Origin of the sequence: Cohnella sp. GCM10020058, assembly GCF_042683485.1 — a bacterium.
GTDB lineage: Bacteria > Bacillota > Bacilli > Paenibacillales > Paenibacillaceae > Cohnella.
The window spans coordinates 57,084-114,754 of the sequence record NZ_JBHUJV010000009.1 but is presented as its reverse complement, the minus strand read 5'-3'; the positions used below and the strand labels follow the sequence as shown (position 1 = coordinate 114,754).

At 59.5% G+C, this 57,671-nt stretch carries 43 protein-coding genes (2 of these 43 cut by a window edge); 13 read left to right on the top strand and 30 right to left on the bottom strand.

Annotation, left to right across the window (positions count from 1 at the left end; translation table 11 throughout):
* Positions 1 to 475, bottom strand: the 5' portion of a protein-coding gene (locus ACFSR7_RS16100) for a serine/threonine protein kinase (protein ID WP_378163228.1). The gene continues 461 nt to the left of window position 1, outside the view; only the first 475 of its 936 coding nucleotides appear in the window; its start codon is at positions 473 to 475; its stop codon lies beyond the left edge, outside the window.
* Between the two features lie 170 nt (positions 476 to 645).
* On the bottom strand, positions 646 to 1,125 hold the full coding sequence (gene rlmH / locus ACFSR7_RS16095; protein ID WP_378164606.1) for a 23S rRNA (pseudouridine(1915)-N(3))-methyltransferase RlmH: 480 nt from the start codon (positions 1,123 to 1,125) through the stop codon (positions 646 to 648).
* Positions 1,126 to 1,607: 482 nt separating this feature from the next.
* Here rlmH and ACFSR7_RS16090 point away from each other — a divergent pair, with 482 nt between their 5' ends.
* A complete protein-coding gene (locus ACFSR7_RS16090) occupies positions 1,608 to 6,260 on the top strand; it encodes a polysaccharide lyase (RefSeq protein WP_378163226.1) in 4,653 nt (1,550 codons plus the stop codon).
* 347 nt (positions 6,261 to 6,607) lie between these two features.
* On the opposite strand, the gene ACFSR7_RS16085 is transcribed toward ACFSR7_RS16090, so the two are convergent.
* Complete coding sequence (locus tag ACFSR7_RS16085; RefSeq protein WP_378163225.1) at positions 6,608 to 9,382, bottom strand: MBL fold metallo-hydrolase; 2,775 nt, start codon at positions 9,380 to 9,382, stop codon at positions 6,608 to 6,610.
* A 320-nt stretch (positions 9,383 to 9,702) separates the two neighbouring features.
* On the opposite strand from ACFSR7_RS16085, the gene ACFSR7_RS16080 reads away from it, so the two are divergent.
* On the top strand, positions 9,703 to 10,326 hold the full coding sequence (locus ACFSR7_RS16080; protein ID WP_378163223.1) for an FMN-dependent NADH-azoreductase: 624 nt from the start codon (positions 9,703 to 9,705) through the stop codon (positions 10,324 to 10,326).
* Positions 10,327 to 10,425: 99 nt separating this feature from the next.
* Here ACFSR7_RS16080 and ACFSR7_RS16075 read toward each other — a convergent pair whose 3' ends face one another.
* The 5 genes from ACFSR7_RS16075 to ACFSR7_RS16055 form a co-directional block, all read right to left on the bottom strand.
* Positions 10,426 to 10,923 (bottom strand): SRPBCC family protein, encoded by a 498-nt coding sequence (locus ACFSR7_RS16075; RefSeq protein ID WP_378163222.1) that lies wholly within the window; start codon positions 10,921 to 10,923, stop codon positions 10,426 to 10,428.
* A gap of 20 nt (positions 10,924 to 10,943) precedes the next feature.
* A complete protein-coding gene (locus tag ACFSR7_RS16070; protein ID WP_378163220.1) occupies positions 10,944 to 12,068 on the bottom strand; it encodes an SGNH/GDSL hydrolase family protein in 1,125 nt (374 codons plus the stop codon).
* Positions 12,069 to 12,149: 81 nt separating this feature from the next.
* Complete coding sequence (locus ACFSR7_RS16065) at positions 12,150 to 13,607, bottom strand: amidase family protein (RefSeq protein ID WP_378164604.1); 1,458 nt, start codon at positions 13,605 to 13,607, stop codon at positions 12,150 to 12,152.
* Positions 13,507 to 13,938 carry an HAD family hydrolase gene (locus tag ACFSR7_RS16060; protein ID WP_378163218.1) on the bottom strand — a complete coding sequence of 144 codons (432 nt, stop codon included), beginning with the start codon at positions 13,936 to 13,938 and terminating at the stop codon, positions 13,507 to 13,509. Before ACFSR7_RS16060 ends, ACFSR7_RS16065 begins: the two co-directional genes overlap by 101 nt.
* A 526-nt stretch (positions 13,939 to 14,464) precedes the next feature.
* The gene (locus ACFSR7_RS16055) at positions 14,465 to 15,907 is read right to left on the bottom strand and encodes an L-arabinose isomerase family protein (RefSeq protein ID WP_378163216.1); all 1,443 of its coding nucleotides are present in this window, start codon (positions 15,905 to 15,907) and stop codon (positions 14,465 to 14,467) included.
* A 606-nt stretch (positions 15,908 to 16,513) separates the two neighbouring features.
* Between ACFSR7_RS16055 and ACFSR7_RS16050 the strand changes: the two genes are divergently transcribed.
* The gene (locus ACFSR7_RS16050; RefSeq protein ID WP_378163214.1) at positions 16,514 to 17,323 is read left to right on the top strand and encodes a helix-turn-helix domain-containing protein; all 810 of its coding nucleotides are present in this window, start codon (positions 16,514 to 16,516) and stop codon (positions 17,321 to 17,323) included.
* Here the strand turns inward: ACFSR7_RS16050 and ACFSR7_RS16045 are convergent.
* A complete protein-coding gene (locus tag ACFSR7_RS16045; protein ID WP_378163212.1) occupies positions 17,320 to 17,706 on the bottom strand; it encodes a hypothetical protein in 387 nt (128 codons plus the stop codon). The genes ACFSR7_RS16050 and ACFSR7_RS16045 overlap by 4 nt on opposite strands.
* Positions 17,707 to 17,887: 181 nt before the next feature.
* Between ACFSR7_RS16045 and ACFSR7_RS16040 the strand changes: the two genes are divergently transcribed.
* Complete coding sequence (locus ACFSR7_RS16040; RefSeq protein WP_378163211.1) at positions 17,888 to 18,757, top strand: YitT family protein; 870 nt, start codon at positions 17,888 to 17,890, stop codon at positions 18,755 to 18,757.
* Positions 18,758 to 18,912: 155 nt separating this feature from the next.
* Here ACFSR7_RS16040 and ACFSR7_RS16035 read toward each other — a convergent pair whose 3' ends face one another.
* The 4 genes from ACFSR7_RS16035 to ACFSR7_RS16020 form a co-directional block, all read right to left on the bottom strand.
* Complete coding sequence (locus ACFSR7_RS16035; RefSeq protein WP_378163209.1) at positions 18,913 to 19,329, bottom strand: hypothetical protein; 417 nt, start codon at positions 19,327 to 19,329, stop codon at positions 18,913 to 18,915.
* A 196-nt stretch (positions 19,330 to 19,525) separates the two neighbouring features.
* Entirely contained in the window at positions 19,526 to 21,895 is a 2,370-nt protein-coding gene (locus ACFSR7_RS16030; protein ID WP_378163208.1) for a carbohydrate-binding domain-containing protein, read from the bottom strand.
* Between the two features lie 72 nt (positions 21,896 to 21,967).
* The gene (locus tag ACFSR7_RS16025; protein WP_378163206.1) at positions 21,968 to 22,648 is read right to left on the bottom strand and encodes a DUF4956 domain-containing protein; all 681 of its coding nucleotides are present in this window, start codon (positions 22,646 to 22,648) and stop codon (positions 21,968 to 21,970) included.
* Positions 22,645 to 23,451 carry a polyphosphate polymerase domain-containing protein gene (locus ACFSR7_RS16020; protein ID WP_378163204.1) on the bottom strand — a complete coding sequence of 269 codons (807 nt, stop codon included), beginning with the start codon at positions 23,449 to 23,451 and terminating at the stop codon, positions 22,645 to 22,647. The genes ACFSR7_RS16025 and ACFSR7_RS16020 overlap by 4 nt, the downstream gene beginning before the upstream one ends.
* 203 nt (positions 23,452 to 23,654) lie before the next feature.
* Here ACFSR7_RS16020 and ACFSR7_RS16015 point away from each other — a divergent pair, with 203 nt between their 5' ends.
* From ACFSR7_RS16015 to ACFSR7_RS16005, 3 genes are read left to right on the top strand one after another with little or no spacing between them, the layout of a single operon-like run.
* Complete coding sequence (locus tag ACFSR7_RS16015) at positions 23,655 to 24,335, top strand: response regulator transcription factor (protein WP_378163202.1); 681 nt, start codon at positions 23,655 to 23,657, stop codon at positions 24,333 to 24,335.
* The gene (locus ACFSR7_RS16010; protein ID WP_378163200.1) at positions 24,335 to 25,621 is read left to right on the top strand and encodes a sensor histidine kinase; all 1,287 of its coding nucleotides are present in this window, start codon (positions 24,335 to 24,337) and stop codon (positions 25,619 to 25,621) included. Before ACFSR7_RS16015 ends, ACFSR7_RS16010 begins: the two co-directional genes overlap by 1 nt.
* A 46-nt stretch (positions 25,622 to 25,667) precedes the next feature.
* Positions 25,668 to 29,009 carry a hybrid sensor histidine kinase/response regulator gene (locus ACFSR7_RS16005; protein WP_378163198.1) on the top strand — a complete coding sequence of 1,114 codons (3,342 nt, stop codon included), beginning with the start codon at positions 25,668 to 25,670 and terminating at the stop codon, positions 29,007 to 29,009.
* A 573-nt stretch (positions 29,010 to 29,582) separates the two neighbouring features.
* On the opposite strand, the gene ACFSR7_RS16000 is transcribed toward ACFSR7_RS16005, so the two are convergent.
* Positions 29,583 to 30,317: a Bax inhibitor-1/YccA family protein gene (locus ACFSR7_RS16000; protein WP_378163196.1), complete on the bottom strand. Its 735-nt coding sequence runs from the start codon at positions 30,315 to 30,317 to the stop codon at positions 29,583 to 29,585.
* A gap of 91 nt (positions 30,318 to 30,408) precedes the next feature.
* Positions 30,409 to 32,076, bottom strand: a complete 1,668-nt coding sequence (locus ACFSR7_RS15995; protein WP_378163194.1) for a histidine kinase N-terminal 7TM domain-containing diguanylate cyclase — start codon at positions 32,074 to 32,076, stop codon at positions 30,409 to 30,411.
* A gap of 183 nt (positions 32,077 to 32,259) precedes the next feature.
* On the opposite strand from ACFSR7_RS15995, the gene thrC reads away from it, so the two are divergent.
* Positions 32,260 to 33,648: a threonine synthase gene (gene thrC / locus ACFSR7_RS15990; protein WP_378163192.1), complete on the top strand. Its 1,389-nt coding sequence runs from the start codon at positions 32,260 to 32,262 to the stop codon at positions 33,646 to 33,648.
* A 181-nt stretch (positions 33,649 to 33,829) separates the two neighbouring features.
* Positions 33,830 to 34,753: an SHOCT domain-containing protein gene (locus tag ACFSR7_RS15985; protein WP_378163191.1), complete on the top strand. Its 924-nt coding sequence runs from the start codon at positions 33,830 to 33,832 to the stop codon at positions 34,751 to 34,753.
* A gap of 108 nt (positions 34,754 to 34,861) precedes the next feature.
* Here ACFSR7_RS15985 and ACFSR7_RS15980 read toward each other — a convergent pair whose 3' ends face one another.
* The 8 genes from ACFSR7_RS15980 to ACFSR7_RS15945 all read right to left on the bottom strand — a co-directional run bounded on the left by ACFSR7_RS15980 (position 34,862) and on the right by ACFSR7_RS15945 (position 44,692).
* Positions 34,862 to 35,989: a Ger(x)C family spore germination protein gene (locus ACFSR7_RS15980; RefSeq protein ID WP_378163189.1), complete on the bottom strand. Its 1,128-nt coding sequence runs from the start codon at positions 35,987 to 35,989 to the stop codon at positions 34,862 to 34,864.
* Positions 35,986 to 37,089, bottom strand: coding sequence for a GerAB/ArcD/ProY family transporter (locus ACFSR7_RS15975; RefSeq protein WP_378163187.1), 1,104 nt, complete (start codon positions 37,087 to 37,089; stop codon positions 35,986 to 35,988). The genes ACFSR7_RS15980 and ACFSR7_RS15975 overlap by 4 nt, the downstream gene beginning before the upstream one ends.
* Positions 37,089 to 38,630: a spore germination protein gene (locus ACFSR7_RS15970; protein WP_378163185.1), complete on the bottom strand. Its 1,542-nt coding sequence runs from the start codon at positions 38,628 to 38,630 to the stop codon at positions 37,089 to 37,091. Before ACFSR7_RS15970 ends, ACFSR7_RS15975 begins: the two co-directional genes overlap by 1 nt.
* A gap of 203 nt (positions 38,631 to 38,833) precedes the next feature.
* Positions 38,834 to 39,373 (bottom strand): GyrI-like domain-containing protein, encoded by a 540-nt coding sequence (locus ACFSR7_RS15965; RefSeq protein WP_378163183.1) that lies wholly within the window; start codon positions 39,371 to 39,373, stop codon positions 38,834 to 38,836.
* A gap of 649 nt (positions 39,374 to 40,022) precedes the next feature.
* Positions 40,023 to 41,006, bottom strand: a complete 984-nt coding sequence (locus tag ACFSR7_RS15960) for an iron-hydroxamate ABC transporter substrate-binding protein (RefSeq protein ID WP_378163181.1) — start codon at positions 41,004 to 41,006, stop codon at positions 40,023 to 40,025.
* Positions 41,007 to 41,134: 128 nt separating this feature from the next.
* Positions 41,135 to 42,793, bottom strand: a complete 1,659-nt coding sequence (locus ACFSR7_RS15955; protein ID WP_378163179.1) for a helix-turn-helix domain-containing protein — start codon at positions 42,791 to 42,793, stop codon at positions 41,135 to 41,137.
* 128 nt (positions 42,794 to 42,921) lie between these two features.
* Positions 42,922 to 44,169 (bottom strand): stalk domain-containing protein, encoded by a 1,248-nt coding sequence (locus ACFSR7_RS15950; protein ID WP_378163177.1) that lies wholly within the window; start codon positions 44,167 to 44,169, stop codon positions 42,922 to 42,924.
* A 313-nt stretch (positions 44,170 to 44,482) separates the two neighbouring features.
* On the bottom strand, positions 44,483 to 44,692 hold the full coding sequence (locus ACFSR7_RS15945; RefSeq protein WP_378163175.1) for a YwbE family protein: 210 nt from the start codon (positions 44,690 to 44,692) through the stop codon (positions 44,483 to 44,485).
* 190 nt (positions 44,693 to 44,882) lie between these two features.
* Between ACFSR7_RS15945 and ACFSR7_RS15940 the strand changes: the two genes are divergently transcribed.
* The gene (locus tag ACFSR7_RS15940; protein WP_378163173.1) at positions 44,883 to 45,203 is read left to right on the top strand and encodes a DUF5658 family protein; all 321 of its coding nucleotides are present in this window, start codon (positions 44,883 to 44,885) and stop codon (positions 45,201 to 45,203) included.
* Positions 45,204 to 45,293: 90 nt separating this feature from the next.
* Entirely contained in the window at positions 45,294 to 45,668 is a 375-nt protein-coding gene (locus ACFSR7_RS15935; RefSeq protein WP_378163171.1) for a winged helix-turn-helix transcriptional regulator, read from the top strand.
* A 56-nt stretch (positions 45,669 to 45,724) separates the two neighbouring features.
* Here ACFSR7_RS15935 and ACFSR7_RS15930 read toward each other — a convergent pair whose 3' ends face one another.
* The 7 genes from ACFSR7_RS15930 to ACFSR7_RS15900 form a co-directional block, all read right to left on the bottom strand.
* Positions 45,725 to 46,795 carry an SDR family oxidoreductase gene (locus ACFSR7_RS15930; protein WP_378163169.1) on the bottom strand — a complete coding sequence of 357 codons (1,071 nt, stop codon included), beginning with the start codon at positions 46,793 to 46,795 and terminating at the stop codon, positions 45,725 to 45,727.
* Positions 46,796 to 46,919: 124 nt separating this feature from the next.
* Positions 46,920 to 47,222, bottom strand: a complete 303-nt coding sequence (locus ACFSR7_RS15925) for a hypothetical protein (RefSeq protein ID WP_378163167.1) — start codon at positions 47,220 to 47,222, stop codon at positions 46,920 to 46,922.
* Between the two features lie 213 nt (positions 47,223 to 47,435).
* Positions 47,436 to 49,436 carry a DEAD/DEAH box helicase gene (locus tag ACFSR7_RS15920; RefSeq protein WP_378163165.1) on the bottom strand — a complete coding sequence of 667 codons (2,001 nt, stop codon included), beginning with the start codon at positions 49,434 to 49,436 and terminating at the stop codon, positions 47,436 to 47,438.
* Between the two features lie 298 nt (positions 49,437 to 49,734).
* Entirely contained in the window at positions 49,735 to 50,610 is an 876-nt protein-coding gene (locus ACFSR7_RS15915) for an undecaprenyl-diphosphate phosphatase (RefSeq protein WP_378163163.1), read from the bottom strand.
* A 168-nt stretch (positions 50,611 to 50,778) separates the two neighbouring features.
* Complete coding sequence (locus ACFSR7_RS15910) at positions 50,779 to 51,318, bottom strand: GNAT family N-acetyltransferase (protein ID WP_378163161.1); 540 nt, start codon at positions 51,316 to 51,318, stop codon at positions 50,779 to 50,781.
* An 18-nt stretch (positions 51,319 to 51,336) separates the two neighbouring features.
* Positions 51,337 to 53,385: an ABC transporter ATP-binding protein gene (locus ACFSR7_RS15905; RefSeq protein WP_378163159.1), complete on the bottom strand. Its 2,049-nt coding sequence runs from the start codon at positions 53,383 to 53,385 to the stop codon at positions 51,337 to 51,339.
* Positions 53,386 to 53,474: 89 nt separating this feature from the next.
* Positions 53,475 to 55,220 carry an ABC transporter ATP-binding protein gene (locus ACFSR7_RS15900; protein ID WP_378163157.1) on the bottom strand — a complete coding sequence of 582 codons (1,746 nt, stop codon included), beginning with the start codon at positions 55,218 to 55,220 and terminating at the stop codon, positions 53,475 to 53,477.
* 462 nt (positions 55,221 to 55,682) lie between these two features.
* Between ACFSR7_RS15900 and ACFSR7_RS15895 the strand changes: the two genes are divergently transcribed.
* Both ACFSR7_RS15895 and ACFSR7_RS15890 read left to right on the top strand, forming a co-directional pair.
* The gene (locus ACFSR7_RS15895; RefSeq protein ID WP_378163155.1) at positions 55,683 to 56,390 is read left to right on the top strand and encodes a TrkA C-terminal domain-containing protein; all 708 of its coding nucleotides are present in this window, start codon (positions 55,683 to 55,685) and stop codon (positions 56,388 to 56,390) included.
* On the top strand, positions 56,387 to 57,671 hold the 5' portion of the coding sequence (locus tag ACFSR7_RS15890; RefSeq protein ID WP_378163153.1) for a magnesium transporter CorA family protein. 185 nt of this gene lie beyond the right edge of the window; only the first 1,285 of its 1,470 coding nucleotides appear in the window; the start codon lies at positions 56,387 to 56,389; the stop codon falls past the right edge of the window. Before ACFSR7_RS15895 ends, ACFSR7_RS15890 begins: the two co-directional genes overlap by 4 nt.

Sequence of the window (57,671 nt, the reverse complement as noted above, 5' to 3'; positions counted from 1 at the left end):
TCCAAAGATTCTGTATGGCCGTGGCAATATCTATGCCAAGTTGTATACTTTCACGAAGCGATATTTGTCTATCTCTTCTAATAATCGTATGTAGATCATCACCATCAATTAATTCTTCTGTAAAATAAAGAAGTTTTTTGTTATCATATTCTACAAATGTCATTCCGACAGGGCCTAGCTTAACCAAAGTGGGGGTCTCGCATCTATCCATGATGTCAATTTCCCTTTTGGCTCTAGCCAAAACATCCTCTCGAATATCCTCAAGCGGGGATGTGGTATCGTGAATACTATCCATAATCGATTGCGGTGGCTGATTATGTATATTTGTAAGGTCTAGGAACTTAATAGCGTACTTTATCCCATCTATTACACAAGAGAAAACCGTTTTTTGTCCTCCCTTGCCTACGAATTTAACATCACTACAATTGGGACAAACTTCTCGCACTTGCTCTTCAGACAGATCAGGTGCACGCAAGGACGTTCCCTCCCATTATACTCTTCACTCGACCCTCTATTTCTACATAGTATCACGGCTTTGGAAAACATGGTCGTATTTGGGTTAATTGTTATCAGAAAATGAATCTAAAGTCCTAAAAAAATGTTTCCTCGGAACCTTCTAATTAAGTATTTCACTTATTTTCGAATTCACTTATGATAAGGTTCCCCCCGATTAATCTTAAACGCCCGATACACCTGCTCCAGCAGCAGCACCCGCATGAGCTGGTGCGGATAGGTCATCCGCCCAAAGCTCAGCTTCTTGTCGGCGCGGGCCAATACGGCGGGCGAGAGGCCGAGCGAGCCGCCGATGACGAAGGCGACGGCGCCGCCGCCGTAGACGGCTTGGCGGTCCAGATGCGCGGCGAGTTGCTCGCTGGACCAGGCGTCGCCGTCGATGGCGAGCACGACGACGTGCGCGTCGGGCTTGAGCGCAGCTAGGATGCGCTCGCCTTCGCGGACGCGGACCTGCTCTTCTTCGGCCGGGCTCATGGTGTCCGGCGTCTTCTCGTCCGGCAGCTCGCGGATGTCGAGCCTGGCGTAGGCGCCCAGCCTTTTCGAATATTCGGCCACGCCGTCCAACCAGTACTTCTCCTTCAGCTTGCCTACGCATACGATCTGAATTTGCATCATGATGATTCAACCGTCCTTCCGATCTTCCGATCCTCGTTCTGTTATCTACAGCTTATCCCATCGGCCGCGAAGGACGCAAAGGATCATGTGTTTATACAGCCCCCGCCCCCACACCCCCCTCTTTCCGTCAAATCGCAAACAATCCAAATAATAAACAACCCGCCCGCCCCGGCTTTCTCAATAAAAGAAAACAACCAAAACATTAGTAAATGGTAGCCCGCTCCCACAGGGCGTAAGCTCTCCAGGTAGCCATCTAACTGTGCTCGAGTGCATCCGCGAACGGCGCTATGAGTGCATGGACTAGAGGGGGCGAGACGCTTTTCCCGACACAGCTGCATCGGCAAATTGAAAGCGCTTTGATCCGCATCCGGCAGCGACGCACAACCTTTATCCGACACCGACACGATCAACCAGCGCGATCGAAGGCGGCAAGCAAATGAAACAAGCCTAACGAGCCTGATCAGGGAGGAAAGCGAAGAATGAAACGAACGCTGCTAACGATTCTCACAGCCATTCTACTGACGGTCGGCGCCCTGTCTGCTGCCCCTGCCCCCGACGCTACCGCGGCCGCGCCAACCACGCCTGCTTTAACCGTAACAGCTTCCGGCGCACTGCAAAATTCATTCGACACCGGCACCGCAGGACAGCCCTACGGTCTGACCGACTGGACATCCGCCGGCTGGAATGCGCCCTGGCTGCTCGGCGACGGCAGGAGCCAGATCGACGCTAACACAAGCCACAGCGGCGGCAAGTCGCTCAAGGTCCTCTATCCGCAAGGCAAGATCGGCCCCGAGGATTCGGGCTATCAGTCGCCGTTTCAGCTGCCGTCGGCGGACGAGTATTACCTCTCCTACTGGGTGAGATTCAGCCAGGATTTCAGCTGGGGCACGACGGAATATGCCGGTAAGGTCGGCATCGGCCTGGCGGGCGGCGGCGCCTGCTCCGGCGGCGAGGTCTGCACGGGCGAGAACGGCTTCAGCTCCCGCCTCATCTGGCGCAAGGGCGGCCAGGCCGCCATCTACTATTACTCGATGGGCCACGCAGGCGAGTACGGCGACTACGCCGTGCTTCAGCACAACGGTTCGGACGTCTACTATCCCAAGGCGCAATGGGTCAATATCGTGCAGCGGCTCAAGGTGAACACCGTGACGAACGGCCAGGCCAATCCCGACGGCGAGATCGAGATCTGGTACAACGGCCAATCCGCGGCAAAAATCACCGGCCTGCGCTTTGTGACCAACGCCGACAAGGTGGACAAGGCATACTTCTCGTCCTTTGCCGGGGGAGCGACCGCTTCTTTCGCGCCGGCGAACGACTCTTACATTTGGTACGACGATGTGAAAGTGTCCACGAACAGCACCGACATCTGCGAGTTCAACAAGGGGGGCTGCAGCGGCGAGTGGGACGACGAGACGACCGACCCGCTGCACGATCTGCGCATTCGTCCGGTCAGCGTGACCGCCAGCACCTATGAGGAAGGCAACGGTCCGGAAAATACGCTCGACGACGATCTGACGACGCGCTGGTCGGCCGAGGGCGAGCAGTGGATCCGGTACGATCTGGGCGAGAGCCGCGAGCTGTCGCAAATCTCGATCGCCTTTTACCAAGGGCATGTGCGGTCGACGAAGCTTCGAATCGAAGGCTCCGACGACGGCGATACGTGGCGCACGCTGTTCGAGGGGCAGAGCGCCGGCAATTCGACAGAGCCCGAGCCGGTTGTCCTGACCGATGCCAAGGCGCGATATATCCGCATCGCAGGCTCTGGCAATACGGTCAACATGTGGAACAGCATCTCCGAGGTGCGCATTTACGGCGTGCAAAAGGACGATCCCGGCGGGCCGCCACTGAAGGATAAGCTGGTCAACGCGTTCGAGACGGGGACGGCCGGACAGCCATACGGTCTCGCAGACTGGACGCAGGCGAACTGGACCGCGAAGTGGCTGCTCGGCGACGACCGGAGCCAGATCGACGACGGGGTCAGCCATAGCGGCTTCAAGTCGCTCAAGGTGCTGTATCCGAAAGGCAAGATCGGCCCGGAGGCTTCCGGCTATCAGGCGCCGTTCGAGCTCAAGTCCGCGGATGAGTACTACTTGTCGTATTGGGTACGGTTCAGCGAGGACTTCAGCTGGGGCACCAAGCAGTTCGGCGGCAAGCTGGGCATCGGCCTGGCTGGCGGCGCGGCATGCTCGGGCGGTCAGATCTGCACGGGCGAAAATGGTTTCAGCTCCCGCCTTATCTGGCGCAAGGACGGGCAGGCGGCCGTGTACATTTATTCGATGGGCAACGCGGGACAGTACGGCGACGAGGCCGACCTCAATTACCGCAACGGCTCGCCCGTCTACTATCCGAAGGGAACCTGGTTCAACATCGTGCAGCGGGTCAAGGTGAACACCGTTACGAACGGCCAGGCCAATCCCGACGGCGAGGTGGAGATCTGGTACAACGGCCAACACGCGACAAAGGTGACGGGCCTTCGCTTCGTGACCAACGCCGACAAGGTGGACAAGGCGTACTTCTCTTCCTTTTTCGGCGGCGCGACCGACGATTATGTACCGGCCAACGACTCGTATGTCTGGTACGACGACGTCAAGGTATCGACGCGACTCGCGGACATGTGCGAGCTCAGCACGGGCGGTTGTGACTATTCGTCCGACGATCCGATGGCGGCGTACCGCATCCAGCCGGTCGGCGTGACGGACAGCGGTCATGAGGAAGGCAACGGTCCGGAAAACACGATCGACGGCGACCTGTCAACCCGCTGGTCGTCCGAGGGCGAGCAGTGGATCCGGTACGATCTGGGCGAGAGCCGCGAGCTGTCGCAGGCATCGATCGCCTTTTTTCAGGGCGCCGCGCGGTCGACGATCTTCCGCCTTGAAGCCTCCGACGACGGGGACACGTGGCGTACGCTGTTCGACGGACAGAGCTCCGGCAGGTTCACGGATCTCGAGCCGTTCGCGTTGAACAACGCCAAGGCAAGATACATCCGTATCGCAGGCTCCGGCAATACGATCAACAAGTGGAACAGCATCACCGAAATACGTTTTTATGGCACGGAGGAAAATGGCGGCGGCGATCCCGGCGGCGGCAACGAGCCGGGTGGCGGCATCGATCCCGACGACGGCAGCGACCCGGATGGCGGCAATGATCCCGGCACGGGCACGCCGAGCGCTGACCGGCGCGTCAACGCGTTCGAGCTGGGCACGGCCGGAGAGCCGTACGGTCTAAGCGACTGGCGGAAGATGGACTGGACGGCAAAGTGGCTGCTCGGCGAGGACCGGAGCCAAGTCGATGCCGACGTCAGCCACAGCGGCTTCAAGTCGCTCAAGGTGCTGTATCCGAAGGGCAAGATCGGGCCGGAGGCTTCCGGCTATCAGGCGCCGTTCGAGGTGAAGCCTGCCGACGAGTATTACTTGTCGTATTGGGTGCGGTTTGACGAGAACTTTAGCTGGGGCACCAAGCAGTTCGGCGGCAAGCTGGGCATCGGCCTGGCGGGCGGCGCGGCTTGCTCCGGCGGTCAGATCTGCACGGGTGAAAATGGCTTCAGCTCCCGCCTCATCTGGCGCAAGGACGGGCAAGCGGCTGTCTATATTTACTCGATGGGCAACGCGGGACAATATGGTGACGAGGCCGACCTCAATTATCGCAATGGCTCGCCTGTCTATTATCCGAAGGGCGAATGGTTCAACATCGTCCAGCGGGTAAAAGTAAACACCGTCACGAACGGCCAGGCCAATCCCGACGGCGAGGTGGAGATCTGGTACAACGGCCAGCACGCGACAAAGGTGACCGGCCTGCGCTTCGTGACCAACGCCGACAAGGTGGACAAGGCTTACTTCTCCTCCTTCTTCGGCGGCGCGACCGAGGACTATGTGCCGGCCAACGACTCGTACGTCTGGTACGACGATGTCAAAGTGTCGCCTCATCGCGCGGACATGTGCGAGCTGAACGCAGGCGGCTGCGACTATGCGGCCGACGATCCGCTGGCGCAGCTGCGAATTCAACCGGTCGGCGTTACGGACAGCGGCCATGAGGAAGGCAACGGGCCGGAGAAAACGATCGACGGCGACTTGTCGACCCGCTGGTCGGCCGAGGGCGAGCAGTGGATCCGGTACGATCTGGGCAAGAGCCGCGCGCTGTCGCAGATCTCGATCGCCTTTTTCCAGGGCGCCGCGCGGTCGACGATCTTCCGCATCGAGGTGTCCGACGACGGAGAGACGTGGCGCACCCTGTTCGACGGCAAGAGCTCCGGGCGCTTTACGGACCTTGAGCAGTTTGCGCTGGACAACGCCAAGGGCCGGTATATCCGCATCTCGGGCTCCGGCAACACGATCAACAAGTGGAACAGCATCACCGAGGTTCGTATCTACGGCACGTCGGGAGACGACGGCGGCGATCCGGACAACGGAAATGGCAATGGGAATGGCAATGGAAACAATCCGGATAACGGGAATGGGAACGGAAACGGGAATGGCAATAACAATGGCAGTGGCAACGGGAATCAGTCCGGCAACAGCAACGGCAGCGGCGGCCAATCCGGCCAGGACGATCCCGGCTCCCAGCTGCCCGAGGCGGAGCTGAAGGAAGTGATGAAGGTCATCGCCTACCACTGGGCCAAGGCGGACCTGATCCGGGCAGCGGAGCTGAAAATCTGGGACCTGCCGCCCCTCGGCCAACCGTTCAACCCCAACAAACCGGTCAGCCGGACGGAATGGGTGCAGCTGCTCGTTCGCGCGCTGGGCCTTGAAGCGCCCGACGGCGCCACGCCTTTTGCCGACGTGTCGGGACTGGGCGACGAGCAGCAGCGTGCCGTCGCCGCAGCGGTCCGGGCCGGCATTGTCAACGGCTTCGAGGACGGCAGCTTCCGGCCCGAGCAAGAAGTGACGCGCGCGCAGATGGCCGTCATGCTGGCCCGAGCGCTCAAGCTGTCGGCTAGCTCAGTTCCGTCGGCGTCCGTCTTCGCGGACGACAAGTCGCTCCCGGCATGGGCGCGAGACAGCGTCTACGCGCTGAGCCAGCAAGGCGTGCTGCGAGGCCGCGGCGGCCAGGCGTTCCAGCCGGGAGGCAACGCGACTTTTGCCGAGTCGATCGTCGCTTTGCTGAGGGCCATCGATCTGCCGGACGCGCAAGCTTGATCATACAAAGTCAAAAGGCACCTGCCCAGGTGCCTTTTGATCGTAACCGTTCACAGCCGCGCTGAGTCAGCTTATTGGCGCCAATACCGCCTCAAGACGGGGCGAAGCTACGGCAAGTTTTCCGAGCTGCTGGATTGAAGTTCAAGCACCCGAAGGGTTGAAATATGCGATTCTGCTGCCGGCGCCGGACAAGTGACATAGATGCAGCAGCATGTGGTACTTTTAAAGCTATCGCGGTTCCGACGCTTGCGAATTAAAAGCGAAAGGAAGGACCGATTAAGCCCTTCCTCACAGAGGCTCCCGGCCTGTCCATCAAGGAAGGGCGGGTGCTTTCATTTTTCAATAAATCAATCGACGATCAGTTCATACCCCGTCAGTTGCTTAATGTCGGCGATCACGGTTGCCTTCTCTTCCGCTTCGATTGCAGCGGCGTTCGCCGTCTTCACGGTAACCTCCCCCTTGTCCATACGAATGGACGGCGTCTTCTTGACGCCCCAAGCCGGGGGAACCCGCTGCATAACGACCGCCAGCACTTCGTTCTGCTTCGGATTGCGCGCATAGGAGATCGGCAGCCCAATCCGGTCGGCAAGCTCTGCCATCCGCGCTCTGTATCGAACAGCAACTTGCGGCGTAATAAAATGAAGCTCCATCAGCCTGCCGGAGGCTGTCTGGTGAAGGCTCGCTTTGTAGATGGTCAGGTTGTTCTCCTCGGCCCAGCGCTTAATCTCCTGCTGCGCCTGATTCGCCTCCATCGGGAAGCTGCCGGGGCCGGGAAGCGCGATATCCTCCGTGCCGCCGGCGGCGGATGCGAAACCTGCCGCAGACGCGCCGTTTGTCCCGGCTTGTCCGCTTAGCACCAGCTCATATCCCGTTTCCCGATTGAACTTCGTCCGAATGTCCGCCCAATCCGGCGGTTCCGCACATTGCACGACAAGCTGTTTCGTCTGCAAATGAATCGACGGGTTCCCTACGAGCCCGGCGCCAAGGAGCGTCCTCGCCAACTGTGCCATCTGATCCTGCCGCACTGAATCGGAGAAGCGCACGGTCCAGCCTGTCAGCTCCCGCAACTCCCCGGCGATGCGCTCACGCTCGTCGGCTCCGACCGCATCGGGATAATCGAAGGCGACCACGACCGCGGGATGGGCGCCGTCTATCCCTTCCGTGCCGCATCGGAGAAACCGCGGATGCCCGCTCATCCGCTCACGCACCGTATTCAACGCGGTGGCCGGGTCCATGCGAATGCTTTGGACGGGCAGCGACAGATTGCTTAACGCCGCGATTGCCGATTCGTCCAACGTATAGAGCACCCAGTCCCGTTCGCCCTGCCGCACGCGATGTCTATGCGAATCAGGCAAGGCCAGCAGCGCAAGTCCCGCGGCAAGCTTGTGCCCGATCGAATCCGCCCCGATCGCCGCGCACACCTCCGGCAACGTCGCTTGCGCCGGAGCCTGCAGCCGCTCCCAGTGCAGCTCCCGCAGCCGCGGCCGCGAATACGCCATTACGGTCGGGAGCGTCTCCTCCAGCTCGTCGACCGCTCCGCCCCACTTGCCCAGCGTCTCCGCCACCGACGACGTGCCCGCCTTCACGATGGCCTTCCTGCGGAACGTCTGGCAAGTCAGCGTACGCATCTTGCTATGGATGCCGATGCATATAGCGGGATAGAGCTTATCGTCTTCATCCCGCAACAACAGCAGCTCGCCGACATAGTCCTCCAGGCCGGATTGCCGATGCCCGCGGAGGGCCGCGCGCTCGCTGCCGCCCGGACGAGGCGGCGCAGCGGACCATTCGTAGCTGTGCCCGTTTTCCACGAGCAACGGCCCGAAAGCGGGGTCGATCCGCTGGGACAACTGGAAGCGCGCGTCGTCGTCGCCGTGAACAAGAAGCGTATGCGCCGGCTGCAATTGCTCGATAAATCGGGTCATCTCCATCGCATCCGCATGCGCGGACAAGCCGAACTTGTCGAAGCGGCAGCGAACCGGATGAACGACGCCGTTCAGCTCCAGCGTTCTGTCTCCCGTCGCTTCCGCGAGCGCCAGCAGCTTGCGCCCCGGGCTCTCCTCATCCTGATAACCGGTGATGAAGATCGCATTCTTCTCCCCGCCGATAAGGCGCTCCGCATACCACTGGCTCGCCCCTCCGACCAGCATGCCGGATGAAGCGACGATGCAACCCGGCTTGCCCTGCAAAAGCATCTCGCGCTGCTTCGTGTCCTTGACCGCCACGCAGCGGCCCTCGGTCAGAAACACATCGTTATGCTGGCGAATGCGGTGCGCGACAGGCCCTTTGAGATATTGCGGATAGTCGCGATAGATGCGACAAATAGACGTCACCATCCCGTCCACATAGATCGGGAACGACGGGATCAGTCCTCGCTCCATATAATCCTGCAGCAGAAGCAGAATTTCCTGCGACCGCCCGAGCGCAAATGCCGGAATTAATGCGAATCCTCCGCCGGCAATGACTTCAGCCACATTTTCGACCAACCGCTTCTCTTCCATTTGCCGATCCGTATGTACGCGGTTCCCGTAAGTCGATTCCATGACGACCGTGTGAGGCTGGAAGCCGTATGGCAGCTTCACGCCCTGAATCGTGCGACCCGCCTGGAACGAGATGTCGCCGGTAACGAGCAATCGCTCGTCGCCGCCGGTTAGCCCGAACATGACCGCCCCGAGAATATGCCCCGCGCGCCACGCTTCCACGGTCAGATTGCCGATCCGCATCTTGCCCGAAGCCGGGAATGCGAGCAGGGACGCGAGCAAATCCTGCATCTGCTGCTCCGTATAGGGCATCAGCCGCTGCTCCTGCTTGCATCTGGACTCTAACAAGCGATAGGAATCCTGCATCATAATACGCATCAGATCGATCGTCGGCGGAGTGGCATAGATCGGCACATTCGGGTGCATCGCCCGCACGACCGGCAAGGCCCCGATATGATCGGCATGCGCGTGCGTCACCAATATGCCGTCGATGCCGCCAAGCTCCTCCAACAGGCCCAGCGAGGGCATCGGATCGTCCTGGTGCATCCGCATCCCCGCATCGATCAGCAGCCTCGTGCCGTTCATCTCCACATGAATCGAAGAGGCGCCAACTTCGCTCCCCCCGCCCAGTACCGTCAGCTTCAATGTTTACGCCTCCTGCAACGTTCATACTAACCGGTCAGTAAAAAGTCCGACACTTAAGAAGCCCGCTTTGCTCACTCAGCAGCAGCTTTTAATTTACCTCAATCATTATACTACGTCTTTGTCACGGTATAGCTCCAGCGGGGCTTCAATGCGGCAAATGAATCCTTGCTGAGAGCGGTCGATCTGCCGGACGCGCAGGCTTAAGGCATTCGAGGTAGGGGCGGCAATTTCCCCGAACTATGACACACTGATGTCATACTTTGTTGTTTATCCTGAGGCAGTCAGCAACCAAAGAGACTAACCCTCAGGAGGAAATGCCAATGGCAAAAATGTTGATGGTAAAGGCCAACGATCGCCCGGCCGATCAATCCGTAAGCGTACGGATGTACGAAGCGTTTTTACATGCATACCAAGAAGCGCACCCTGACGATCAGGTGGACGTGCTGGACCTTTACCAGGCGGAGCTGCCGTATTACGGCGACAAGGCCATTAGCGGCCTGCGCAGCATCGATCAAGGTGCGCAGCTAACGCCGCAAGAAGAGGAAGCCGCTCGACTGGTCCATCGATATTTAGATCAATTTCTTGAAGCAGATAAGGTCGTATTCGCCTTTCCGTTATGGAACGGCACGGTTCCCGCGCCGCTGATCACTTATGTGTCCTATCTGTCGCAAGTGGGCAAGACCTTCAAGTTTACGTCGCAGGGTCCGGTTGGATTGGTCGAGGACAAGAAGGTCGCGCTGCTCAACGCGAGGGGCGGCAGCTACTCGACCGTTGAGACGGCACCTTATGAGATGGCGGTTACCTATATGCGAAACATGATAGGCTTGTGGGGAATTCGACATCCGGAAGTGATCGTCATCGAAGGACATCATCATAGCGGCGATCCGATGGACATTGTTGACAGCGGCCTTCGGAAGACAACTGAATTGGCAATCCGGTTCTGAAAATCAAAGTGAGCGCAAGGGAAGCAAAAGATCCGATCCATTGCCCCCGGGCAATGATTCGGATCTTGGCTGTCGATGGAACGCAGAGACGCCATCTGTCTATTCGCTCGCACCCGCACGCACCCGATCGATCAATCCCTTATACGCCTCATATTCCTTCTCCCACAACGCCTTGCGCGACTCCACCGCCCTGCCGTCCAGCAGCGCGGCGATGACGTCCAGGCACACATGCCAGCCTGCGAGGTCGCGCGGCGTATGATCGGTGATTCGCGCGATGCGCTCGATCAGCGCGAGCCGGCAGCCCTCCGGCGTCTCCGCGAGCTCGAAGCGGACGCGATCCTCCGCCCACGTATACGCGAGCACGGCGAGCGGCTCGAGCGCGAGAATCTCCATCGTCTCCGCGCTACCGCTGCCCATGTCGAACTTGAATGCCCCGCCGACGCGCAGATCCTCCACGCTCAGCTCGGGAAACCATTTCGCCAACTGCTCATTATCGGTCAGCATTGCCCACACGGACGCGACCGAGTGGCCCCATACACGCTCAAACCGCGCCTCGTACGCCCCGCCGTTCTCGATCGATCGGATAACTGCCAGCATCTCGAATGCCCCTCTCGTATTTAATCAAGCAGTGGCCGGATCGCCCCGACCAGCACCCCCGCAGCCTGCGCATGCGCCGACTTGCCGGGATGATTCCGCGCGCCGGCGGTATCGTCCGTCATCCCCGGCAGCTCCACGACCGTCACCTTCTCGTCCCCCGACTGCGCCCGATACGCACCGACCGCCCGCTCGATTGCGGGCAGCATCGCCGAGCCGAGCATGCCGTACGCCCATACGATGTGCGCATCCCGATTGCAGCGCCGCAGCTTGCCCACGAACTGCGCCACCGCCCGCTCGAAGACCGCCAAGTCGTCCGCGTTCATCGTGCCGTCCGCATTTAACCGCTGCTCGTACGTCTCGCCCGTCTGCGGGTCCCGCCATGCCTGGTAGTGGAACGCCCCGTCGTCGTTGGTCCCCAGGTTGACGACTACCACATCCGGCTGCCAGGCGGCGAAGTCGTTCTCATCCCGCGCGCCCAGCTCGCCGTTCCGCTCTCCCTCCAGCAATCCGCCTACCTGCTCGTAATAGGCCGGGAGGCTCGCATGCGGATTGTTGTCCCAGCCCGTCACCACGCCCCAACCGCTCTGCGACAAGATCCGGTATTCGGCGTCCAGCGCCTCGGCCGTCATCGCGGCATAGTTGTCGATGGCGCTGAACCACATCGGGATCCAGTCCTGCTCGACGGTCGCGCCGATCGCGCCTTCCCCAGACGTGATGCTGTCGCCGACGAACTCGATCTTGTGCGGCTTGTCCGCAACAGGCAAGAATTCGCCGTCGCACCGTACCGACCGGATCTGCAGCAGGCAGCCCGGGTCGCCGCTCATCGCCTGCGTATCCTTGACGATCCGCACGTTTTTAACGGTATCCTCGTTCATGACCCTGAACACGCACAGCCAGTGCCTGCCCGCCGTAATCATCTGCCTGCTCACCGGCGCACCGTTCACGACAACGCTGATCCACGGCTCGTTGCGATCGTAATCCGCTTCGACTTCGATCCACAGCTCGCCTGCCTTCACGTTCCACTCGACGCCGCTTCCCGTCCAGAACAAGGTCATCGGATCGAGACGCCCCGTCGTGCGCCCATGCACCTTCGTATGCGCAATCTCGGACAGCGCGTACGTTCTCAGCTTATCGTTTGTCTTCATTAACCGTTCCCCCGTTTCGCCCGTTGTCTCCGATTCTATCTTGTCCGGCTTATCCCATCAACTGAGATGCTTATTATGAAATTAGACGGGGTCTGGCGGCGCAAAACGATATTTGCTCGCTTGTTCGTAGGCGTAGGCCAAGCGGAGCAGCACGGGCTCGCTGTAGGCGGTTCCTACGAATGTGATGCCCTGCGGCCCTTTGGTCGTATAGCCGCCTTCCGCAATGATCCCCGTCTCCGCGTATCCGCCCGGCACCGTAATCGCCGGATATCCCGCGCACGCGGACAAGTCCAGGCCCTCCTCATTGCCGAGAAACAGCAGCGCATCGAGCCGATGCTCGCGAATCGCGTGATCGATGCCTTGTTCCCGGGCCAGCTCGCGGTTTAATTGCAGGCTCTCCACGTATTCCGACTCGGTTAACGTACCGCTTGTCCGATTTGACCAGATGAGCGTATCCTGACCGTATTTTAGCGCGGCCTCGCTATTTGCTTCATTATAAGAGATCAGCTCGTCAAGCGACCGTACGTAAGCGCCGGGACCGGCTTTGGCGAGGTAATCGTTCAGTCCCTTTTTAAATTCGTACGGCATGACGTCCCAATCCCACTTCGCGCCTTCGCAAGGCAGGGATACCGGATCGACGATAATCGCGCCGCGCGCCTTGCACAACTCGATCGCCCGCTCGATAATCTGGGCCCGCGCCTCGTCCAATCCTTGATAATAGTACCGGGCAATGCCGATCCGCGCGCCGCGCAAGCCATCCGAATCCAAGAATGCCTGGTAGTCCGCGTGCGCGACTCGCCCGCTTTCTCCCATGGCCGCATCCGCCGGATCCGCCGCCGTCATCGCGCCGAGCAGGATCGCGGCGTCCCTGACCGTGCGGGTCATCGGCCCGGCCGAATCCTGGCTATGCGTAATCGGGATGATGCCCGTGCGGCTGACAAGTCCGATCGTCGGCTTAAAGCCCACAAGGCAGTTTTGCGAGGCCGGGCTGATGATCGAGCCCGACGTCTCCGTGCCGATGGCGGCGGCGCACAAGTTCGCAGCCGTCGCAGCACCCGAGCCCGAGCTCGAGCCGCCGACGAAAAACTCGCCCGGACTGTACGGATTAAGCGTCAGTCCCCCTCTCGAGCTGTAGCCCGCCCACATTGTGCCTGACATAAAGTTCGCCCACTCCGTCATGTTGGCCTTTCCGAGAAATACCGCTCCCGCATCCCGCAGCTGCGCGGCCACAGCCGAGTCCGCCGGCGCGAAGTGCGCCGCAAGCGCGATCGATCCGGCGCTCGTATGCATGCGGTCCCCCGTATCGATATTGTCCTTGAGCAGGATCGGAATGCCGTGCAGCGGCCCGCGCGATCCGCGATCGCGCCGTTCCGCGTCGAGCGCCGCCGCGATCGCGATCGCGTCCGGATTGACCTCGAGCACTGCTCTCAGCTTCGGATTAAACCGCTCGATCCGCGCCAAATACCAGCGCACGCAAGCCTCTGACGTTAATGTCCCGGCCTCCATCGCGGCCTGCATGGAAGCGATATCCGCTTCTATTAAAATGTCGTTTAAATAGGCGCTCATTGAGACGTCCCCCGTCATCGTATCTATTGCTATCGTTTAAACATTCTCTCCAGAACGACCGCCACTCCGTCTTGATCGTGCTGCATACCGCTTGCGCGCCGTTGTAGTAGACGAATGCGCCGATGCTAATCAATTCTTCGGGAAGGAACTGCCTGACAGACCGAGGCGGACGTGCCGTCGCATAGATAATTTTGATCCCTTTTTCGTAGCATGTCCGCACTGCAAGACGGTTGCGGTCCGAGACTTGCTTGCCGGAATTCAGCAACGTTCCATCCAGATCTAATACGATAGCCGAATAGCTCAAAACTCAGTCCCTCCCGCCGCCATGTTCCCGCGTTCCTTCCAGTATACAAGTTTTTCCTTGCGGATTGACCAACCCGTCCGGACGAAGTTCTCAAAAACACGCCCACAAGACAGGAGCCCCGCCGTGCCTGACCGCCATCTGACCGTCCCTCGTATTGGCTGTTGGCAGCGTCAGCGTCGCTCTTTCGCCGCAATGCCAGCAAATATACACCTTTTATTGTCGATATCGACCCTTATGTACAGAATAGATGTCAAAACGCAGTTAATTTCCTCCAATAGCCAGATTTCCAGCTTGCGCTTTGCATTTACCTGCACAATTGCAGGCAATGCATCAAGTGTCGCGCTTCGACAAAAAATAAATGTACAAATGCAGGTTTTTAACCCCCCAACCACTTTAAAGCTCCGGCATGAAGATTTCGCGCTTCATTGCCCGCGAATGGCCGCCTAATTTATACTTTCCGATCTTTCAAAATAAAACAGGCCCTGCACCGCTTCCGGCACAAGACCTGTTTTGCTTATGCAGTCACTTAAATTACCTCAACCTCGATTCCCAACATACCCGCCGTGCGCTTGATTTCCGCCGCCTTGTTGCCGACGCCCAGTGCGAAGTGATGGGTCGGGCCTGCGCTGCACCACTGCTCGACGAACGTCGCGACCGGACGGCCGAAGCTGCAGCGGGTGTTGGTGTTGCCGGTCTGCGGGATCGGCCCCTTGATCGACTCGCCCTCGGCGACGATCATCTTGTAGCGGCCCTGCGCCGTCTGCCCGATGCTGAGCAGCGTGACCGGACCGGCCTGAATGCTGAACTCGACGCCGATGCCGGAGCCGCGCTTGCCGTGGAACAGCTCAAGCCCCCGAATGACCGGGCGATCGTCCGCGATCTTGATGTTGTGCGGTCCATCGTGACCGACAAGTACGATATCGTCCTTGAAGTCGCACGGGTGCAGCTCGGCAAAGGAACCTCCGGCATCGAGCCGATCCATGATGAGCATGGCCGCGCATGTCTTGAGGTCGGCTTCGCCCGCGAGCGGAATGCCCTTGCCCGTCAGGAGGGAGTTGCCGAGCACCATATTCGAGCCGATGCGCTCATACTCGTTGTCGTCGATTCCCTTGTAATAGTAGGCAAGGCCGGTCAGTCCGAATTCCTCCACGAGCTTGTCGAGACCGACCGCAACCTTGGCGGACCAGGCCAGATCCTCGGGCTTGATCGGCCGCGTGACCGGATCGATGAACGGATCGGACACGGTAAATATACTATGAATCTCCTCGAGTTTGGCATCGATCTCCTGCTGCGTAGCGGAAGCCACGGTTTTTGCCAGATCGCACATTTCAAGCATCTGCACATGCGCGCCGAACGATGCCGTGAACGCGGTCGGATCGGAGTTCATGTCGTACATGCCTTCGTACGTATGCCCGAGGTAGCCGATCCGCGCGTACTTGAACGCGCGCCGCGCATTCGCCGCCCGGCACCACGATTGCAGCTCCGCCGTAGCCGCAGGGTCGTCGTACAACGTGCCGACGATCATGCCTGCCGCCGGCCGTCCTGCCCGCACGAGCACACCAGCGATCTCCGGCAACGAACAGATGTTGTCGTTGGCCAGCTGCATATAGGTGGTCGTGTTCGTGTAGTCCAGTCGCTGCCTCGGCTGCAAGGCGACGAGCACGGTCGGCACCGACAAGCCGATGATCGGCGTCGCTGCCGTCGAAGACGTGACGTACGTGCTAAGGAAGCTGAACAGCATGTCGACGTCTTGCTTCTTTAAATACTCGGTCGCCGCAAACGCCTTGTCCACCGTATCGACGAACCCTGCGCTGACGACCTCGACGTCCATCTCGCGAAGCCGGTTTTCAAATTCCTGCCCGTAGCCGGCAAGCTCCTCTCTCAATCCAGGGAACTGTTCCCAATACGGTTCGTGCCCCACCGTCATGACGCCGACACGAGCGCGCGCTCGTTGGAAATTTTTTGACATATGATGTTGCCTCCTCTTCGCCTTGAAAATCTCTTTTCTTAATCGTAGGGAATCAAGCGAAAAGGGACAATGAAGTAACCAACTCATTTTGGAGTTATTCTACGATTATTTTAGAAAAAGAATGATTGAAACGGAAGGAATGATTGACTGACCTTGACCTTCAAAAACTGCCCTCCATTGTATTTAGGTTCCCCAGGCTGCGGTATTTTTCTGATAAGTAAGCGTTACCATTCTATTATGCATGGGCGCTTGATAGATTTTTTCTCTTATCCTTTTCATTACAGATGCTCAATCATTTGCTAAATTCCCGCGGTACATATAGTTCTCAGGAAAAAGAGAACAGCATACATAACTCACGCTAAGGCGAATCGCCGGTTTGCTTGCAAATTGCTTGCAAATTGCTTCCAAGTTGCTTGCAATCGGTTCTATGGAAATCGTTAAATTTTTAACATCTAAATAATGGCATAAATAAGTTATAAACCCATACATACACCTCAAATAATCGAACAAAGATTTAGAGTAATATTACGATTGGTGCTATACTAAAAGTGCGTGTCGAGAGAGGAAGGAAGCTGCAGCGGACGCGAAAAAGGGGGAAAAAGGGCGATGATCGAGCCGGTGGCGATTTATTACGAGCATTGCGAGCCGGGGTGGCAGGTGCCGCGGTCGCGGACGAACAACCTGATCGCGGTGCTGGTGACGGAGGGACGGGCGGTGTTTGAGACGGAGCAGGGGATTTTTAAGCTGAGCCGTGGGGATATGCTGTTTATGCCCAGGGGCCTCGAGCGCAGTGCGGTCAATTCGCCCGAAGAGGCACACGAGATGTACGTCGCGCATTTTCACTATGCGGGGGAAGGTGAAGGCGAAGGGCTGCCGCTGTTGACTGCGTCGGAGGCGCGGGTCGCGAAGCCTCACAACTACGACTATGTGCGCAACCGCTTCGCCGCGCTCGTCCAATACTGGCTGCGGCAGTCGCCCTGCCGGCCGGCGCTTTGCCATGCCGCGCTGCTGGAGCTGCTCGCGTTATTCGCGGAGGCTTCCGAGTCCGCCGCATCGCAGGGCGCAGCCTCGGGACTTGTCTACCGGCTCGAAGCGTATATTCTGCTTCATTACCGCAGGACGATCACGGTCGGCGAGCTCGCCGCGCATGTCGGCAAGACGCCGAACTACGTCAGCGCGCTGTACCGCCAATCGACGGGCCGCACGCTGACGGACTATATGCAGCAGATCCGGATCGCGTCCGCCTGCGACCTGCTGCTCACCTCGCAGATGAACATCGGAGAGATTTCGGATTATCTTGGTTTCTGCGAGCAATCGTACTTCAACAAGGTGTTCAAAAAAATAACCGGCACCCTGCCGTCCGCATACGTGCGGCACAAGGTGGACCGGTCCGAGATAGATGGCGAGGGCGATTAGGCTCTCGTCAGCGCCTTCATGGTTTCGGTTTGAGACTGCTGCATTTGCTGGATCATTTGTTGGATTTGCTGAATCATCTGCTGTATCTGCTGCTGTATCTGCTGCTGTATCTGCTGCTGTTGGTCCGCTTGCCCGGACGCCTCGGCTTCCTTCCCGGAAGCAGCCGCTTGCTGCTTCAACGCTTCCGCGTCCTTGGCCATCTGTCCGATCTGCGCCTGCTGCGCTGTGAGCTTCTGCTGCGAGAGCGCGAGCGCATTGTTCGTCGCGTTGCCCAAGGCATCGTTGACCGCCTGATAAGCGTCGTTGCTCAGCATAATTCCGATCCCGCCCGCCAAACCCGCCACGAACAACCCCGCCGCTTTTAACACCGTCTTCTTGTTCATTTTAATGACCCCTCCCGTTGGGAATCCTATGACTTCATTGTATTCGATATGCAGTCGGGATTCTGTGATGCGCGCTACATAATGGAAAAGATTTTCGGCGTATGGCGGCCCGGTTCGAAATTTGCCTCGTAATCCGATAAAATAAAACAATGCAGAAAAATCCGGAAACGAGGTCGTCCTATTGAAGAGCGGAAACAAACAGTCTGTTTTATTAAAGAAAGTGCTTCGCGCGCTTGCCGTAATAATCGGCGCGTTTATAACGGCTTATGGCCTTGAAGCGGTACTGATTCCGAACAACGTATCCGACGGCGGCGTCACCGGTCTAAGCATCGTGGGCTCGGAGCTGATCGGGCTGCCGCTGGGCCTGTTGATCGCCGTTTTGAATATCCCGTTTATTTTTCTCGGCTACAAGCAGATCGGTAAAAGCTTCGCGATCAACTCCGTGCTCGGCATTGCATCGCTCGCCATCGGCACGATCACGATGCATCACATCAAGCCGATTCTCGAAGGCGATACGCTGCTGGTAACCGTAGTAGGCGGCATCATCATCGGCTTCGGCATGGGTCTGGCGTTGCGGAATGGCGGCGCGCTCGACGGGATCGACATGCTGGCCGTACTGCTGTCCCGCAAGCTGCCGTTCGGCACCAGCGACCTGATCCTGTTCCTGAACGCATTCGTGTTTATCGTCGTCTCGACCGTATTCGGCCTGCAAGGCGCGATTATGTCGGGGATCGCCTACTACATCGCCTCCAAGGTGATACATATCGTCGAAGAAGGCTTAAGCGGAGCCAAGACGTTCAAGATCATTTCCAAATACCCCGAGGCCATGGTCGAGACGATCCGCGACCGTTTGGGACGCGGCGCCACCTACAACATAGTAGAGGGCGGGTACTCGAACGAGCAGTTCAAGGAAATCACCTGCGTCATCAACCGGCTCGAAGAAAGCAAAATGAAAGAAATCATTTACGAAATCGACCCGAGCGCTTTTGTCATGGTGTACGACGTGGCCGAGGTAAAGGGCGGCAACTTCAAAAAGCACGATATTCACTAAGATCCGAAATTCCATTCGCGCCGAACGCCTATCGATGGCTCATCCGACAACCGTTTCTATGGTCATCTGACTGCCATTTCTATGGCCATCTGACTGACGTTTCTCTGGCTCATCTGACTGCCGTTTCTGTGGTCATCTGTCAGCCGTTCCCATGATCATCCCACAGCCATGCCGGTGGGTCGGCCGACCGCCATTCCGGTGGCCCGGCCGATCTTCGCCCGCGTCGTCCCCTTGCTATAATGCCTGCAAATATACATCTTTTTTCGCCGGGGTCGGCCTTTTTGGACAGAAAAGATGCAAAAACGCAGGTATTTTCCTCCATCAACTCGATTTGCAGCATGTGAATTGAATTTACCTGCAGCATCTGCATCTTTTCCATCGCGAGTCGTTGGTACGAAGAAAATACCTGTACAAGTGCAGGCTTTTCGACCCGCAACCCATCTGAAAAGCTCCAGCATGCCGAATGCGCGCTTACTTGCATACGGATCGCCGCTAAATTTAATAAAACCCGTCAGGGAGCGCCCTGGCGGGTTTTTCGTTTCCGCATACCGCGCTCTTATCGCTTGCAGCACGCTCTGCCGCCCTCGTCGCTCCAGTAATTATGCTATTATCGCTTGCATCGGCGCCATACCTCCGAGAAACTCCGCCCCTCCGAACGTGCTCACGCTTACCATCCTACCTATCCCCGCCATACAGGTAAAAAGGGATGAAACAGCCCACGCTGCTTCATCCCTTTTTACTTCCGTATCGTATGACGCGCTCCAATCCTTAGGTGTTGGCGCCGGTGGCGCTGCCGCTCGTCGAGTTGGTCGTGCCGCTTCCACTGGTGCCGTTGGTGCTGTTCGTGCCGCCAGCCGAGCCGCTCGTGCCGCTTGTACCGTTCGTACCGCTCGCGCCATTAGCACCGTTCGTGCCATTAGCAGCACCGTTCGTGCCATTAGCACCGTCCCTGCCTTGGCCGCCCATGCCCCGGCCGCCGCCGAAGCCGCCGCGACCGCCGCCCATGCCGCCCATCTCGCCGCCGCCGGTCGTGATGCCGGACTCGTTGACATAGGTCGTCTTCTCGCCGAGCTCGAACGTGACGACTTTAGTCGTGCCGGCCTGGCCGCCGCCCGTATATAGACCGTCCTTGGCCGTGCCGCCAGTGGTGCCGCCCGTGGAGATCGTATAGCTCTCGCCGGCCTTCAGATCTGGCGTTGAGTAAACAAACGTCTGGAACGTCTTGGCCGGTGCGAAGGTCGCGACCGCGTTGCCATCGCTGTCCGTCAGCGTGACCAGCGTGCCCGCATCAAGCATGCTCGGGAAAGTCATGAGCAGCGAGACCTGCTTCGAATCCTCGGAAGGCGCTTGCGCCATGCCTGCTGCGCCGGCCGCGATCAACGTGCCGCCGGATTGTTCGAATGTGCCGTCATAGTCGAGTGCGCCGTTGCCGCTGTTGGTCGGGCCGTTGACGACAGCCGTACCGCCGGTCATGACGACCGAGCCGTTGGAGTCGAGGCCGTCACCGTCCGCATCGACGTAGATATAGCCGCCGGAGATCGTGAGCAGCGCTTCCGCGGTGCCCGCGGATGCATTGACGCCGTCGTCGCTCGACTTGACGTGCGTCTCGCCGCCCGAGATCGTGATGCTCGCGCTCTCGATGCCTTCGTAGCTCTTTGTAATGTCGATCGTGCCGCCCGAGATCGTGAGCGACGTATCGCCGTGAATCCCGTCATCGCCGGTCGACAGGCTGAACGTGCCGCCCGAGATGCCGATATTGGCATTGCTGTGGATCGCGTCATCCCCCGCATCGATGGCGAACGTGCCGCCTGCGATCGCCAGGTCGCCGCCTGCCTTCAAGCCCTTGGCGCTCGTGGACTCCGTCTCTTCCGTCGCCGCACCGCTCGTCTCGTCCGCGTCGTTCCCGCTCTTGTCGGTCGAGCCCGAAGCCGTCGTAGTCGAACCTGTACTTCCCGTAGCCGAACCCGTATCTCCCGAGGCCGTCGCCGTCGCGCCGCTTGTAGGCGGCGTTTGCGCCGGATCGGTCACGCCGCTCGAGCCCGGTCCTTGTCCGTCCGTAGGCGGCGCCGGCGGCTGCTGTCCGTCCGCAGGCATCTGTCCGTCCGCCGGAGGCTGCGGCATCTGACCGTCCCCGCCCTGCCAGTTGCCCGGCCCGCCGCCGAATCCGCCGCCTCCGAACCCGCCCGGACCTTCCTCCGCATGCGTCTTCGTCGAATTCGCCGCGCCGCCGCCCGTTACGATGTCGAACTTGCCGTCCGCCACCAGCAGCGCCGTTTCCGCTTGAATACCGTCGTTTGCTGCCGTAATCTTGAACGTGCCGTTTGCGATGGCGACAAAGCCCTTGTCCGCATCCTTGTCATTGGTCGACTTGATGCCGTCGCCTGCCGCGTCGATCGTGATGTCGCCGTCCTTAATCGCAACCGCGTCCTTGCCGATCAGACCGTCGTCCGCCGACTTGACCGCGATCGTGCCGCTGACGATTTTCAGATCGTCGTTGGACTTCACGGCGTCGTTGAAGTTGCCGGTTACGGTCAGCTTGCCGGTACCGTTAAACGTCAGGTCGTCCTTGCTGTAGATCGCGGCCGTCGGCGCTCCATCGGAAGTATCCGCGTAGGTCGTGCCGTCGGTCACCGTATTCTCCGTATCTTCCGCAAGCGTCACGACCGTCTTGTCGGCCGACTTCACGTAAATAGCCGTGCCGTTCTTGTTCGTGATGTCCGCGCCGTTCAACACCAGGCGCACCACGTCGCTGTCGCCCGCTTCGACGACGATCTGGCCGTCATCCAGCGTGCCGCTCAGCACGTAAGTTCCCGCCGCCGTGATCTTCACCGCGCCGCCCTGGGCCGTCGCGCCCGATCCGGTCACAGTCGCCGCGCCGCCGTTCAGCGCGATCGTCGTCGCGCCGTCCGCCGTCCACGTCGCCGTCGTATCCGTCTCGTCGAACGTCACCTTGTCGTCCAGGTTCACGCTGGCCAGCGTGATCCCCGTCCCCGACGACGCGGACGATGCGGCTGCCGCCTGGACCGTGCCGGCGGATGCGGCGCCGGCCGCGTCCGAAGATTTTGCGCTGCAGCCTGCCGCCAGCATGGCGGCGAGCAGCGCGATGGCGATGGCTTTTGCTTTGTGCGAATGCTTCATAAGATTCCCTCTTCTCGGTTAAGATGATGATGCTGATGCGTAGCGTCTTGCGCGCCTCTAACAACGACTTGCTTAATACTCCTGCACGACCGGGTTCATCGTAAGCGTGATATCCAGATTGCCATTGCGGGTGCGAACGGCATCCAGCAGCTCCTTCTGACTGGTCTGCGGCCCGATCTGGACCGCATACACGAGCTCATACAGACTGCCGAGCTCCGTCGTCCGTACCTTCTTCAGCTCGTAGCCGACGCCGAACTTCCGAAAGATTTCATCGAACGCTTCTTCATAGCCCAGATTCTCGGGAATCGTGACCTTCAGCAGCTTGGTCTGCGCCTTGTTCGCGCCGAAGTTCACTGCCTTGAGCACGAACATCAGGAGGCACAGGCACACCGTGAACAGCGCCGCGTAGCCGTAAGCCCCGACGCCGCAGGCCAGGCCCGCCGCCATCGAGAACAGCACGTAGGAGATATCCTTCGAGTCTCCCGGCGCGCTTCGGAACCGGATGATCGAGAAGGCGCCCGCCAGGCTGAACGCCCGGGCGATGTTGCTGCCGATCAGGAGGATGATGATCGCGACGATCGTGGGCAGGACCATCATCGTGAGCGTGAAGCTCGGGGAGTAAGCGACCTGCGTTCTCATATAAGTAAAGCTGATGATGCCCCCGAGCAGGATGGCGATGCCGAAAGTAAGCAGCGCATGGGTGACGGTCAGTTCCGCATCCGCGGCGACCGTGCTGAAGATTGACTCGATCATAGCAGAATTCTCTCCCTTTCCATTTGCGTCCGTTCCATGGCGTCTGCATCGATCCCGCCGGCGCCTGTTGCGTACAGTTCCGGCACCTTGCCTGCGTAGCGGATCGATTTCTTGTATTCGTTGCCGTACTTGCTGAAGCCCGTCCGGTACATCGACAGCTCCGACAGCAGCCTCGACAGCCACACCGGCACCGTTTTCTCCGCCTTCACTTCCATCAGCCATTGGCCCTTCTCCATCAGCTGGTCGCCGTAGTCGCCGGCCTCCAGCGCCAGATCGTACCGCCGCGACCGGATGTTCGTATCGAACGTAATCCGCAGATCCCGGCCGTCCTTCGCGAACATCGCGATCCGGTCGTACGCCAGATACGTCATCGGCACCAGCTCGTACCGCGACAGGAAATACTCGATCTCCGCGATCACCTGCTTGTTCATTCCCTCGCGGAAGGCCGGCGGCCGGCCCGTCCGGACGAATTCGTACGCTTCGCCGAGCCTCAGCGACGTCCGGCGCTTGTTCACGAGGCCGAACACCTTTTTTTTCAGCTCCAGGTACACCTTCGCGTCCGGCTCCGGCACGCCGTAAGCCCGGATCCGCAGCTTTTCCCGATACTTCGGCTTCGAGAGGCTTGTGCGGATCAGCGTGTGCTGAGGGGTATCGTAATAAAGGTTGCTGATCGAGTAAAATTTGTTGTCCCTGTTGTACGCGTCGAGGTCCATGTATTCCGTCAGGCGGTTGTAGATGCCGTAGAAGGCTTTCGTGTCCATCAGATATTTGTTCTCGTAGCGGTTAAAAACTTCGATCGCCATGCGCCCGCGCTCCCTTCCTTGTCGGCGACTGCCTCGCCCTTCCATGACTCAAGCTTAGCGGCGGAACCTTTAACGAATCTTAAATTGTAAACGCAGTGTAAAAACTTCTTGTCCGGCGCCCCGCAGTGGTACGATTAAGGTTGATTAAAGGTTCTCTCCCTACAATTAAGGGCAAGACGATAGACGAAGGGGTTCGTACAACCATGAGGATACTGATCGTAGAGGACGAGGTGCACCTGGCTGAGGCGCTCTCGCAGATTCTTCGCAAAAACCACTACTCCGTAGACACCGTACACGACGGACAGTCGGGGCTGGACAACGCGCTGAGCGGCATCTACGACCTGCTGCTGCTCGATATCATGCTGCCGGAGATGGACGGGATTCAGGTGCTGCGGACGCTCCGCGAGCAAGGCGTGCAGACGCCCGTCATCATGCTCACCGCAAAGGGAGAGACTGACGACAAGATCGCGGGGCTCGACTACGGGGCCGACGACTATATCGCCAAGCCGTTCGTTACGGGCGAGCTGCTGGCGCGGATCCGGGCGGCGCTGCGACGCAAGGGCGAGGCGGTCATCCCGGACGACGGGCTGCGGTTCGGCGATCTCGAGCTCAACACGTCGACGCTCAAGCTGTCGTGCAAGGGCAAGGAGCTCAAGCTGATCCTGAAGGAAAGCGAGCTGCTGGAGCTGCTGATCTCGCGCAAGCAAGCGGTGACGAGCAAGGAGCAGATCATCGAGAAGCTGTGGGGCTTCGATTCGGACGCAGAGCACAACAACGTGGAGGTCTACATCTCCTTTTTGCGGAAAAAACTGACCTTCCTGAACGCGTCGGCGCGCATAAGCACGATACGGGGCGTCGGGTACGTACTGGAGGCGGCGGACTGATGTTCAACCGGCTGCGCAATCGGTTCCTTCTTATGAACATGGTCATCATCACGATCATCATGCTGGTCGCATTTACGTCCATTTACGTCATCACGTATCAGAATACGAACCGGGACATCAACATGGAGCTGCACCGCGTGGCGGACTTCTACCACAAGGGCGACGGTATAAACGGCGGCAAGCCGCGGCAGGGGCAAGACGGCAACCGGCCTCCGCAGCAGATGGACGACGGCGGAATGGGTCCGTTTGCGGAGCGCTCCGTCTCGTTCGCACTGCGGACGGACGACGCATGGAGCCTCGTCTCTACGGATTCCCGGTACGACATGGACGACGAATTCTATGCCGCTGCCTTGAAGAAAGCCAAGGCCAAGCCCGTGGACAGCGGACGCTTCACGCTAAGCGATACGCGGTGGGCGTACAGCGTGGAGCCCGGTCCGTCGGGATACACGGTGTCCTTTATGGACGTGACTGCCCAGCAGAAGATCCTCACGAATCTCGTTTACACCTTCTCCGCGGTCGCGCTCGTCATGCTGGCAGTTATCTATGGCACGAGCCGCTACTTCGCGGGACGCTCGATCGCGCCCGTGCGGGACGCCTTCGACAAGCAGAAGCGGTTCATCGCCGACGCCTCCCACGAGCTGAAGACGCCGCTCGCCGTCATCAACACCAACGCCGACGTGCTGCTCGCGAACGAAGGCGATACGATCGCCTCGCAGGCGAAGTGGCTGCACCATATCAAGTCGGAGACCGAGCGCATGAAGACGCTGACCAACGACCTGCTGTATCTGACCGAAATGGAGGATGCCCGCGCGCGGACGATCTTCGTGCCGTTCGACGTCAGCGATGCCGTGGAGGGCGTGCTCCTGACGATGGAGGCCGTCATCTTCGAGCAGGATCTTGCGCTCGCTTACGACATCGAGCCCGGCCTAACCGCCGTCGGCAGCGCCGAGCAGCTCAAGCAAGTCGTCATGATCCTGCTGGACAACGCCGTCAAGTACAATGAGCCGGGGGGCGAGATTTCGCTGACGCTGCGCAAGCAGCATCATCAGGTCCAGCTTGCGGTCTCGAACACCGGGGCCGGCATTCCGGCGGAGCATGTGGACCGCATTTTCGACCGCTTCTACCGCGCCGACGCGTCTCGTTCGCGCAAGCAGGGCGGCTACGGCCTCGGCCTTGCCATTGCCAAGTCAATCGTCGAGCAGCACCGCGGACGGATATCCGTCAGGAGCGCGCCCGGCGAGCGGACGACGTTCACGGTGACGCTCCCGCTGGAAACAAAAAAATAAGCCCGCCGCTAGGAGTTTCGCGGGGCTTTGTCGAATTTTGCACGTTATGACACGAAAACCGCTCTCCACTCGCCAATATATCGCCGTCGCCGCGCTTTTCTTCGCCGTCCTTCTGGGCCTCAGATGGTCCTGGACCCATCTCTTTTTCCCGATCGAGCATCCCGTCATCGAGAACGGCGTGCTCGATCTGCGCGGCGTCGACCTGGAAGCCACTCGCCCGTTCGCGCTGGACGGCGAGTGGCTGTTCTACCCTTCCCGCTTCCTCACCGAGGACGAAGCCAGGGCGGAGACGTATGCGTCCCGTCCTATTCAAGTGCCGGGAGACTGGCGGAGCGCGCTGGACGCCCATGACGGAGCGCCCTCCTACGGCTATGGCACCTACAGGCTGCGCATCCTGACCGATCCGCTTCGGAAGCCGGTCACGGCTTGGCTCAACCGCGTCCAGTCCGCAACCGTCGTGTCGATGAACGGCTTTTCGGAGGGGTCGATCGGCCGGGTGGGCGCGACCAAGGAGACCTATGTGCCCGAGAGCATCTCCTTCACCTCGACCTACGACGCAGTCGGCGTGACGCAGATCGACCTGCTCGTGCAGGTGTCCAACTTCGACCATCCCTTGCGCGGAGGCTTCACCCGTTCCGTGCTGTTCGGCGCGCAGTCTTCGATCGACTTCATCAGATGGTATTCGATCGGCTTCCAGATGATCACCTTCGTCGTGCTGATGCTCCACGGCTTCTACGCCTTCATCCTGTATTTGCTCAACCGGGGCAACCGGACGTTCCTGCTCTTCAGCCTGCTCACGCTCGCCGCCGGCCTGACCGTGACTTCAGACCATGACAACCTGCTCATGCTCTGGCTGCCGTTCGACTTCGCCTGGGGGCTCAAGATCCGGCTTTTCTCTTACATGTGGCTGTCCTACTTGATTCTCTTGCTATACAAGCGGTTCCTGCCGGAGCCCCCGTGGAAAGCAGGCTCCCGCATCTTCGCCTCTGCACTGTGCGCCTACACGGCTTTTGTCGCAATTGCGCCAGCCTCTTGGGTGTATATCTCGCGCCACTATTTCTTGTTTGGCGCCTTCTATCTCCTGCCGTTCGCGAGAATGGCCTGGCTCATCGTCCGGATGTACGTCCGCAGGCGCAGCGAGGAAGGCTCCGTCTTCCTCATGGCTGCGGGCTTGGCTGTGCTGTCGAGCGTCGTCTGGGGCATAATCGGCTTTACGCCCATGTACTATCCGGTCGACGTCATCGTGGCGATCATCGGCTTCTCGGCTTACTGGTTTCAGGTCTACTTCCGCAACGCCAGGGAGAACGCGCAGCTCAACGAACGTCTACGGGCCGCCGACAAGCTGAAGGACGAATTTCTCGCCAACACCTCACATGAGCTGCGCACGCCGCTGCACGGCATCATGAACATCGCGGAAACCGTGATGGCCAAGGAGCGCAGCCGTCTCAGCGAAGGCTCGCTGCAGGACATGGACCTGCTCGTCGGCGTCAGCCGGCGCATGTCGCATCTGCTGAACGACCTGCTTGACGTCGCCCGGCTGCAGGACGGCGGGGTCAAGCTGCAGATCGCACCGCTGCGGATCCAGTCGATCGTCCCTGGCGTACTGGACATGCTGGGCTTCCTCGCGGAGAGCAAGACCGTCCGGCTGCGGTCGGACATCCCCGAGACGCTGCCGGCCGTCCTCGCGGACGAGCAGCGCGTGGTGCAGATTCTGTACAACCTGCTGCACAATGCCGTCAAGTTCACCGACGAAGGCGACGTCATCATCGCCGCCGGGCTGCGGGGCGGACGCATCGTCGTCTCGGTGTCCGATACGGGCATCGGCATGGACAAGGAGACGCAGGACCGCATCTTCCGGCGCTACGAGCAAGGACCGGGCGACCATGGCGACGGCATCGGGCTCGGCCTCAGCATCTCCAGGCAGCTCGCCGAGCTGCACGGCGGCACGCTGACCGTGCGCTCCGCGCCGGGCGCGGGCTCGATGTTTAGGTTTGACCTGCCGGCGGCGGGAGCGTCGGGCGAGATCGCCACGGCTGCGGGAGTGGCGGATGAGATGGCTGCGGCTGCTGACACCGCGGGAGCGGCGGGCGAGATGGCCACGGCTGCAGACGCCGCGGGAGCGGCGGGCGAGATGGCCACGGCTGCTGACGCCGCGGGAGCGTCGGGCGAGATCGCTCCGGCTGCGGTGACGGGAGTGGCCGGTGAAATTGCTGCAGCGGGGACCGCGGGTGAGCCGGCTGCGGGAGCCGCGCAACGTCGTGGCATTGCACAATCCAGCGACAATGCGGGTTCCGGTGCGGCTGCATCGTTCGCCGGCATTCAAATCGGGCCGCATGCGCAGGGCTTCGTCGAAGCCCCTGCCTCCGCTCTGCTCGAGGCCCCGGAGGCGCGCGCGCGCATTCTCGCCGTCGACGACGACCCGGTGAACCTGAGCGTGCTCGCCGGCATCCTTTCGAGCGAGCCGTACGACATCTCGTACGCCCGTTCGGCGCAAGATGCCCTCGCCATGCTGGGAGCTCGACAGTGGGACCTGCTCGTCGCCGACGTAATGATGCCGCGCATGTCCGGCTACGAGCTGACGCGGACGGTCCGGGCGCGCTACGACGCCTCGGAGCTGCCGATCCTGCTCCTGACCGCGCGCAGCCAGCCTGCGGACATCTACGCGGGCTTCCAGGCCGGCGCCAGCGATTACGTCGCCAAACCGGTGGACGCTCCGGAGCTGCGCTACCGCATTCGCGCGCTCGTCGCGCTCAAGCGTTCGGCAAGCGAGCGCCTGCGCATGGAGGCCGCGTATTTGCAGGCCCAGATCCAGCCGCACTTCGTCGTCAACACGCTCAATTCAATCGTCGCCCTCGGCGAGACCGATCCGGACCGCATGCGCGGTCTGGGCCACGCCTTCGCCTCATTTCTCCGCATGAGCTTCGACTCGCTCAATACCGAGGAGCTGGTCGTGCTGTCCCACGAGATCGGGCTAACCGAAGCTTATCTATTCATCGAGCGCGAGCGCTTCCCCGACAGGCTGCAGGTCGTATGGGAAACGGAACCCGGTCTGGAGCCGTTCGTCCCGCCCCTATCGATCCAGCCGCTCGTCGAAAATGCGGTCAAGCACGGCGTACTCCGGCAGAGTGCGGGCGGTACCGTGCGCATCCGAATCCTTCGCGCCGACGGCCGCGTCCGGATCGAGGTCGGCGACGACGGCGTCGGCATGAGCGAAGAGCAGGCCAGGCTGGCGCTGACGCAGTCCGCACCGGGCCGCCGCGGCATCGGCCTGTACAACACGAACCGTCGGCTGAAGCGTCTGTATGGCGAAGGGCTTCGTATCGCCAGCCGGCCGGGTCTAGGGACGACCGTCTCTTTCGAGGTGCCGGAGCGCGCATCCCGCGGATAACAAGGTCCTCTATTGCTATGGACGGCTCAGTGGGATAATGGTTAAAAGGCAGTTATTTCGTGCGACGACAGGCCTTCTGGCCAAATTAAATGTCAAAGAGCAGTTATTTTCGTCCCGGAAGCCGCAATCGCGCGATACCGGAGGAATTAACTGCTCTTTGACACTTATCGGCTGCGTCGCAGGCAAGCACAAGCAGATTAGCTGCCTTTTAACACTTATCCGATACCTCTAACCGAACTTCGCCACGCACACGTTCGCACTATTATTTTCCTGGACAACTTGGTACTTCCGGACGACAGCATCTCACTCCCAGACACGACAGCAGCTCGCTCCCCTCTACCGCCCAGCACGCCCAGACACGACAGCAGCTCGCTCCCCTCTACCGCCCAGCACGCCCAGACACGACAGCAACTCGCTCCCCTCTACCGCCCAGCACGCCCAGACACGACAGTACCTCTCCCCCAACGGGGGTTTCCCCCCAACATCAAAAAGCCCGCGCCATCGGCGCGGGCTTCCATCTTGTCTTGCATACTCATTTTCTTCTCATTGCCGCAAGCGCAAGCTGCAGCGCTTCTAGTCCCGGCTCCGGATCTTCGCCAGCAGCCGGATAATCTCGAGGTACAGCCACACCAGCGTCACCAGCAGGCCGAACGCGCCGTACCACTCCATGTACTTGGGCGCGCCCTGTTGGGCCCCGTTCTCGATGAAGTCGAAGTCCAGCACAAGGTTAAGCGCCGCGATGATGACGATGAAGACGGAGATGCCGATGCCGAGCGGGGTGCTGTCGTGCAGATAAGGCACCGTCACGCCGAACATGCCGAGCACCCAGCTAAGCAGGTAGACGAGCATGATGCCCGCCGTCGCCGCGAATACGCCGAGCTTGAAGTTCTCGGTCGCCTTGATCAGCCTCGTCTTGTAAGCGAGCAGCAGTGCGATGAAGATGCCCATCGTGAGCAGGGCAGCCTGAAGCGTGATGCCGTTGTAGTAAGATTCATAACTCGCCGATATGGCACCCAGGAAGATGCCCTCTGCGATGGCGTATACAGGCGCGAGATACGGCGCCGTCTTCGGCACGAAGCTGATGATCAGCGCCAGCACGAATCCGAGGATCGCCCCGCCGACCGCGAACGGAATGATGTCCCCGCCGGCAAAGTAGTTGTTCCAGGCGACGAACGCGCCCGCCATCAGCAGGACGAGCATGATAAACGCCTTGTTCACCGTGCCGTCGATCGTCATCGTATCCCGGCCGTACCCCTGACCCTGCCTTTCAAAAGCCTTGTCGTTCAATGTTGGATTGCCGCTGCGCATCAAGTGCGATCCCTCCGCTTCTCTTTGCGAAGATTATAGCATGGGCCGTCATGCACTACCATTAAATTCCACAAAATTTCCACGTGGAACATCACGCACCCGCTTCAGCGACCCGGGCGACCCGCACCGCGTCCCGCCCGTCGCTCTTGGCCGCGTACAATGCAAGATCCGCCTGCTTCAACAGCCGTTTCAGCCTCATTTCCGCCCGCGAATCGGCAGGCGCGCCGTCATCTGCAGCTGCCGCAACCTCCGCCGCCGCCCACGCCCTTCCCGCGCCCTCCGACGTCGACGCGATGCCGAAGCTCGCCGTCATCCGCAACTGGCCGCCCGGCACGTCCAGCGCCTGCGCCGCCAGCTCCCGCCGGATGCGGTGCGCCGCGGACTCGGCTCTCACCGCGTTCAGTCCGGGCATCGCGATCGCGAACTCTTCGCCGCCGTAGCGGGCGAACAGATCGTCTGTCCGCAGCCCGCGGCGGCAGATGTCCGCAATATGGAGCAGCGCCTGGTCGCCGACGTCGTGTCCGTACGTATCGTTGATCCGCTTAAAATAATCGATGTCGAACAACACGATTGCCAACGGCTCGCCAGCCTCGTCCGCCTCCTCCAGCATCGCGGTGCCCAGGTTCATGAAGCGCGCCCGATTATAGACGCCGGTCAGATTGTCGTAATAAGCCATCTGCCTTAGCTGCTCCTGCAGCTGCACCCTTTGCGTGATGTCGATCAGAACGATGAGCTTGCCCGCGACCTGTCCGCCCGGATTGCGCACGACCGACGTCCGCACCTGATAATGGTAGGCGCGATCTTCGACCGTCCACGGGATCTCCCGGATGTCCGATCCGTCGGACACTCGCGCCATTCCCTCCCTGCCCGTGTCGGAAGCGAGCAAGCCGGCGCCCGTATGCAGCGCGAGGAGCCGGTCCAGCCGGTTGCCGATCTCCGTGGCGGTCAGCTCCGGGAGGATGTGCGCGGCTGCCGCATTGTAGTCGACCAGCCGGTCCTCCATGTCGAGCACGAGGACGCCGTCCCGCATGCTCTCGAACAGATTGTCCCGGGCGATCGGCACGACATGGAACAAGCCCCGGGAAGCGAGCGCCCACATATAGAATGCCGACGTGAGCGTCATGATGACGGGAATCGGGTCTACGCCGTCGGGCGTCAGGCCGCCGAGATAGAAGAAATCGCCGAGGAGCGGAAGGAGAAGGCCGATCAGCAGTGTCACGAGCTGAAACCTGTAAGCTTTTTTGCGACGCCACTGGACGATCAGCAGCGCAGCGCCGCCGATCATGCAGCCGAAGGTGTACGCGCCCGCGATGAGGTACCAGGGACCCGCAATGAGGTCCGCCTTGGGCGTGAGCGTATCCGGACGCAGCACGATATCCCGATAATATAGATGATGCAGCCCGTTCGTCAGGACGAGTACCAGGGTGATGACGGGGATAACGAAGAAGCCGATGCGCAGCGGCCGCTTCAGAAACTTTTCCATGCCAAGGAAGTACATGACCAGGAGCAGGTTGAGCGGCGGCAGAAACGGCAAGCCGAGATACTGGACTTTGATCCATAGCTTGATCTCTTCGAGCGAACCGGCGGACAGCTCCAGCGCGGAACCGAATGTATAAACGGACGCCAGCAAGCTGAAGGCGACGAACGTCTTGACCATCGATACCTTCGAGCGGCCGGACAGCGCATAGATGCCCATAAGCAAGTTGATGACGCCTGCCGTGATGATTAGCGTTAAGATGGCTGAATAGGGAGTTCCCATAGATGATTGTCTCCGTTAGCTCATGTTCGCCTGCCCAGCAAGGACAACCGCGATGCATAGGACTGGATATATTGATCGTATCATAAATACGATCGATCTTGCGACGAAGTTCGACGCTTTGTGGGCATGGCTCTTCTTTTTTGATACAATAGACAGAACATTTACACGGATAAGGGGATCGAGATGGAATATATCAGCACTCGGGGCCAGGTGGCTCCCCTCGGCTTTATCGACGCGATTCTGATGGGACTGGCGGACGACGGCGGTCTGCTCGTACCCAAGGCTGTGCCGCATGTGGACGCCGCGACGCTGCAGGCATGGGGCAAGCTCTCCTACGCGGAGCTGGCGCTCGAGATCTTCACGCTGTATATCGGAGACGAGATTCCCCGCAGCGAGCTGCAACAGCTCGTCGAGGACAGCTACGGCACGTTCCGCGACGAGGACGTAACGCCCGTGCGGCGCATCAACAACGGTCTGTACGTGCTCGAGCTGTTCCACGGGCCGACCTTCGCCTTCAAGGATATCGCCCTGCAATTCCTGGGCAATCTGTACGCCTACGTCTCGAAGCAGACGAATTCGATCATCCACATCCTCGGCGCGACCTCCGGCGACACAGGCGCCTCCGCGATCGAGGGCGTACGCGGCAAAGAAGGCATCCGCATCTGCATTCTGCACCCGTCGGGCAAGGTGAGCAAGGTGCAGGAGCTGCAAATGACGACCGTAGACGACGCCAACGTGCTGAACCTGGCCGTGGACGGCACGTTCGACGACTGCCAGCGCATCATTAAGGAGCTGTTCGCAGACGTTGCGTTCAAGCACAAGTACCATCTGCGCGCCATCAACTCGATCAACATCGCGCGTATCCTGGCGCAGACCGTCTATTACTTCTACGCGTATCTCCAGCTCGCGCAGCAGGGACAGGGCGAGCGCATGAACTTCAGCGTGCCGACGGGCAACTTCGGCGACATCTTCGCAGGTTATCTGGCCAAGCGCATGGGCCTGCCGATCGGCAAGCTCATCCTCGCGACCAACGAGAACAACATTCTCGAGCGCTTCGTGAACGAAGGCGTTTACGAGCCGGGTGAATTCCGCGGGACGCACAGCCCGTCGATGGATATTCAGGTGGCAAGCAACTTCGAGCGCTATCTGTACTATTTGTACGGAGAGGATCCCGTCGAAGTGTCCCGTCTCATGGGGCAGTTCACGACCGAGGGCAGCATCATTATTCCGTCCGATCGGATTAGTCAAGTGCAAGCCGACTTCGCCGCCTACGGCGTCAAAAACGACGAATGCCTCGATACGATCGGCGACTACTTCGCCAAGTACGACTATCTCCTCGATCCGCATACGGCCTGCGGCGTCGCGGCGAGCGATCGCCTGACCGAAGACGGCGAGGTGACGGTCGCGCTCTCCACGGCCCACCCGGCCAAGTTCGACGAATCGATCCGCCTGCGCGGCATCGAACAGACGTATCCGGAGCAGATCGGCGCGCTCTTCGGCAAGGCGCAGCACCAGAAGCAGGTCGGCGGCTCGAACGCGGCGATCAAGGCCGAGCTGGAGCAGTTTTTCTAATAACAACATTGCGATTTGATCTAAAATAGCACGGCAAAAATGGACCCTTGGCGCTTCATCGAAGCGGCGGGGTTCATTTTTTATTCTCAGGAAGCGTTCAGCGAGGGTTCACGGGAGATTCAGACAAGCGGGCTATGATGTTATAAGAACGACAACAACATCAATCTTAGGAGGATCTACCATGATGAATCCGAAGAAGCATAAGAAACTCGCCATCACCTCGCTTGCCCTCGCCGTCGCCGTATTCGGCGGCGCCGTATTCGGCGGCGCCGTCTCCGTAGGCAGCGCGTTCGCCGCCACGACCAAGACGACCGGCACGACCGCGCAGACGCAAGCCGCGGCCTCGGCGACAACGCCAACCAAAGGCGGCGGACAGCACAGAGGCGGCGGCTTCCATGCCGGCTGGAGCAACGCAGACGTGGCCGCGCTGCTCAACCTGACCGAAGACGAGTTGAAGACGCAGCTCAAGGCCGGCAAGACGCTGTCGGACATCGCCGCCGCGCAGGGCGTCGACGCGCAGAAGGTGCAGGATTTGATTGTGTCGGCCATGACCAAGCAGCTGGACAGCCGGCTGGCGGACGGCAAGATCACGCAGGCGCAGTATGACGAGCAGAAGGCTACGCTCCCTGAGCGGGCCACCGAGGCGCTGACCAACGCTTTTTCCGGCAAGGGCGGCGGCAAAGGCGGTCATGGCGGACATGGCGGTGGGCACGGCGGTTTCGGCGGTCTCGATCTGAAGGACAACGCCGATATCGCCGCCCTGCTCGGGCTGACGACGGACGAGCTGTCGACGCAGCTCGAGGCCGGCAAGTCGCTCTCGAATCTGGCCGCCGATAAAGGCGTTGCCGTCGACACCGTCACCGCCAAAGTCGTCTCGCTGCTCACGACGGCGCTCGACCAGCGTCTCGCGGACGGCAAGATCACGCAGACGGAATACGACGCGCAAAAGGCCAAGCTTGCCGATGAGGCCGATCATATCGTGAGCCGTGCGTTCACCGGCCACGACGGCGGGCACGGCAAGGGCGGCAAGGCCCGGACGGACGCCGACGCATCAGGCTCCGATTCCGACGCCTCTTCCTCCCCATCCGCTGCGACCGAAGGCTGACCGACTTTCGTTTACAACAGCGCCCGCACATAGAGAAAGCCGCTCTCTCCGACAGCCGTCGGGAGGGCGGTTTTGACTTTATTAAACGTCGCTCCTTGCGCCTAAGCCTTACTTAACGGAGCCTTCATCGGCGAATGAGACGCTGACGCGGACCTGCACGTCCGACTGGCCGAATGCCTCGCCCCAGTTCTCCTTGACCTGCTTGAACGCCTTGTGGTGGTATGCCCTGGCGTAGATGCCGAAGCCGACAGGATCGACCTTTTTCTGCTGCAGCTTGGCGATCAATGCTTCGAACTTGTCGCGCAACTCTTCCGCGCAGGCGACCTCGGCCTCCTGCTGATGATCGTCCAGATCCAGCGAGGACAGCTTCTCCACGACGCTTGCCGAGACATGTACGTACACGGAATACTTGAACCGGCCTACCGCATACGCGGAATCGATTTTCACCTTGATCCGTTCGGTCGCGATGCTGATCCAATCGGACGCCGCCGCAGGCGATCCGGTCAGACTGGACGGAAGGTGCAGAGAAAAGCCGACGGACTGTCCGGCGTTCTTCTGCAGCACGCGCAGCAAGGTGGTCTCCGGCATGCTTAACGTGTCCACGTACTTGCCCTTATGATCGAGCAGCGACGTCCCGTCAATCATAGCATCCTGCTTGATCGACATCTGTGTCATAAAAGGCGTCTGTCCCTCTTCGTTCATCTGCCTGTGCAGCTCCTGCAGCGTCGTCGAGACCGATTCCGAACGATTGGAAGAGGATTTAATCATGCCCATCAGCATCAGAGGAAGAATGGGCTGGTTGGGCGAATGATAATAGTAAAGCTGGTCGAGCGGGCCGTCAAACACGATCACCCTCGGCGTAATCGGATTTCTGCCGTCCCTAAAATAAATGTCCATGTAACGAAACCAGTCGGGAACCTCCTGCACGAAGCGCTTCGATAGCGCGATAATCTTTATCTTCCTGCCGTTGAAGGAGCCTACCGTGAAGGCGTCCAGCTTCCCCCGCCCTTGACGCAGCGTATTGGTGACGACCTTCAATTCCTGGCTTTTTTTACTCTCGGTTTTGCTGAACACCGGTATTGACGTATAGTTGAGCATACGGTGGTCTTCCGTAATGTCGACGCCCGCGACGAGCGACAACGAAGCATCCTCCAGATCGACCCGGTCATAGCAGCCCGTCAGCGACCATACCAGCAGTATTGAAAACAGAAGGCGAGCAATTTTAACTTTTCTCACGACGGCCTCCGCCTGCCGCGAATGGCGCCGTATAGCAGCAGATAACCCAAGAACAGCACAGGCGCGGCATACTCGACCGCCATGCCGATTTTTCCGAGCCAGCTCCCCATTTCATAGGAAACATTAAAGCCGGGAACATAGAAGAAGGAGAATATCGCCGTTCCCGCTATCAAGATCCGCAGAAAAATCCGATTATCCGCGCGCCCGACCAGCCAGCTCAAGCAGAATGCGGACAGCTGAAAGGGCGGAATCCAGGACAAGGAAAAGATGAATAGATAAAGCACGATAAACAAGCCCTCCACCTGCTCCAAAAAAGGGAGTTCGACGGCTTTGAGCATATAAATGGAAAGCTGATTAATCTTCGGAAGCTCGCCCGGGCTGAAGAAAGAAAAGCTGAGCAGCGTGATGAATAAGTAGGCGAACAGCGTGATGAGCTGTGCGCAGCATACGCCGAGCACCGCCTTTTCTTTTTTTTTCAGAAAAGGGTACAAAAAGGCGGTTGCCCCGAAGCCGAGAAAATAAAAGAACGTGCTCGGCACGGCAGTGAGGACCGGCCGCCATCCGTCCGGCAAAACGGGCAGCAGATAGAGCCAATGCGTATGTCCCCACACAAGAACGAACACAAAAGGAATCCAAAGGGACAGTCCCATCGACACCTCTGCATACCGTCCGACGATGCGAATGCCCCCGCGGGCGACAATGTATGTGGGTATGAGCAGCATGATCAATGTCATATAAGCCGGCGTTTCCTGCAAAATACGGGCCTTGATGACGCGCGTCGAGTAGACGATGCCGGTATACGCAAAGTAAAGGTAATATGCGGATAGAAGAATCGCCGCTACCCACCCAGCCCACTTTCCCATGTATTTGGCGAGCAGATCGAGAATCGTCCCGTCGGGCATTTTCCTTATCGCCAGTACGGTGGCCAGATTCGCAACCGTGGTCACCACAGACCCGAGAATCAAGGTGATCCATCCGCTGTTCCCCGCTCCTTTGTAGAGGACCTGCGGAATCTCGATAAATCCGTAGCTGATCGCGATGCCGCTTATGATAAAAATAAACTGCATGGTCGTGATCTCGTTGAAGGCGTATTTCTTCATCATCCGTCTCCTTTCGGACGATTGTCTCCCTGCCTCCGGGTCTGTACCGGATGCGCGCCGAGCGGACGGCGCGTCAGCTTCCAGAGCGGGCTGCGCACGACGGTGTCCCGCCAATCGGAGAACCGCATCGGCGCGAAAGGCGTGCTGAACGGCGTACCGAGCGTCTCGAGAGAAATCATGTGGCTGACGAGGATCATCAAACCGATCAGCAGCCCGAATATGCCGAACATCGAAGCGGCCAGCATGAGAGAAAAGCGAATGATGCGAACCGCTGCCACCATATCCAGATTAGGCAGGATGAAGGAGGCGATCGCGGTAAACGCGACGACAATTACCATGATGTTGCTGATCAGCCCGGCCTGTACGATCGCCTGTCCGATGACGATACCGCCGACGATGCCGACGGTCTGCCCGATTGGCGCCGGCAGCCGGACGCCCGCTTCGCGGATCATCTCGAGCGTCAGCTCCATGAATGCAGCTTCGATGAAAGGGGCGAACGGTACGGTACCCCGGAACGTGCCGATCGTAATCAGAAGCTTAATCGGGATCAGCTCGAAGTTAAATGACGAGATCGCGATATAAAACGCCGGCAAGCTTAGCGAGATAAAAAACGCAAGAAAGCGGAGCATACGGATAAAGGTCGCAATGGACCAGCGTGTGCTGTAATCGTCGATATTTTGAAAGAAAGTGACAAAAGAAGCCGGCCCGATCAGTACGGTCGGGGAGCGGTCTACAAGCACGACGAACCGCCCTTGGGCAATCTGCGAGACGGCCGCGTCGGGGCGCTCGGTAATCATCAGCTGGGGAAAAGGCGAATACGGATTGTCCTCGATCAGCTCGGCCAGCTCGCCCGTATTGATGATGAGATCGATATCGAGCCGCCCGATCCGATCTTCGAGTTCACGCAAAATGTCCGGATTGGCGACGTCCTCCAGGTATGCAATCGACACTTGCGTATTTCCTCTGCGCCCGACATTGAAATTTTTAAATTTCAACTCCCGGTTCGGCAGATAGCGGCGGATCATCGCAATATTCTGTTCGATCGTCTCCACGAAGCCCATCTGCGCGCCCCGCAGCGAGGTCTCCATCTTCGGTTCGGTCGGATCCCGCTGGGGCCAACCGCCCGTGCGCATGACGATCGCCTCGTCCGAGCCCTCGACCAGCAGCACGCTGCTCCCTTTCAGCACCGCGACGGTCAGATCGTTCCAGCCATAGATGCGAAGCATGCGCCCGATCTCGATCGGAATTTCTCCGCTTGTTCCCGTCTGCATCAGAAGCGGCCTTAAGATACTGGTGTTGATATCGACTTTGTCGGTCAACCCGTCGATATAGATCAATGCGGCATCCTCGCCGGTCGCCCGGATGTTAAGCCGCCGTACCGTCAGATCCAGCGTATCCGGAAAAAGCCTGCTCAGCTTGTCCAGATTCGCGCGCAGATCGGTCGCAAACGGCTCGTCCGGCAGCGCTTGGCTCTTGGGACTTCCGCTTATCCGCTTTTCGTTCCGCTTGTGTTTGCCGCCGAACAGGGACAGCAGCCCCATCGCGCTCACCTCCACCGCAAATTCGATCCGCCGCCGCTTGTGTCCACGGTCTTCTAACAGGATAGGATATCCAGAAACAAGGAAAGTAGTCGGAATCGCAAAGCGATGGATGAGCGCTGAAAACCTGCGTGCATACGAAAAACCGCCGGATGCGCAAGACGCGCGCTCCGGCGGCAGGTAGACCGCTCGCTACTCGCTAGCCGTCAAGATATCGGAATCAGAATCGTGAACGCGGGATTCGGATCGTGCGAATCCTGATCCATCGGATACAGCTCGATATGCTTGAAATCCCCGCTGGCCGACTGATAGCCTTGCTTCTCGATCCATGCATAGACATGACTGTAGGACAGGCCGATCGACTGCCCTTTCTTGTGCTCGAATTTGGCGCAGGTCAGCGCGGGCACCTCGAGGCGGACCATGTCGCCCGGCACGGCGGCTTCTTCCGGCACCTCCACTGCGGCGTAGTGCAGGAAGCCTTCCTTAACCACGTGAGACGAAAGACCAAGCAAAGTATCGGGCTGCGTCAGCTTCGGGATCTCACCCAGCCGTCTTTTCAACTCGTCCTGCAGATCCCTGATCTCACCGGCCTCCGCACCCGCGAACGTCCCCTCCCACTTCAACCCGACGGCCTCGAAGGCAGGCAGCTCGTAGAGAACGACATCCCCCCAGGACACCTCCGTGTCAGCCGCGTGAACGGGTTCCTCCAGATCCAGATTCAGGTTCATCTGCTCGTGCTGCGACATGGAAACAGCTCCTTTGCGTTTATGGTGAGCATGCGCGCCTTCTCTCGGCCTGGCCGACGAATAGGCTTCGAAGACGCGTAACAGCTATCGTTCGTCTAATCCCTTAACCTGTAATCCCTTACCTGCAAATCGCGGTTTTGAACCCTGCTGGCTGCGGAAGGGGAAACCCCGGCTGGCTGCTGCTGGCTTGGTGCAATGGCCGCTGCCAGCAAGCGAGGAAAGCAGCGTTGCAGCGATGCCTGCTCTCTCTTATGCACGGAAAGCAACGCTGCAGCGCGCTCATTGCGACGGCGAGCCGCCGCAAGCGAGAAAAGCGCCGCTACACAGTGCTGCCTGCCGACTCTATGCGCGGAAAGCAACGCTGCAGCATTCTCCCCCGCCCGAGTCCTCCTCCTCCACCTTCCTGTGCGAAGGGGATATCGTTCAAACGAGCTAGAGACGCTGCTTCCTGTGCGAAGGGGATATCGTTCAAACGCGTAAAACCACTGCTTCCTGCGCGAAGGGGATATCGTTCAAACGGCTCACACCCCCGCATCCAGCCCCCTCTAACTCCCCACTCCCGCCGAGCCGAGTCCGCCAAAACAACATAAAAAAAGCAACCGGTCGCCGGTTGCCTTTCTATCTATCTATCTATATGCCAGCCATCAAGTTAGCCGAGAAAGTGCTGCTTGAAAAATTCCAGCTGGTATTCCATGCTGAGCGGATCGTTGAAGTAGAATGTCTTGGCATCGGCCTCGAACACATGCTGATTTTGCACGGCCTTCGTGTTTTTGTAAGTTTCCGTATTTTGGAACGAGCTGTCTTCGTCGGCATTTTTGCTGAAGATCACATAATCGCCGAAGTAATCGTTCAGCACTTCCGTGGACAGCGCGAGGAAGCCGTCGGCCTTGGTCCCTTCCTGGACCTTCTCGGGCATTTTGAGCCCGAATTGGTTGTAGAGGAGCTCCGTTCCGCGACCGAAGTTGTAGCCGTAGACATAGAGCTGCTTGTTGAAGGTTTCGATAACCGATACCGTTGCGTCCGCACCAATCTTCGCCTTGATTTCTTCACCTGCCTGCTTGGTACGGGCATCGAAGTCGTCCGCCCACGCTTGAGCCTCTTTTTCCTTGTTCAGAAGCTTGCCGATCTCGACCTGCTGCTTGAAGAAATCAAGCTTGCCGTAGGTAAAGATGATCGTAGGCGCGATTTGCTTGAACTTATCGATGTTCTTGTTGTCAGCTTCGCCAATGATCAGGTCGGGATTGAGCTCGATAATCTTCTCGACATTCTCGTCGCTGATCGTCTCGGCGCCGGACAGCTTGTCTTTGAAATTCGGATTTTCCTTGGACATCTCGTCCACGCCTACGAGCGGTACGCCCAGTGCCATGACATTGCCGGTCAAGAAGCGGGTGAGCACGACGACGCGCTGCGGATTCGCCGGCACTTCGACAGGGCCGCTCTCGGATTGATAAGTAAAGGTGCCGTTGCCCGAAACCGCGGAGGCCGACGGAGATGCAGCGTCCGAGGACGAGGCCGCAGACGCGGAAGCCGGGGCGGAAGAGCTCCCGGATGCGTTATTGTTGTTGGCATTGCCGCCGCATGCGCTTAAAAACAGCACGAGGATGAGAACGAACGGAACCGCAAACTTTTTCATGTAATGACTCTCTCCCTTTTCTATGTCTGAAATGATTTGATTATGAAAATCATTCTCATCATCATAGCCTCATTATAGGGAGCGCTCTAGCGCTGAGCCATGCCTTTTTGTTGGGAAATGAGCTTGTACTATTGGTCGTTCACAAACAATGCAAGCGCGCGCCGCAGCTGCAGGCGGATGGATACCGGATTATACGGGATCCACTCGCTGTGGTCGAGCTCATGGACGCGACCCGCTTGGACTGCGGCTAGCCCTTGCCAGTCTACAGACCGGAATACCGCTTCAGAGTGTGCGGTGGAGCCCCGTACATCGGGGAATACGATCGTGAGAATCCGATCGCCTGCATAGTCCGCAAGCTCCCATGTCCGGATCGGAACGGAGTGGAATTGATCGCCGAGTCTCCCGATCTCGCGTGCGATCCTGTCAGGCGGCCGAAGTCCGAGCGATTGATAGAGGACGTATCCCGCGTTGCGCGCCCCGTAGACGAACAAATGCTCAGGCTTGACGACCACGATCGTGATGATCTCATCCGCTGCCGTGCTGCGGCTTACGATTGCGCGAGCCGCCTGCTCTTCCTTTTCAAAATCGGCCAACCATTGCTCCGCGCGCTCGTTCCGCTGGACGAAGCGGGCGATCAGGCGCAAGTGCGCCTGCCAGCCGAACTCCATCCACGGAATCTCCGCGATCGGCGCTACGACGCGCAGATGATCGGGCGATAGCCCGCACTGCTGCAGATGCAAATTCGCCGCGATGACCAGCTCGACGCGGTTGGCCAGCAATGCCGCTTTGATCTCCTCTGCGGATGAGGCGGCGTCGACGATCGTCATCGTCCTGCGCTCCAGCGGATCGGAGGTGCTTAGGTATTCGCCGCTGTCCGAGACGAGGACGGCCGGGTCCAGTCCCAATGTCTGCAAATGTACCGAATACGGCGTGAGCCAGACGGCTACGCGTCCGAACGATTCGCGTCCGTAATCCGACGGCGGCGCGCCCGTCTGCTGCTTGAAGCGGCGGCTCAGGTAAAATTCATCCTTGTAGCCGACCTTCAGCGCGATCTCCCTAAGCGTGCCAGTCCCCCCGAGCAGCAGCTCCTTGGCTCTGTGCACACGCAAGCGCGATAGATAATCGCTGAGCGAGAATCCCGTTCGTTGCTTGAACAGCATCGAATAGTGGGATGCGCTCACGCCGGCGATCTCGGCGAGAGACTCGCGCGTTATTTTGTCTCTATAATGCATCTCCAGATAGGCGACACTGCGCGACATGGAGGGCTGCTCGCCCGCCGCATGCGCGGCCTCTTGACGCTCCAACAGCCGCAGGATGATCTGGTGAAGCAGAATCTGGTTGCGGACATGCTGGGTCTCGCTTCCCGGCGACCGGTGGACGTAGAGCTCTTCGGCCTGCGCCGCGATGTCGGGCTCGTACAGGAGATATTGAACGGTCGCCCCCGAGACGGCTTCGCTTTTCCTCATCGCCGCGCCTGCGCGCGCCGCCCCCGCCGGTTCGCGGGTGCCGATCGCCAGCTTGTACGCATGCAGCGGGTATGCGGGATCGGCAACGAGCTCGGCCGCCGCGTTCGCGGGCAGCAGGACGACGCTGCCCTCCGCAAGCTCGTAGCTGCCTTCGCCCGACCGCAGAACGCCGCTGCCTCCGGCGATCGCGATCAGCACGGGCAGGCGCTCGTTCATTTTGTACGCCGGCGTATTCGAGGTGCTGTACAACGAATGTATGGTGTCGACTGTATATAAAAGAAAGCGGGACTCCTCCCACTCCGAGCCAACGACATGATCCACGACCGGTCCCCCGTTACGCATCCGAATGACGTTTATCCCTCTATTATAGTCTACCGAAGAACGGAGCTATCGATTCAGCACATAAAAAAAACACCGCATGGGGATCCATGCGATGCCTTTGTCAGCCTCTACTTCGCTTCAACGAAGAAATCCGCCCATTGCATAGAGACGAGACCGCTCCCTGGGAAAGGAATTTTGGCTGGGCTATTGATTGCGATCCAATAAGAGCCCGCTTCCTTGAGCGTAATCGTGCCGCTGAAGGCGCCGTTCTTGATCGCGATATCCTGCTTGCTCACCGTTTCGTAAACTTGATGAGCGAACCCCGTTCCTTGCGGCGAATATTTTTGAATGACGACCGTCACCTTGTCAAAGCCGAGATTGTGCGGATCGCTGACCTTGCCGGCTACGGCGATCGGCGTCCCTGCCTTCGCCTCCACGAAGCCCGACGCCGGTGCCTCGACTGCCAGGTAGTTCTGCGCTTCCTCCGTGAGGTTAACCGGTACCGCGCTTGGATCGTCGACATGCCGGACAACCTTGAATTCCGCGCCGCTTGCTCCGGCAGGGGCCGCCTGCAATATGTTGATGCCCGGATGCAGTTGCGCGGTGAAACGGATGCGGTTGTACAGATTGCCGTCGATCTCGATATCCTTGGCGATGACCTGGCTGCCGTCCGTTCCTCCCGACCAGGACCCCGCGCCCGTCGATGCCATCAGCTGCGGCGCATATAGCTCCTTGCGATACAGCACGGTGAACGTCGTCTCCGCTTCGTTCGTCTCCCAGGAATCCCGAATGAGCTGCGCGAGCTTCTCGCTCCATTTCCAGACAACCTGGCCGTCCGCAGTCACTGCCGATAGACCAAGCCAGGTCAGCGCCTTGACCGGCACATAAGCGACGCCGTTCGCAATAAACGGCTTGGGCGCAGTGTAGTAATCGGATAGCATATTCCCTTCGCCGTCGTACAAGCGGTCCGAACCCATGCGAAAGTTAAGCTCCGTCAGGCCCGGATTAATCTTGGCGTTCGCCGTCACATGCACCTGCTTCTTCTTGGGATCCCAGGAAATGGCCGAGACCGCGCCGGATTGGCTGAGCGTGCGCAGCGCCACGTAGACGCGGCCATCCTTCAGGATCGGCTTCACTGTCGCGACCGCCCTGCCGTCGAGCGTCGCGCCCGAGCCGTCCAGACGGATTTTCATCTCGTGCCGTAGCAGATCGAGTCTGGCGACATCCGGTGCAGGGTCGACGATGAGGACCGGCGTGTCTTCACTCGCAGCCTGCGCACCCGCGTCCGCTGCCGATACCGTCGGGATCGCGCTCACCGTTAATACAGCGAATGCCGCTGTTAACGCCAGCCAACTTCTTTTTGCGAAAATGGACATGATTGCTCCTCCTCGTGCACTAATTTCTTTTCTATGCATTCGTCTCGCCGGTCGGATGAATGTGCATGCTATCGACTATAAGGACGAGAAGCGCTGGTTAAAGTTGCAAGATTTTAGGTGCAAATGGGCGTTGTACGGCAAAGGACCGCTCGGCATCATCATTCGCCGACGCGGTCCTTTGTTTTTCGCCTGGGCTGCGAGTGCATCTCCATTACGTTTTAACGGTATCCCCTTCAATCCGGAATCAGCCTCAGAAATCAGCCTTCCTGAGCGAACGGGATATCCTTCAAACGCCCGAATCTGCCTTCCGTCGCTACTCCCCTTCGCTCAATATCGCTTGCACACGACCAACCTGACCATCCTGAAGCCTCACCTTAATGCCATGTGGATGCGTGGCCGAGTTGGTCAGCAGATCCTTCACGACACCACGAGTCAGCTTGCCCGTGCGCTGATCCTGCTTCAATACGATATCCACCGTCAGTCCGAGCTTAACGTCGCTGCGGTTCCGCCCGCTTCCTGCCATATACGCTCAATCCTTCCTGTGCCGAGCCTGATTCGCCGCATGGCCTGACTTGGCAGACTTACCAGCCTTTCCAAGTCTTTTCTGGCGCTTTCATCATATCAATACTGCGGGCCCGGTGCATCTTAACGGATACGAAGTGGTATATGAACCACTCAAATGATACAATGTGTATCTAAAGGAGGCGCTCTGTATGATGCTGACTGCCCGCGGCAGCGTGCGGAACCGGTATCTGCTCTTGATTCTGTCCGTATTCGATGCGCTGGCGACGGATTGCGGTATTCGGTTGCAGTTGATTCAGGAAGCGAATCCGATCGCGAAGGCGTTGTACGAATCCAACGTCGTCCTTTTCTACGGCTACAAGACCCTCCTGCCGCTTCTCCTGCTGTTCCTGCTCCGTCATGCGCCCGATCGCCCGATCGTTCGCCTCGGGACCGCGATCGCTACTGCTCTGTACGCCTTCGTTGCATGCTATCACGTCATCTGGATCGCGTTCGCTGCGGCGACTCCCTGACCGTGATGCACGCGAAAACAAGCACGCCGTGTATTGCGGCTGCGACGCTCAAGCGATACGATACTAGCAGAGCAGGGAGGCGATATCGCGGTGCATGAGCAGCCCATAAGAGTTTATAACACCGCCGTCGAGGCCACCCTCGAAGTCATCGGCGGCAAGTGGAAGCCGGTCATCCTTTTCTATCTCACCTTCGGCAAGCGGCGCAACGGCGAGTTAATGCGGCTTATCCCTTCGATTACGCAAAAGGTGTTATCGCAGCAACTATCCGAATTGGTCGATGACGGCATCGTTTCGCGCATCGTTTACAACCAGGTGCCGCCGAAGGTCGAATATGAGCTGACGCCTTACGGCCGGAGCTTGAGAGATTTGCTTCATCTCATGTGTAAATGGGGCGACGCGCATATTGAGCGGTCCTACGGCGACCGCGGGCGCGTATTGTTCGAGCCGCCGCAGGACGCCGATTGAACGAATGAAGCCGGCCCAGCCGATAACGGCGGAGCCGGCTTCATTTTGCATACGCATCAAGGGATGACCTTGCGCAGGCGCAAGTCCTCGAAGATCTCCATGAACATCTCTTCGGTGTCTATGAACTCATGAAATCCGAAGCGACGCGCCTTGGTGCCGTCTGCAAAGAAATCGTAATCCCACGAAAAAACGAAATCCCCGAAACGCCAGGAAGAGACATCGTCGTAGCTATTCGGCGCAAGGCCGTATTTCTTGACCATCGCGTCCCACAGCAGCGCCTTGTCCGCCATCACGGTTTCAAGAGACATCTGAAGCGGAGGCGCGGTCTCGAGCCCGAAGTTCGCCGCAATCTTCGGCCATAGCTCATTCCAGCGGAAAAGGTCGCCGTTCGTGATGTTGAAGGCCTGGTTTGCACAGCGTGGATCGGTCGCCGCCCATACCGTCGCCCGGGCCAGCAGACCGGCGTCGGTCATCTCCAGCAGGCTGTCGTAGGCGCCCGGCTTGCCCGGGAAGCGCAGCGGCAGCCCCAGTTCCTTGGATATCGCGGCATAGACCGCGATGACCATCGCGAGGTTCATCGGGTTGCCGGTCGCATAGCCGGCCACGACGGAGGGTCGCAGCGCGGACCACGTCCACGTAGAGCCAGGCTGCCTCCGCTCGAGGAACTGTTGCTGATCCACATTGAACTCCGGCGGCATATGACCGGCATCGGTCTCGCGGGCGGGCGTCTTGAACGGACCGAGGTGTGCGCCGTAGACCTTGTAACCCTGCATCAAGCTGATATGCTGAAGATTAGGCGCGATCGGTTCAACGGCATCTACAGCATGGACGAGCATCGCCAGATTCGGCTGAACGAGCTCGGCCCAGGTCGGACGATCCTGATAGGCTGCATAAAAAATATGCGTGATCCCGGTCAGCGCACCCAGCTTGTCGCGGGTATCCTCCTCATCCAACAGATCCGCCGCCACGTACCGGATACGAGCGGTATTTTCGCCGCCGCGCCTCGATACGCCAACGATGTCCCATTCGGGCAGCATCGCCAGATAATCGATCAGGTTCCGTCCGATCACGCCGTTCGCGCCGATCACCAATGCCGTTTTGCTGACTTCCGTATTCGTTCGACTCATGCTCATCTTCCTCCTCGCTTCGGTTGAACCCATTGTGCAGCAGAGGAGGAGAAGTGAACAGTACGCACCTTGAAGTCATCTAGTTACTTCAAAGTAATAAATGCACCGCGGCGGCGTCTAAGCGCTACTCTGCCGCACCTACGTCATGCTGTCCGATGATCAGCGTAATCGGTTCCAAATATGCGCGCAGCGCATTCTTCTCGCCCGTCGTATCGACTTCGATATCGACGACTTTGCTGCTGACCGTGCGTTCTTCCCGGCGGTCGTATACGACCGCGAATTCTCTCAGCCCGAGCGGGTACGTGACGACCGACCAGCCGATCGCGAGCGATCCCGGCACATCCACCGCATGCGAAAAGTCGACGCGCGTCAACAATTCCTCGTTCATATCTACGATCGTCACCTGCTGCAAAATTTCCGTTTTCATCTTGTTATCCCCTTTTGCGAAAAATAGAAAAATATATTCATAGCGCCCGCGGCGCAGACAAAAAGCGTCCTATGGCATATATCGGCGTTTGCCTAGTATATTTGTGAGTCCTTCAATCGTTCGATAGGAACGGCAGGGTTCAACTGGAGTTGACAAAGAGAAAACGCCTCACGCACTTTTGGGTGCGCAAGGCGTGTTGCTGTTGTTCAAGCTCTATTTGCGTCCTTTCGGCGAGCGCGAAGGCGCTTTGCCGCGGCCCGCGCCGCCGCCCGGAGTGCCGCCGAAGCCGCCCCGCCCGCCGGAAGACGGCTTGCGTCCGCCGTCGCGGGAACCGCCGGCCTGCGACCTGCCGCCGCTGCGTCCGCCGGATGGCCGCTCGCTGCCGCGAGTGAAGCCGCCCGCTCCGCCGCTCGTGCCGGCGCCAAAGCTCCGCTCGCCGCGGCCCGCCGAGGCGCGGTCGCCGCCGCGCTTGGGCCGCTCGGCCGGCGTGCCGTACGACTTGGCGCCGCGCTCGGCCCTGCCGCCCAGCGCGGATGCGCCGGCGTAGCGGCCCTCGCTCGCGCTGCCGCCGCTGCGGGGCCCGCGGCCCGGTGCCGCCTGCGGCCTGCCGGCGCCGGCTTCGCGGCGGCCGTTGCCCGGGCCGCCCGCGCCCGGCCTGCGGCGCTGACCCTGCGGCTCCGCCGCGCGCTCTTCGGGAGGCGGGGCGAAGTATTCGCCCTGCTCCCACCACTTGGCGGCGCGCTCCTCGCCTGCGCCGCCACCGGCAACTGCCTCGCGTCCGCCGCGCGCAGGCAACCCCTTGCCGCGGCCCGCGCCCGCATTCGCCGCGCTGCCTCGCAAGCCCCGCTCAGCGCCGCGCCCGCCGAGCGATGCTGCGCCATCTCCGCGCGCGCCGCGCACGACGCCGCCGCGTACCGCGCCGCGGCCTTCACCCCGCGCGCCGCGATCGTCTCCGCGGCTCTCGCCGCGCCGCCCGCCTCCGGCACCGCGCGTCGCGCCGCTGCGCGCTCCGGCGCCCGCGGCACCCGCACGCTTGCCAAATGCGCCTGGCGTCCGCGGCTTCGCCGTCGCAGCGCCTTCGGCCGCCACGCTGCCGCCGGCCGCGCCGATTTTGCGCCGCTCGATGAACATGCCGATGCCGTCCTCGATCACGCCAAGATCGCCGCGGTCCTTGGGCGAGACGAACGTAATCGCCATACCCGACTCGCCCGCACGGCCTGTCCGTCCGATGCGGTGAATGTAGCTCTCCGCATCCTGCGGCACGTCATAGTTGTATACATGCGTCACGCCTTCGACGTCTAGCCCGCGCGCTGCGATATCCGTAGCGACCAGCAGCTGCAGCTTCGCATCCCGAAACTTCCGCATAACCTGCTCCCGCTTCGCCTGCGACAGGTCGCCGTGCAGCTCGTCGCTGCTGTACCCCAGCGCCTGCAGCGCTTCGTTCAGCGTGCTCGCGCGCCGCTTGGTGCGGCAAAAGACCATGCCCAGATACGGCTGCGTCTCCTCGATCATCGCCACCAGCGCCGCTTGCTTGGCCCGGTCGGTCGTCTCGATGACAAGCTGCGCCGTATCCTTGACCGTCACTTGCTTCGCCTTGACCGTCACTTCCTGTGGCTCCCGCAGATAGCGGCCGGCCAGGTTCCGGATCTTGTCCGGCATTGTCGCCGAGAAGAGCATCGTCTGCCTGTCCTTGGGCGTCTTGGAGATGATCTCCTCGACCTCGCCGAGGAAGCCCATGTGCAGCATCTGGTCGGCTTCGTCAAGCACCATCATGCGCACGTTGGACAACCTGACCGTCTCGCGCCGCATATGATCGAGCAGCCGGCCCGGCGTCGCCACGATCATATGCATATTGCCCTCCAGCTTGTGCAGCTGCGCCTCGACGTCTTGCCCACCGTAGACCGCCAGCACGCGCACGCCTTCGTAGGCGGGCAGCAGCTTCTTGATCTCCGCCGTAATCTGGATCGCGAGCTCGCGCGTCGGCGTCACGATCAACCCTTGCAGATACGGCACCTCCGGCTTGATCCGCTCGAGCATCGGCAGCACGAACGCAAGCGTTTTGCCCGTGCCCGTCTGCGCCTGGCTGATGACGTCCTTGCCCGTCAGAGCAACCGGGATCGTCTGCGCCTGTACCGGCGTCGGCTGCTTGATACCCAAGCTATGCAATAATTCGGATGCGCGTGCCGCCACACCCAATGGTCCAAACTCTGCCACAATAGCACCTCATTTATATTCGCGGACCGCTGCCGCGCATTCGTACTCCTATCCTACCACATTACGTGCCCTTTTCCGCATTTCGACTAATCCTTAATTTTAGTAGCGCCCTGTCCTTATTTTACCCGTTTGAACAGTATCCCCTTCGATCAGGATGCATCTTTCTCCCTGAATTAAGGGGATATTGTTCAAACTTCCCGCGGGACCCCGTCTCCTGACTTAAGGGGATACCGTTCAAAAGTCCGGGCATTAAAAAACGGCTGCACCGGACATTTCCCGGGCAGCCGTATTCCATTAATTACAGCCAGAGCACCAGCGCCAGAACGACAGCCAGCACGATGCGGTAGATAGCGAACGGCACGAGCTTGATCCGGTTGATCAGGTTCAGGAAGAACCGGATGGCCACCAGCGCGACCAAGAACGCAGCGACAAAGCCAGCGATGTAAAACGGCAGCATATCGGTCGTTATGTACTGATAGTTCTTGAGCAGCGTGATAAGACTCGCGCCTGCCATGATCGGCACGGCCATAATAAAGGTAAAGTCCGCCGCCGCACGGTGACTGAGACCGAGCAGGACGCCGCCCGAGATCGTCGAGCCGGAACGCGAGAAGCCGGGCCACAGCGAAAAGCACTGAATCAGGCCGATCGTAAACGCCTGCTTGTAGGTAATCTGGTCCACCGTGTTCACCTTCGGCTGCTTCGGCCCCAGACGGTCCGCGCCGATCATGAGGATGGCGCCCAGCACGAGGCCGACAAGCACCGTCTCTGTGGAGAAAAGGTGTTTCTCGATCATATCGTCAAACAGGAAGCCAAGAATACCGGCCGGAATGAGTCCGACGATGACCTGCATCAGCTTGAGCCGTCCTGTGCCGGAACCGCTCCATTCTCCCGTGCCTTCGTGTTCCGCTTCAATGCGAGCGTCTTTGCCTGCGAGTTTTCTAAGACCGAGCAGGTCCATGAACCGCCGCCAGAACAATACGACGACCGCGAGGATCGAGCCGAGCTGGATGACAACCTTGAATGCGACTGCCGCATCCGAGCCGAGGAAGTTCTCGGTCTTGAGCCACAAGTCGTCCACGATGATCATGTGACCTGTGGAAGAGACGGGCGCAAACTCCGTGACGCCTTCGACGATACCGATAATGATGCCCTTTAGAATTTCCAGGAATGACATATGTACGCTCTACTCCCTTTCCCGATTCCGATTTCCTATGGTCTAGTTTATAGGGAACGCAGGGTCCTTGTCTAATGGACTGGGGCCCAAGCTTCCGCTACTATAGTACCCTTCGGGGAAGGATTCGAGCACGAAGACGCGAGATAGGCGTTACCTTTCACAGAAATTCTAGGCGAAAAACGTCTGGGGATACTTCAGCTCCCCATACTTCTCCTTGCGCGTCTCTTTGAGCCGGGCCAGCTCTCCCTCCGTCAGCTCGAGCACCATGAACACGTCGTCCGGTACGTCGAACTGCATCAGGACGAGCCCGCTATCCACGGCAGGCTTGAAGCCGAATCGCGGGTAGTAGGACGGGTGTCCGATGAGAAAAATCAGCTTGTAACCGAGCTGCTCCGCCCTGCGGATGCCTTCCCGGATCAGCTCGCCCCCGATTCCGCGGCCCTGCGCATCAGGCAGCACGCCGATCGGCGCCAGCACGAGCGTGTCCTCTGCGTCCCGACCGTCCACGAGCTCCGCTTGGCTGATCAGCATATGCCCTTCGACTCGACCGGATGTCTCCGCCACGATCGACAGCGCCGGCACGAAGCCGGCGGACTCGCGGATGCGGTCCGCGAGCCGGCTCTCGTCCTCCCGTCCGCCGAAGGCGGCCAGATGAACCTTCCTGACCGCTTCGATATCTTCTTTCGTTTCCGTGCGAATTGTCGTCATCCTGTCCCTCTCCTTGCTTCATTTCGCCGCCGCTTCCGTTTGCTCGGCGCCGGTAATTTCCATCGCAGCGCCGCCCTGCAGCTGGTACATCGCATAGTATTTACCCTGCAGCCGCATGAGACGCTCATGATCGCCGCGCTCGACGATGACGCCGTGGTCCAGCACGAGAATCTGGTCGGCCTGTCGGATCGTGGACAGCCGGTGAGCGATGACGAACGTCGTCCGGCCTTTTTTGAGCACGTCCAGCGCCGCTTGGATGATGGCCTCGGTCTCCGTGTCGATGCTGGCCGTCGCCTCGTCCAGGATGAGAATCGCCGGGTCGTAGGCCAGCGCCCGGGCAAAGGAGATCAGCTGCCGCTGGCCCGCGGACAGCGTCGCGCCCTTCTCAATGACGGGCTCGTCAAGCCCGCCCGGCAGACTCATGAACATGTCGTATGCGCCGACATCGCGCAGCGCCTGCTCGACGCGTTCCCGCGTGATCGCGGGGTTGCCAAGACTTACGTTCGAGGCGATCGTCCCCGTAAACAGGAACGGATCCTGCAGCACGATGCCCATGTGGGTACGCAACTGCTGCTTCGGAATATCGCGAACATCTACGCCGTCAACCTTGATGCTGCCCTCTTCAATGTCGTAGAAGCGGAACAGCAGGTTTAGGATCGAACTTTTGCCGGAGCCCGTATGACCGACGAGCGCGACCGTCTCGCCTTGGCGGGCGTGGAAGTTGACGTCCTTCAATACGTTCTCGCCCTTCTTGTAGGCGAAGGTCACGTGCTCGAAGCGCACGTCCCCGCCGCTGCGAGGCACGGCGCCCGGCTCGACCGGGATGCCCGGCTGGTCCAGCAGCTCGAATACGCGGGACGCGGACACCCGTGCCGTCTCCAGATTGGAGAGCTGATTGACGATGCCGACAATCGGCTGGAACATGCGGTTCATGTAGTCGATAAATGCGTAAAGCACGCCGACCGTGACCGCGCTGCTCAAGGACCCGCCCCAGAACATCCAGAGAACGGCCAGAAAGATCAGATTGCGTACGACGTTTACGAGATTATGGGAAGTAATCGAGTTCAAGCTGACCAGCTTCGTCTGGTGATTGAAATAGTCTTCGTTGAGTTCGTCGAACTCCTTGGCCATCTTCTTCTGTCTGCCGAACGCCTGAATAATGGTCATCCCTTGGATAGCCTCGTTGATCATGCCGTTGATGTCGCTCAGCTTGGCACGGATCACATTGTTCAGCTTGCCCGCGTACTTGCGGTACAGGACGATCCAGATCGCCAGCATCGGAATGAGCGGCAGGGCGATGAGCCCGAGGCTCGTGTCGAGCAGAAACAGCGCTCCGAGGATCGCGGTCATGTAGACGATGCCGGAGAAAAAGTTTGCCAGCACCGCCACGAACAGCTCGCGGACGGCTTCGGTGTCGTTGGTGATGCGCGAGACGACCTTGCCTGCGGGCAGGTTGTCGAAGTACTGCACCGGCAGGCGATGCGTGTGCGCAAATACGTCCTCGCGCATGCGCTGCACAATGCGGTTCGCCGACGTCTGCAGCAGCAGCTTCTGCCCATAAGTGAACGCAGCGGCGAGCAGCAGCAGTCCGAAGTAGGCGGCAGCCAGTTGCAGGAGCATCGGCACCTCCGGCTTGTAGAACGCATACAATTCGCCCTTCGTCAGCTTCGTGGCTGTATATTGCACGCTGCGGCCGTCCTTGGCGGTCACGGTCATCGTGCCGTCCGTGACCGACCGGGCGCCGTCGAACGCCAAGTCACTGTCGATCCAGTAGTAGCTTCGCTTCTCCTGGAGTACGCGTCTGGCCGATGCTGGACTGCGGTCCGCGCCGGCCGGCAGATGGTCGCTTCTCACATACCAGTTGCCCCGGTAGGAGATCGCGTCGCTCTGCTTGGCCTGGACCTGGTACCAGGTTTTTTCGATGCCCAGAATGTTCTGGTCGATCATCCGCTTGGCCAGCAGCGGTCCGAGCAGCTCGGCGCACACCGCCAGCGCCAGCATCACCAGCGCCCAGACGATCGTTTTCTTATACAGCAGTGCGTAGCGAAATAAACGCTTGCCTGTCATGATTGGTCACCTTCATTTCTTTCTCTTCTCTTCGCTCTGTAAGGCGTCCGTAGTGTCTCGCGTCGAGTCGCGTCCGCGAATTACGTCGCTTAACCTTCGACGATCGCTTCGAGCTGCTGCCGATCGTACTGCTCCTTGTACCAGCCGCCGTGCGCCAGCAGCTCCTCGTGCGTGCCCCGCTCGACTACGTATCCTTCGTCCAGCACGAGGATGAGGTCCGCGTGTTGAACCGCGGACAGCCGATGCGTCGCGATAAGCGTCGTCTTGCCGGCTCGCTCCGTGCGGATGCCCTCGATGATCTCGGCTTCCGTCCTGGCGTCGACGGCGGACAGCGCGTCGTCCAGCATGAGGATCTCCGGATCGGCGATCATCGCGCGGGCGATGCTCACCCGCTGCTTCTGTCCGCCGGAGAGCGCCACGCCCTTCTCGCCGACCAGCGTCTCGAGCCCGTCGGGCAGGAAGGCAATGTCCTTGGCGAAGGAGGCCCGGACGAGCGCATGCTGCAGCGTCTCCGGCGTAGCTTCCTCGTGACCGAACAAGATGTTCTCGCGGATCGTGCGGGAAAACAAAATCGGGTTCTGCGGCACATAGCCGACCCAGGAGAGCAGACGGTCAATCCCGATGTCCTGGATCGGCACGCCCGAGATCGACACTTCCCCGCTGCCCGGGGGATACTCGCGCAGCAGCTGCTTAAGCAGCGTCGTCTTGCCGCTGCCGGTGCGCCCGACGATGCCGAGCGTCTGGCCGCGTTTCAGCTCGAAGCCGACGTCGATCAAATTGTCAACCGCCGACGATGGATAGCGGAAGGTCAAAGTCTTGAACGTCAGCGTGTCGGGCGCCTTCACTTCGGTGAGCCGCTGCGGGTCCTGGACGTCCGGCACGTAGCCGAGCGTCTCGTTGACCCGGTCGAGCGATGCGTTGCCGCGCTGCATGATGTTGATCAGCTCGCCGATGGCGAACATCGGCCAGATCAGCATGCCGAGGAAGATGTTGAAAGACACGAGCTCTCCGAGCGTGATCTCGCTCCGGAAGACCAGATAGCCGCCATAACAAACGCCGATGATATAGCTCAGTCCGATCAGAACCTTATTCGTCGGCTCGAACAGCGCGTCGATGCGGGCAACTGCGATATTCCGTTCCAGCACTTCGTTCGTCTTCGCGTGAAATCGCTCCTCGTCCGCCTTTTCCTGTACGTAAGCGCGAATGACGCGAACGCCCGTCACCGATTCGAGCACCTGATCGTTCAGCTCGCCGAACGAATCCTGCGCCTTCATGAAGCGGTCGTGGATCTTGCCGCCGAAATGCTTCATCGCCAGCGCGATGAGCGGCAGGGGCAGCATGGCCGCGAGCGTCAGCTTCCAGCTGATCAGACCCGCCATGATGATCAACAGCGTCACCATGAAGATGGACGAATCGATCAGCGTCAAAATGCCGAAGCCGGCCGTGTTCGAGATGGCCCACAAATCGTTAGTCGCGCGCGCCATCAGGTCTCCCGTCCGGTTGCGCTCGTAGAACGTCGGCGTCATTCTCAGCAGGTGACGGATCAGCTTCGTGCGTAGCAGTCGCTCGAGCATCATCGAGCCCCCGAACAGCTGGTACATCCACACGTAGTTGATGCCATAGCCGACGATCGTCACCCCGAGCCACAGCACGACGATCTGATAGAACTCCGCCTGCGACATTGTCCCTTGCTGAATGCCGTCGATCGTGTTGCCAAGCAGCTTGGGGGGCAAGATGTCGATGATGCCCGCGATTGCGAGCAGGACGACCGCGATCGTATACCGCTTCCAATGCGCTCTGAAAAACCACTTTAACTTGATAAGTACGCTAAGCATTTTTTTCCCTCTCTTCTGTTCCCGCTTGCATCCAAGCATGCAAAAAGGCGCATCGCCCGTAAGCGATACGCCTATTCTATGCATTCGTTCCCGGTTTTCGAACATTCGTTCGTTCCGGGACGAACAAGAAAGGGCGCACGATTACGGATCACGTAATCGCGCGCCCTCGATATCCATCGTTGGATTAAACGGGCTTGAACGGATTACGTTCGCTTGCAAAGGCAGCAACGACAGCAGCTGGCACAATCATGAATGTACGCATCGAACGCAATCCTCCCTTCCAATTGTGAAATGTGTTTGACATTTGACACTGTAACATCGGCCCGCGGAAGCTGTCAATGGGTGATTGGAAAATTACGGTCTGCCGCCTGTCCCCACGCTTGAAGCATCCGGTACTAAGGGTATAACTGAAGTATAGTTACCGCGGCACTCTCGCGGATCTGAGCGAAAGGCGGCGCCCTTATGGGGTTTATACTCGTCTACATACTGATCGTGTTTCTCGTCGTCGAAATCTCCGCCATCCTCATGCAGGCGACGGGATTAGAACACCCTATCGCGCGCTTTCAGGTCGTCTCGCTCCTGACCGGCACCGGCTTCACGACCAAGGAGTCCGAGTTGATCCTCGGACATCCCGTACGCAGACGGATCGGCATCTTTTTGATTCTGTTCGGCGCCTTCTCGCTAGCAGTCATGATCTCCTGCGTCAGTGCCATCCTGGCTCCCGACTTTCACCTTTTCCCGCTGTCGATCGCTTCCGGCGCGCTGTTCATCGCTTATGTCGTGCTGCGCATGCCTGCGGTCGGCAAGCTGCTGGAGAAGCGAATGAGCGGCGCCTTCCGCCAAACCTTCGCGATTCACGAGCTGGCGATTCAAGAGGTGCTATACTTGGAGAAAGAAGATGCCTTCATCGATATTCCGATCGGCGAGGCGTCGCCGGCCATCGGCCGTACGATCAAGGAATTGTGCGACCGGTTGCCGGACGTGAACATTCTCCTGATCAAGCGCGGCACCGTCGCGATCCGCGACAGCCGCATGGAGACCCCGCTCGAGGCGGGAGACGTGTTGTACGTATACGGAAGCATGAGACAGATCAAGCGCTCCTTTGGAGAAGAGCTTGAAGAAAAGAAGGCTATGGAACGAGACGAAAGGCAGGCGGTCTCCCCTTTATGAAAAACGAGCGCATGGGCGCTGTACAACCGTTTCATCACGGGGACGTGACGGATCAGCCGATCCGGGAGGCGAATTTTCAGTTTTTATTTCCCTTTTCCCTGACGACCGATTGCCACAAAGACGTTAAAACGACGCTCGAGCGGGAAGGCTTCGCCGCCTTTCGGCTGAGCGCGCTGGAGCTGGAAAAGGCGTTCTACGGCCCGAAGCATCACGTGTCGCATCGGGATATGGAGCGTTATTACCTGCCGTTCACGAACCATGTCCTGTTCCCGTCGGAGGACAACGAGGTGAGCTTCCAGCGCATGAGCAAGGCGATGGGGACGACAGCCGTGCTGCGGACGCGTTATTTCGATGCGCCTTTTGTCCTGCACGCCGTTGACGTCGTGCTCTGTCCGTTCGACACCGGCTTCATCACGCTTCGTGTCCAACTGGCCAAGGAGAACCTCACCTTGACCGAAGCCATCGAATTCGCCGATCGTCTTCGTGCCCTCCAAGACGCCCATAGCGAGGACCGCGCCGCCAACGTCGTGTATGAAGGAGAGTGCTACCAAGAGGTCCAGGATTTCATTTTCCAGGCGATCGTGCCGCACATGGTCGAGCATCTCGACCGCACGCCGATGGACGGCGCTTACTTCGAGGAGCTGCCTTATCTGATCGACGAGCGCATGTATGTCATGGCGAGCTATGCTTTCCCCGAGCATACGGACATCTCACTACTAGACCGCTACCGCGCATCGAGGCTCGACGGCCTCGACGACGATGGGGACCCGTATATCAGCGCTTACTATATGCCTTACATCGAGGATTACTGCCGGGACACCGGTCTTGAGCGATGGGCGCCGTACGCCTACTATCAGACCGACGAGAGCTGCTTCTGCTGCCTGAACAGCCTGCCCGAACGCAAAGCCGACGCCATCGTCAACAAAATGTACGGCGAATACTATTACGGCCTGCTGCTGAACCTTTTTCACCGCATCGTTCTGCTCAAGCTGTCGAATGCATACTCCCGCGTCCAGATGGAGCGCGACTCGGAAAAGACGGAGCTGCTCATCCGCGACATCACCACCTTTTCCGCCAAGTACAACTTTCTTGAAGTCGTCTCGCAGTCTCAGGGTCGGGAGATCTTTCTCCAACTGCGCAGGATGTACGGCAACGACGAGCTATTCGAAGACGTCAAGCAGACGCTCAACGACTTGTTCAAGTACCAGGAGAACGCCAACTCGCGCCGCTCCAGTTATTTGCTGAACATTCTCACCATCTACACCGTCATCAGCGGCATCT

Coding starts and splice junctions, on each gene's coding strand:
- ACFSR7_RS15965 (WP_378163183.1), bottom strand. CDS start 39,373: ATGTCGCAGCACGAGCAGATGAACCTGAATCTGGATCTGGAGGAACCC.
- ACFSR7_RS15915 (WP_378163163.1), bottom strand. CDS start 50,610: ATGTCATTCCTGGAAATTCTAAAGGGCATCATTATCGGTATCGTCGAA.
- ACFSR7_RS16075 (WP_378163222.1), bottom strand. CDS start 10,923: ATGCTGGCAGTTATCCGATCGATCGAGAACGGCGGGGCGTACGAGGCG.
- ACFSR7_RS16010 (WP_378163200.1), top strand. CDS start 24,335: ATGTTCAACCGGCTGCGCAATCGGTTCCTTCTTATGAACATGGTCATC.
- ACFSR7_RS16030 (WP_378163208.1), bottom strand. CDS start 21,895: ATGAAGCATTCGCACAAAGCAAAAGCCATCGCCATCGCGCTGCTCGCC.
- ACFSR7_RS15960 (WP_378163181.1), bottom strand. CDS start 41,006: ATGAAAAAGTTTGCGGTTCCGTTCGTTCTCATCCTCGTGCTGTTTTTA.
- ACFSR7_RS15895 (WP_378163155.1), top strand. CDS start 55,683: ATGGGGTTTATACTCGTCTACATACTGATCGTGTTTCTCGTCGTCGAA.
- ACFSR7_RS15985 (WP_378163191.1), top strand. CDS start 33,830: ATGATGAATCCGAAGAAGCATAAGAAACTCGCCATCACCTCGCTTGCC.
- ACFSR7_RS16005 (WP_378163198.1), top strand. CDS start 25,668: ATGACACGAAAACCGCTCTCCACTCGCCAATATATCGCCGTCGCCGCG.
- ACFSR7_RS16015 (WP_378163202.1), top strand. CDS start 23,655: ATGAGGATACTGATCGTAGAGGACGAGGTGCACCTGGCTGAGGCGCTC.
- ACFSR7_RS16020 (WP_378163204.1), bottom strand. CDS start 23,451: ATGGCGATCGAAGTTTTTAACCGCTACGAGAACAAATATCTGATGGAC.
- ACFSR7_RS15930 (WP_378163169.1), bottom strand. CDS start 46,795: ATGAGTCGAACGAATACGGAAGTCAGCAAAACGGCATTGGTGATCGGC.
- rlmH (WP_378164606.1), bottom strand. CDS start 1,125: ATGCAAATTCAGATCGTATGCGTAGGCAAGCTGAAGGAGAAGTACTGG.
- ACFSR7_RS16090 (WP_378163226.1), top strand. CDS start 1,608: ATGAAACGAACGCTGCTAACGATTCTCACAGCCATTCTACTGACGGTC.
- ACFSR7_RS16025 (WP_378163206.1), bottom strand. CDS start 22,648: ATGATCGAGTCAATCTTCAGCACGGTCGCCGCGGATGCGGAACTGACC.
- ACFSR7_RS15950 (WP_378163177.1), bottom strand. CDS start 44,169: ATGTCCATTTTCGCAAAAAGAAGTTGGCTGGCGTTAACAGCGGCATTC.
- ACFSR7_RS15925 (WP_378163167.1), bottom strand. CDS start 47,222: ATGAAAACGGAAATTTTGCAGCAGGTGACGATCGTAGATATGAACGAG.
- ACFSR7_RS15945 (WP_378163175.1), bottom strand. CDS start 44,692: ATGGCAGGAAGCGGGCGGAACCGCAGCGACGTTAAGCTCGGACTGACG.
- ACFSR7_RS16070 (WP_378163220.1), bottom strand. CDS start 12,068: ATGAAGACAAACGATAAGCTGAGAACGTACGCGCTGTCCGAGATTGCG.
- ACFSR7_RS16055 (WP_378163216.1), bottom strand. CDS start 15,907: ATGTCAAAAAATTTCCAACGAGCGCGCGCTCGTGTCGGCGTCATGACG.
- ACFSR7_RS15970 (WP_378163185.1), bottom strand. CDS start 38,630: ATGGGGCTGCTGTCCCTGTTCGGCGGCAAACACAAGCGGAACGAAAAG.
- ACFSR7_RS16080 (WP_378163223.1), top strand. CDS start 9,703: ATGGCAAAAATGTTGATGGTAAAGGCCAACGATCGCCCGGCCGATCAA.
- ACFSR7_RS15975 (WP_378163187.1), bottom strand. CDS start 37,089: ATGAAGAAATACGCCTTCAACGAGATCACGACCATGCAGTTTATTTTT.
- thrC (WP_378163192.1), top strand. CDS start 32,260: ATGGAATATATCAGCACTCGGGGCCAGGTGGCTCCCCTCGGCTTTATC.
- ACFSR7_RS16045 (WP_378163212.1), bottom strand. CDS start 17,706: ATGAACAAGAAGACGGTGTTAAAAGCGGCGGGGTTGTTCGTGGCGGGT.
- ACFSR7_RS15995 (WP_378163194.1), bottom strand. CDS start 32,076: ATGGGAACTCCCTATTCAGCCATCTTAACGCTAATCATCACGGCAGGC.
- ACFSR7_RS15910 (WP_378163161.1), bottom strand. CDS start 51,318: ATGACGACAATTCGCACGGAAACGAAAGAAGATATCGAAGCGGTCAGG.
- ACFSR7_RS16000 (WP_378163196.1), bottom strand. CDS start 30,317: ATGCGCAGCGGCAATCCAACATTGAACGACAAGGCTTTTGAAAGGCAG.
- ACFSR7_RS16050 (WP_378163214.1), top strand. CDS start 16,514: ATGATCGAGCCGGTGGCGATTTATTACGAGCATTGCGAGCCGGGGTGG.
- ACFSR7_RS15905 (WP_378163159.1), bottom strand. CDS start 53,385: ATGACAGGCAAGCGTTTATTTCGCTACGCACTGCTGTATAAGAAAACG.
- ACFSR7_RS15940 (WP_378163173.1), top strand. CDS start 44,883: ATGATGCTGACTGCCCGCGGCAGCGTGCGGAACCGGTATCTGCTCTTG.
- ACFSR7_RS15900 (WP_378163157.1), bottom strand. CDS start 55,220: ATGCTTAGCGTACTTATCAAGTTAAAGTGGTTTTTCAGAGCGCATTGG.